Here is a 44996-nt window from a genome sequence, read left to right on the forward strand (position 1 = left end):
AGATCCACGCGCCCAGCCGTCACCTCGGTCTGGTGCCCGCGGCGGAACGGGCGAGCGAGTCGGCGCGGCTGCTGCCGGAACTGGCCGCATGGATCAGCGAGGGAGTGGACCTCGGCGCGGTCGTGCAGGTGGCGCGCTCGGCTTCCCGCCTTTCCGGGGAGCCTTGGCGCCCGCCGCTTTCCCATGACGGGCGGCGTTCGGTCGTCGCCGCGGCGGCCGGTCCCGCGTTCACCTTCCGCTACACCGAGGCCGTCGAACTGCTTGCCGCCGCCGGCGTCGACGTCGTCGAGGTGGATCCGTTGCAGGACAAGGAACTCCCCGAAGGCTGCGCCGGGCTGTACTTCGGCGGCGGTTTTCCCGAGGTGCACGCCGAAGAGCTGTCGGCGAATGTCCCGTTGCGGACGGCGATCGCGCGAGCCGTCGGCGACGGAATGCCCGTCGTCGCGGAATGCGCGGGACTGTTGTATCTGTGCCAGGACATCGACGGCCTGCCGATGACCGGTGTCCTCGACGCGTCGGCCACCATGACCAAACGCGGGAAACTCGGCTACCGCAAGGCTTTCGCGCCTGCGGACAGCCTGCTGGCCGTGGCGGGGCAACGCGTCACCGGCCACGAATTCCACCGCACGATCGTCGAACCCGGCAGCGGGCCGACCCCGGCCTGGGGCTGGGACCGCACACCCGACGGCTTCGCGTCCGCGTCACTGCACGCGTCGTACCTGCACGTCCACTGGGCGGGCTACCCCGAACTCGCCGAACGGTTCGCCGCCGCGGTGCACGACCATGGCTGACTACGACCTCTGGCACCACGGCGATCGCGAGGTCGGTGAGGGGCTCGTCGATCTGGCGGTCAACGTCCGGCTCCCGGCGCCGCCCGCGTGGCTGCGCGCCGAACTGGCGGCGGCCCTCGACGACCTGGCCGCCTACCCGGACGTGACCGCTGCTGTGGTGGCCGTGGCGCGGCGACACGGTTTGCCGGAGTCGCAGGTGTTGGTGACCTCGGGCGCGGCCGAGGCCTTCACGTTGCTGGCCACGGCGTTGCGGCCCGCGCACGCCGTGGTCGTGCACCCGCAGTTCACCGAACCGGAAGCCGCTTTGCGCGCGGCCGGACATCGAGTGCACCGGGTCCTGTTGTCGCCCGACGACGGTTTCCGGCTGGGCGGCGTCCCGGACGAAGCGGACCTGGTCTTCGTCGGGAACCCCACGAACCCCACCTCGGTCCTGCATCCGGCCGCGGACCTGCTCGCCTTGCGGCGCACTGGTCGCCTGGTCGTCGTCGACGAGGCGTTCCTCGACGCCGTCCCCGGCGAGACCGAAAGCGTTGCGGGACAACCCGGTTTCGTCGTCCTCCGCAGCCTGACGAAGACCTGGGGCATCGCCGGACTGCGCGCCGGATACGTACTGGCGGACGAGTCTATTGTGGACAGACTGCGTGCGGTCCAGCCGCCGTGGTCAGTGTCGTCACTCGCCGCCGTCGCCGTGGTGGCGTGCTGCCGCCCGGCGGCGCTGGAGGAAGCCGAGAAGCTGGCGGTCGCGGCCGAATCGGACCGGGAGTACCTGGTCTCGGGTCTGACCGCCTTGGGCGTCGAAGTGCTGGGGGAGCCGCGGGGGCCTTTCGTGCTCGTCCGGCTCCCCGGCGCTGACGGTGTCCGGGAACGGCTGCGGGAGAAGGGTTTCGCCGTCCGGCGGGGGGACACTTTTCCGGGGCTGGACGCGCGGTACCTGCGGATCGCGGTGCGGGACCGGGAGACGGTGGACGCCTTTCTGGCGGCACTCGCCGGTTCGACCGCGACGACACCGCACTCGCGTGCTTGAAGCCGTAACTCGCGAGTTCAGAGACGTAACTCGCGTGCTTGAAGCCGTATCACGCGAGTTACGGCTCCAAGCACGCGAGTTACGCTTTCGATCCTGTGGTGAACCCGGCCGAATCGCCACTCACGACCAGCTTGTCGCTCGAAGTGGTTGGATGAGCCGGTGAACTTCGTGATCGGCGTCTTTGATCTCTTCGCCTACACCATCCCCGGCGCGTTGTACGTCGCGTTATTCGGGTACCTCGGGGCGAAACTCCACATCCTGACCGCGGCGAGCATCGGCGGCGTGCCCACCGTGGTGCTGGTCGTCGTGATCGTGGTGCTGAGTTTCCTGTTGGGCTATTTGGCCTATCCGCTCGGTGAGGCGCTGGAGCGGATCGTGCCTCGGAGGCGGAGCAGGAACGCCGCCGAGGAGTTCCTCCGCCGGATGCCCGCGGCCAAGGATCGCGCGTTCCTGAAGGAGAACACGCATCTTCTGCTGTGCGCGCTGCAACTGCACGACAAGGAGGTCGCGGTCGACGTCACGCGGCTGCGCGCGTCCGGGCTCATGGTGCGTAACTGCGCGCCGCCGTTGCTGTTCGGAGCGGTCGCCGCGATCGTCGAGATCTTCGCCGGGAAGCATCCGTTCATCGCCGGCGGGCTCGCGGCGCTGTTCCTGTTCGCGTCGCTCACATTGGTTTCGCAGGGCCGGAAGCTCGGCCTCTGGGCCGGGATGAAGACCCTCGAGCTGTGCTTCTGGTTGCCGGAAATCGACGAGAAACTGGCGGTTCCTCAGAAGGACACGGCCAGTCAGAAGGACACAGCCAGCAAGACCCCCGCGACGGCGACCTCGACGCAACCGCCGAGCACGTCCCCGGTGATCCCGCCCAGCCGCTGAACGCACCGCGCGAGCAGCGCCGACGCGGCCAGATATCCCAGCGTCACCGCGATCAGCCCTTGCCACCACGGAAGTACCAGCGCCGCCGCGCCCGCGAGGACGGCGAACACGACCGCGGCCGTCCACGCCGGCACCGAACCGGCGACGGTCGCGCCGAGCCCTTCCGGCCGGGCCGAGGGGACGCCGCGCGCGCAGCACAGCGACAGCACACCGCGTCCGGCGACGACCGCGATCGCGACCGCCGCGACCCCGTGTCCGGCCGAGATCGCCCCGGCCAGCGCGCCGACCTGCACCAGCAGCGTCAGCACCAGGGTCGCGATCCCGGTCGGCCCGGAGTCCCCGCGTCGCATGACCTCCAGCGCACGTGCGCGGTCGTACGAAGCGCCGAGCCCGTCGGCCGTGTCGGCGAGCCCGTCCAGATGGAGGCCGCGGCTGCCCAGCGCCACCGCACCCACCGCGAGCGCCGCCGACGCGAAAGCGGGCAGGCCGATCAGTTCACCCGAGAAGACGATCACCGAAGCGACGGCGGCGAGCGGCAGGACGGCCAGCGGGCCGAGCACCATCGCGCCGCCCCCCACCCGCCGGTCGATCAGGCCCGGTGCCGGCACCCGGACCGTGGTCAGGGTGCCGACGGCCATCTTCAGCGCGTCGGCGATCAAGCCAGATCCGCCAGCAGACCCATGTCCGCGAGGATCGCTCGCGCCGCCCTCAGCGTCGGCACCGCTTGCACGGCGCCGCTGCCCTCGCCGAGCCGCAGCCCGAGGTCGAGGATCGGCTCCAGCCCGAGTGCCTTCAACGCGAACGCCTGCGACGGCTCGGTCGACCGGTGCCCGGCCAGCCACCACTGTTCGGCACCCGGCGCGATCTCGCGGGCGACGAGCGCCGCGGCCCCGGAGAACACGCCGTCGAGCAGCACCGGCACCCCGCGAACCGCCGCCTGCACGAGAAAGCCTGCCGTCGCGGCGAGACAGGCGCTGCCGAGTGACGTCAGCACCGCGAAGGGGTCCTTCACCGCACCGGACCTGACCAACGCGGCCTCGACGACCGCGAGCTTCCGTGCCCGCGTGTCCTCGTCGATCCCGGTGCCCGTCCCGACGACGTCCTCCGGGAGAAGGCCGAGCAGCGAGGCGACCACGGCCGCGCAGATCGTCGTGTTGCCGATCCCCATGTCGCCGGGGATGAGCAGATCCGCGCCGCCGTCGATCTCCTCGTCGGCGATCGCCAGCCCGTGCTCGAACGCCGTGCGCGCCTCGCCCTCGGCGAGCGCGTCCTCGACGTCGATCGAACCGGAACCCCGGCGGACCTTGTGCGCGGTGACCCCGGCGGGCACGTCCGCGCCGTCCCAGTCCACCGCGATGTCGCACACTCGCACCGTCGCTCCGGCGAGCTTGGCCAGCACACCGACGCCGCTCTTCCCGGCAAGGAACACCCGCACCATCGCGGCGGTGACCTCGCGCGGATACGCCGACATCCCGGAAACTCCGTGGTCCCCGGCGAAGACGACCACGCGGACGTCGTCGAGCGGCCTCGGCGGGACGACGCCGTGCGCCGCGCTGAGCCACGCGGCCAGGTCTTCGAGCCGCCCGAGTGAACCCAGCGGCTTGACCAGTCCGTCCAGTCTGGCGCGCGCGGCGGCTTCGGCGGCGGCGTCCGGGATGGCGATACGCATGGGCAGGCTCCTCACGGCAGGTCGAGCATCCGTCCGGCGACGACCAGCACGGTCCGGTCGGACCCGGCGGACACCCGGTTGTTCAGCGCGCCCAGCACATCACGGAACACCCGTCCGGACACCGTCGCGGGCACCACACCGCTGCCGACCTCGTTGCTGACCGCGATCACCGGCACGCCGGCCTGCGCCCACGCCGCCAGGAAGTCCTCCAGCCGGTCGTCGAGCCGCCGTTCCCAGCCGTCGCGCTGCTCCCAGGCGCCGACCTCGTCGAGCACCCGGCTGATCCAGGTGCCGAGGCAGTCGATGAGCAGCGGATGCGTCGCCGTCCGCAGCACCGTTGCCAGGTCGGTGGTCTCCACTGTCTTCCAGTTGGCCGGTCGCCGCGCCCGGTGGGCGGCCACGCGAGCGGCCCATTCGGGGTCGGCGGCACTCGGCGGCAGGCCGGGCGCGATGTAGGTCAGGTGCGGGTGGCGGGACGCGAGCCGCTCGGCGTGGTGTGACTTCCCAGAGCGGACGCCGCCCAGTATCAGCACCTTGCCGTCGTCGCGCGAATAGCGGCGAAGTGCCCGCGCGAGAGTCTCCAGGACCCTCGCGAGGCGATGCGTCAGCTTGGTCATACCCCGCATTCTCGTGCACGCGCTACCGTTCGCCACGTGCCACTCCGACAAGCCGCCACCGCAGCCGGACTCGTTACCGGTTACGTCGCCGACGCCGTGTTCGGAGATCCACGCCGGAGGCATCCGGTCGCCGGCTTCGGCCGCGCCGCGCAAGCCCTCGAACAGCGGGTTTACGCCGATTCGAAGACGCGGGGCGCGGCGTACACCGCGATCTGCGCGGGCAGTGTCACCGGATTGGGGGTCGCGGCCCAGTTCTGGACCCGGAAGCGTCCGTTCGCCCGGTTCGCGCTCACCGCGGCGTCCACCTGGGTGGTTCTGGGCGGCAAGGGGCTCGCGGCCGAGGGGACGCGCATGGCTCGACTGCTCGACGACGGCGATCTGCCCGGCGCGCGGCAGCGGCTCTCGCATCTGTGCGCCCGCGACGCCACCGGCCTCGACACCGAACAGCTCGCGCGCGCGACCACCGAGTCCATCGCCGAGAACACCTCGGACGCCGTCGTCGCGCCGCTGCTGTGGGGCGCGGTCGCCGGGATCCCCGGCCTGCTGGGCTATCGCGCGCTCAACACGCTCGACGCGATGGTCGGCTATCGCTCGCCGAAGTACGCGAACTTCGGCTGGGCGTCGGCGAGGACGGACGACCTGGTCAACCTGGTCCCGTCCCGCGTCGGCGCGGCACTCACCGTGGCGTCCGCGCCGCTGGCCGGCGGCTTCGCCAAACCCGCGTTCCGCGTCTGGCGCCGCGACGGGAAGCACCATCCGAGCCCCAACGCGGGCCAGGTCGAGGCCGCTTTCGCCGGCGCGCTCGGGATCAGGCTGGGCGGGACGAACAGTTACGGCGGCCGTGCCGAACGTCGTGGCGTCCTCGGCGACGGCCGCGAGCCGGAACCGGTGGACGTGCGGCGCGCGGTCCGGCTGTCGCGGGCGGTCGGCCTGGCGGCGCTCGCCGTCGCGGTGGCGGTCACGCGATGACCGGCCTGCTCATCGCGGGAACGACGTCGGACGCGGGAAAGAGCCTGGTCACCGCCGCGTTGTGCCGCTGGCTCGCGCGCCAGGGCGTGCGGGTCGCGCCGTTCAAGTCGCAGAACATGTCGAACAACTCGATGGTGTGCGCGGACGGCGCCGAGATCGGCCGCGCGCAATGGTTGCAGGCGCGGGCGGCCCGGGTCGAACCCGAAGCCGCGATGAACCCGGTGCTGCTGAAACCCGGGAGCGATCGCCGCAGCCACGTCGTCGCGCTCGGGAAACCGTTCGGCACGCTGGAAGCGGGGGAGTACGCGACCGGCCGGGCCGGTCTCGCCGAGATCGCCTTCGACACCTTCGCTTCACTGCGAAAGCGCTTCGACGTCGTGCTGTGCGAAGGCGCGGGCAGCCCGGCCGAGATCAACCTGCGCGAGGGCGACTACGTCAACATGGGGCTGGCACGGCGCTTCGGCCTGCCCGTGGTCGTCGTCGGTGACATCGACCGTGGCGGTGTCATGGCCGCGATGTTCGGCACCCTCGCCTTGCTGTCCGCCGAAGACCAGGCGCTGGTTTCCGGCTGGCTGGTCAACAAGTTCCGCGGTGACGTCGGTCTGCTGCGGCCGGGGTTGGAGACGCTGGAGAAGCTCACCGGCCGCGAGGTCTTCGGTGTGCTGCCCTGGCTCGACCAGGTGTGGATCGACTCGGAGGACGCGCTGGCCGCCGCGGGCTGGGGCGCCTCGGGCGGGTCTCTCCGGATCGCCGTCGTGCGGTTTCCGCGTGCCTCCAACGCGACCGACGTCGACGCGCTCGCCGCCGAGCCCGGGGTTTCGGTCGCGCTGACGGCCGACCCGGACGCGGTCCGTTCCGCCGACGTGGTGATCCTGCCGGGTTCCCGCGCGACCGTGGACGATCTGGCGTGGCTGCGTGCGCGCGGCCTGGCGGACGCCGTCCGCGCCCGGGCCGCGGCGGGGCGTCCTGTGCTGGGCATCTGCGGCGGCTACCAGATGCTGGCCGCCGAGATCGAGGACGACGTCGAGTCCGGCGCCGGAACGGTCCCCGGTCTCGGCCTGCTGCCGACGCGCGTCTCGTTCGGCACCGACAAGGTGCTGGCCCGGCCCTCGGGCTCATGGCGTGGGCAACCCGTGGAGGCGTACGAAATCCACCACGGCAAGGTGACCGCCACCGGCCCCGCCGAGTCCTTTTTGGACGGATACCGGCAGGGCGCGGTGTGGGGCACGATGTGGCACGGCGCCTTCGAGAACGACGGTTTCCGCCGCGCCTGGCTGGGCGAGGTGGCGGACTGGTCGCCGGTCGACGGCGCGCCCGGCTTCGGCCTGCTCCGGGAGCGCATGCTGGACCGGCTCGCCGACGCCGTCGAAGACCACGTCGACACCGAGGCGTTGCTGAGGCTGATGGAGGACGGTCCCGGCCGCGACCTACCTTTCGTGCCGCCCGGGGTCTCGTGAGTTTCCCCGGTCGTGGGTATGTCGTGAAGGGCCCCTTTGAGACGTTGAAGGTCTCAAAGGGGCCCTTCACGACATCAGAGCCCTAAGCGGTCTTGTCCGCCAACGCCTTCCCGGCCAGTGCCTTCTCGGCCAAGGCCCCGAAGGTCAGGCCGAGCGCGGTCCAGAGCACCACCTGCGTACCCGCCGACGCCAGCCGGAAGGTCCACAGCGTGGAACCCGGGAACCCGTCGGGGACTTCGTCGATCGACGGCAACAGCGCCGCCGCCACCGCGATCACCACGACGTACCCGCCCGCGGCGATCAGGCCACCGCGCCAGGCGCCGAGCTTGTCGGCCAGCTTCCGGCCGAACGCCGCGGCGAGGATGCCGACCAGCAGCGAAAGCGCGACGAAGCCGAAGTACAGCGAAGTCCGGCTCCCGATCGTGCCCGCCTGCCCGACGGCAGGGGGATTCCCCGGGTACTTCAGGAACGGCACCAGGAACACGACCACGAAGGCGCCGCCCGCGAGGAGCGCCGCGGTCACCCGCGGCCGAAGGGTGCCGAGCCGTCCGTAGACGAACGCGAAGGCGAGCGAGAACAGCCCGCCGACCGCGACGCCGTACAGGCCGACGCCGGTCAGCAGACCCACGGTGCTCTGCACACCACGGGTGACGAGCTCTTCCTCGGCCTCGGCGGGGGCGTGTTCGTGGGCACCCGGCGCACTGTGCGAATGCGCGGAGGTGCCTTCGAGACCGATGGCGGTATCGACGGAAGGCTCACCGAAGAAATAGGCGAAAAGGGTCGCCAGGACACCGGCGACCAGGCCCGCGAGCATGCCGCGGACCAGCAAGGTCCTCATCATGGGGCGCTTGCCCGCCTAGTGGCAGGGGAAGGCCAGCAGGTGCCGGCCGTCGTGGACGAACTCGTGGACGTACGAGTTCGCGAACACCGACACCGCGCCTTGTTCGGCGCTGATGAAGTACAGCGTGATCAGCGAAAGGAGGATGACGAGCACCGCCCATGGCAGGATCTCGCGGACGGGGATCCGGACGGGGACGGGTACTGCTGCTACCGCTTCGGACATGGCGGTGGGACCTCCTCGGGCTAGCGCGGCCTCTTCAGGGGTTACACGACGGCTCCGGGTCTGGCTTCCCCGATGGCTCGGAGTCACAGTGGCGCGACCGCGCGGAATCTCACCGCGTTCCGGGTGCCGTCGTCTGGCCGGTCGAGCGTAGGTCGCCACGAAGTGTCAGGTCAATGTGACGGAACCCGATCGGCGCAGGCTCGTTACCGCCGAACGGTCCGCGTGCCCCGCGCGGCGCATGCCAAAATCCAGCTATGACACCTGCGGTGGCGGCACTCGATGTCGGCGGAACGTCCATCAAGGCGGCCCTGTACGACGCTGACCTGAAAGACCTCGCCAGCCTGCGCGAGCCGACGGCGCGCGGAGCGGACGGCGAGGCGCTCGCGGACCAGGTCGCGCGGATCGTCGAAACGCTGGGCAAGCAGGCGGGCACCGGCACGCCCGACGCCGTCGGCGTGGTCATCCCGGGCATCGTCGACGACGTCGAGCGGGTGGCGCGGTTCTCGGCGAACCTCGACTTCCGGAACGTGCCGTTCGGCGAGATGCTCGACCGCAGGCTGGGGCTGCCGTTCGCGTTCGGGCACGACGTCCGCGCGGGCGGGCTCGCGGAGTTCCGGGTCGGCGCGGGCAAGGGCTGCACCGACGCCGCCTTCATCCCGGTCGGCACCGGGATCGCGGCCGCGCTCCAGCTCGACGGGAAGCTGTACGCGGCGGGTGGGCAAGGCGGCGAAATCGGGCATATCGACGTCGGCCACCGGTTGCCGTGCGGCTGCGGGGCGACCGGATGCCTCGAGGCGATCTCCTCCGCGTCGGCCATCGCCCGCCGCTACAGCGAGCACACCGGGCGCCCGGCCGAAGGCGCCGAGCAGGTGGTCGACGCCGCCCGGCACGGTGACGAAGCCGCGATCTCCGTGGTCAACGACGCGCTCGAGGGGCTCGGCCACGGCATCAAGACCCTGGTCACCTTGCTCGCGCCCGAAGTCGTCGTCCTCGGCGGCGGCCTGTTCACCGCGGGCGACTACGTCCTCGAGCCGGTGCGGGCGTGGCTGGCGGCGAACCTGCAGTTCCAGCGGATGCCCGAACTGCGGATCGCGCAGCTCGGCGACGAGGCCGGCAGGCTGGGCGCGGCGCTGCTGGCGCTCGACCGGCTCAAGCCTTGACCACCCGCACGCCTTCCTCCTCGAAGGCGAGCACTCGCGCGGGGTCCGCGCGGCCGTCGGTGACGAGAACATCGACATCGGTCGTCGCGCAGATCTTCGCGAAGGCGTGACCGCCGAGTTTTCCGCTGTCGGCGAGCACGACGACCTGACGGGCACGGGCCGCCATCAGCCGGTTCGTGCTCGCGTCGCCTTCGTGGTGCGCCTGCGCGCCGTGCACCGGGTCGAAGGCGTCCACCCCGAGGAACACCAGATCCAGCGAGATCTGGTCGAGGAACAGCTGTGACAGCGGCCCGGACAGGTCGAACGACTGCTGTCGCGCGACCCCGCCGGTCACCACGATCTTGATATTGGGCCGCACGGCGAGTTCGTGGGCGATGTTGAGCGCGTTCGTCACCACGGTGAGCGACGGCCCGCCGGTCGCCTCGCCCATATCCGGCCGGGTCGCGAGCGCGCGGCCCACTTCGGTGGCCGTCGTGCCGCCGTTGAGCCCGACCACCATGCCGGGGTCGACCATTTTGGCCGCGGCGGCGGAAATCCGTTGCTGTTCCGGCGCGTTGCGGGCCGCCTTGTGCCGTAACGGAAGGTCGTAGGCCACGTTGCTCGCGACGGCGCCGCCGCGAGTGCGGACCACGAGGTTCCGGCCGGCCAGGTGATCGAGATCCCGGCGGATCGTCGCGGGTGAGACACCGAGTTCGCCCGCCGAAACCTCGACGTCGACTTTTTCCCGCACTCCCACCATGTCCAATAAAGCCGTCAGCCGTTCATGGCGATTCATCTCCAGCTCCCTCCCCGAAGCGCGATGTCGCTTACCGCACCGGACAAAGTACTACGCGTCGCGATACGGGCGGAGGGAAGCAGCAGGTTTGGGACATCGGGAAGAAAAAGGCGCCGGCCACCCCCAGTGCGACCGGCGCCCGCTTTACGCCCGTTCCGGTGACGCCGGGCGGATAATCCGCCATCCGATCACCGGAACCGGCCGCAGTGCGTGAAGGATCAGCCCTTTCCGTCGAGTCCGCGCAAGAAGGCGAGTGACGGCATGAAGAAGTAGTCGCCGCCCTTCAAGGTCACCGCCTGCGGGATCGGATCCGCGGTCACCGTTCGCGTGCCCGCCCATTCCGCGGTGTAGCCGGATTCCGGGCGCGGGCCCTGACCGATCACCGGATCGAGCCCCGGCGGCTTGACCCCGTCGTCCGGGATCGGGAACCCGGGGTTGTTCGACCAGTTCGCCTGGGTGAACTCGAACTGGTCGCCCAGTGCCGAATTGAACGCCATGAACAACAGGCCGACCCCGCCGCTCGGCCGGGCCGAAGGCGGCAGGTCGGCGTTCGGGTCGTCGGCCCGTTCGCCGTACGGCACGCCTCGCCGCGCCATCAGGTGCAGACGCTCCCGCGGTGGCTCTTCCGCGCCGCCGCTGCCCCGCGGATTCGTCTTCCGGATATGGGCCTGGAAGGGGCATTTGGCGCCGGCGGCGTCGTTTCCGTAGTCGAAGTTGTTCGGTACCGGACTTTCCGCGCCTTCTTCCCGTTGCGCGGTCAGCGGCGTTCCGTCCTCGAACCGGCCGACGATCATCGCCCCCGCACGTTCCCGGTCTTCGCCGACGAGACCCAGCTGATCCGCCAGAGCCTCTTCCGACTGCTTGAACCGCCGCACGTTCTGTTCCAGTTTGCGGAAAACGAAGTAGCTGCCGAAATGCACCGCGGGATCGGGAGCCGCGTGATCGGGGACGAGCACCTGGTTCAGCGGCGCGGTCGGGTTCCAGACAGTGATCCCGTCCGATTCCGTCTTTTCCGCGCGGATGTCCTCGATCAGGAAGAGCGGCTGGCTCCGGCCGTCGACATAACCGAAATGTTCGATCCCATCGCCGTTGACGTTCAGACGGCCGAATCCGGTTTCCTCGGCGACCACGGAAATCGTCGGCGGAATCAGCGCCAGAACCTCGTTCCGGCGTGCGGTCATCGCCGCGTCCGCGCCGTCACCGATGATGACGACGGCGTGGATCTCGTCGTGATATCCACTGTCGAATGTGGAGCGCGGCGGGTCGTTCAGCTTCTCGCGGATCTCTTGCGCGCGCATGCCCACCAGGAAGGATCCGTCTTGTGGTCCCTCGACCTTCAGGAACCGGTAGCCTGCCGACGTCAGCCCGGTGCCGACGTAGGGCGTTCCCTTCACCCCTTCGGTCTTGAAGCGCTCGACCTCGGTCAAGTGGGTCTTCGCGGACTTCATCAGCGGGACGAGCGACGCGAGGAACTTCTTCGCGCTCGCGGCCTCCGAAAAACGGAGGAAAAGCGCGGAAAAATGGTCGCGATTGTGTGCTTTGAGGATGTTCGGCTGTAGTTCTTCGAGCATTTTCGCGGCGTCGCCGGTCGCGGTCTTCCATTCCAACGGCATGCTCAGGTCGACGGACATATCAAGGAACCCCCTCCTCGGAAACCCGTCCGGCGGCCAGGCGGATGGTGCCGGTCCCCGCCGCCGTCCGGGTCTTACCCCTTGATACAACCGATACCGAAACCTCGCCGTCCTCACCCGCAAGTACCCTCTTTCGGCGGTTTTATCACCCGAAAGAACCAAAGCGATGGTCACGCCCCGCAATTCGTCACCTACTTGCGAGAGTCACGCGCGTCGTCCAAGTACATGAAGGCCCCCTTCCTTGCGCCTGACGCAAGGAAGGGGGCCTTCATGTACTGAAGTGTCGCCTAGGTGAGCGGCCGGTCGGTCGGCGCGATCGGGGCGGGCAGCACGTCCCGCCCGGTGAGGAACGCGTCCACCCCGGCCGCGGCGGAGCGGCCTTCGGCGATCGCCCACACGATGAGCGACTGGCCGCGGCCCATGTCGCCCGCCACGAACACGTTGTCGACGCTGGTCTTGAAGGACTTGTCGCGGGCGACGTTGCCGCGCTGGTCCAGTTCGACGTCGAGCGACTCCAGCAGGCCTTCCCGCTCCGGGCCGACGAAGCCCATCGCGAGCAGCACCAGCTGCGCGGGCAGTTCGCGTTCCGTTCCGGGAACCGGGACGAACTTGCCCCCCTCGTTGCGCACCTCGACCAGCTTCAGCGCGCGCACGCGCCCGTCGGCGTCGGCCGCGAACTCCTGGGTGTTGACCGAGTACAGCCGCTCGCCGCCCTCTTCGTGCGCGGACGAGACGCGGTAGATCATCGGGTACGTCGGCCACGGATGCGCGTCCGACCGCGAAAGCGGCGGCTTCGGCATGATCTCCAGCTGCGTCACCGACTTCGCGCCCTGGCGGTGCGAGGTCCCGACGCAGTCCGCGCCGGTGTCGCCGCCGCCGATGACGACGACGTCGAGGCCCTCGGCGCTGATCGGCGACACGTCCAGCTCACCGGCGGCGACCCGGTTGGCGTGCGGGAGGAACTCCATCGCCTGGTGGACGCCGTCGTGCTCGCGGCCGTCGATCGGCAGGTCGCGCCACGCCGTCGCGCCACCGGCGAGGACCACGGCGTCGTAGGAGGACTTGAGTTCCTCGACGGTGAGGTCGACGCCGACGTTCACCGAGGTCCGGAACTCCGTGCCTTCGGCCCGCATCTGGTCGAGGCGCCGGTCGAGGCGGTGCTTCTCCATCTTGAATTCGGGGATGCCGTAGCGCAGCAGCCCGCCGATCTTGTCGGCCCGCTCGAAGACCACGACACTGTGGCCCGCGCGCGTGAGCTGCTGCGCCGCGGCGAGTCCCGACGGGCCGGATCCGACCACCGCCACCTTCTTGCCGGTCTTGACGACCGGCGGTTCCGGTGTGACCCAGCCTTCTTCGAAGGCCCGGTCGATGATCGAGATCTCGACCCGCTTGATGGTGACGGGATCGTCGTTGATCCCGAGCACACACGCCGTCTCGCACGGCGCCGGGCAGAGGGTCCCGGTGAACTCCGGGAAATTGTTGGTCGCGTGCAGCCGCTCGGCCGCCTCACGCCAATCGTCGCGCCAGGTCAGGGTGTTCCACTCGGGGATGAGGTTCCCGAGCGGACAGCCCTGGTGACAGAACGGGATGCCGCAGTCCATGCAGCGTCCGGCCTGCTTCTGCAGCTTCGACGTCGCGAAGTCCTCGTACACCTCGCGCCAGTCCATCAGGCGCAGGTCGACGGGACGGCTCTTGGGCGTCTCGCGAGTGGTGGTCAGAAAGCCCTTGGGGTCAGCCATGTGCGGCCTCCATGATCGCCTCGTTCACGTCACGCCCGTCACGCTCGGCCTCAGCCTGCGCCGCGAGCACGCGCTTGTAGTCCTTCGGCATGACCTTGCCGAACCGGTCGACGGCGGCGTCCCAATCGGCGAGCAGTGTGCGCGCGACCGCGGACTCCGTTTCGTCGTAATGCTTTTCGAGTGCCTCGCGCAGGAAGTCCACATCGGACGAATCCAGCGGGTCGACGTCGACCATCTCCGGGTTGATCCGGTGCGCGGGCAGGTCCAGCACGTAGGCGACACCGCCCGACATGCCTGCCGCGAAGTTGCGGCCCACGTTGCCGAGCACGACGACACGGCCACCGGTCATGTACTCGCAACCGTGGTCGCCGACGCCCTCGACGACGGCCAGCGCGCCGGAGTTGCGCACGCAGAACCGCTCGCCGACCTTGCCGCGGATGAAGATCTCGCCGCTGGTCGCGCCGTAGCCGATCACGTTGCCCGCGATGATGTGCTCTTCGGCGTTGTACCGCGCCACCTTCGGCGGCCGCACGATGAGCCGTCCACCGGAGAGACCCTTGCCGACGTAGTCGTTGCCGTCGCCGTAGAGCCGCAGCGTGATGCCCTTGGGCACGAACGCGCCGAACGACTGACCGGCGGTCCCGGTGAAGGTGACGTCGATCGTGTTGTCCGGCAGGCCTTCGCCGCCCCACCGCTTGGTGAGTTCGTGGCCGAGCATGGTGCCGACGGTCCGGTTCACGTTGCGGACCGGCAGTTCCAGCCGCACCTTGTCCCCGGAGGACAGCGCGCCCTCGGCGAGCTGGATCAGCGTGTTGTCGAGCGCCTTCTCCAGCCCGTGGTCCTGCACCGTCTGCTGGTGCCGCAGACCGGCCGGGGCCATCGCGGGCACGTGGAAGATCGGCGACAGGTCGAGCCCGGCGGCCTTCCAGTGATCGATGGCCTTGCGCTTGTCGAGCATCTCCGCGTGGCCGACGGCCTCGGCGATGGACCGGAAACCCAGCTCCGCCAGGTACTCCCGGACCTCCTGGGCGATGAACTCGAAGAAGTTCACCACGTACTCCGCCTTGCCGCTGAACTTCTCGCGCAGCTTGGGGTTCTGCGTCGCGACGCCGACCGGACAGGTGTCGAGGTGACACACCCGCATCATGATGCAGCCGGACACCACCAGCGGAGCGGTGGCGAAACCGAACTCCTCGGCGCCGAGGAGCGCGGCGATGACCACGTCACGGCCGGTCTTGAGCTGGCCGTCGGTCTGCACGACGATCCGGTCGCGCAGCCGGTTGGCCAGCAGCGTCTGCTGCGTCTCGGCGAGCCCGAGTTCCCACGGGCCGCCCGCGTGCTTGATCGACGACAGCGGGGAAGCACCGGTGCCGCCGTCGTGCCCGGAGATGAGCACGACGTCCGCGTGCGCCTTGGACACACCGGCCGCGACCGTGCCGACGCCGACCTCGGACACGAGCTTCACGTGGATGCGCGCGGCCGGGTTGGCGTTCTTGAGGTCGTGGATCAGCTGGGCGAGATCCTCGATCGAGTAGATGTCGTGGTGCGGGGGTGGCGAGATCAGCCCGACACCCGCCGTGGAGTGCCGCGTCTTCGCGATCCACGGGTACACCTTCGCGCCGGGCAGCTGGCCGCCCTCGCCGGGCTTCGCGCCCTGCGCCATCTTGATCTGGATGTCGTCGGCGTTGACAAGGTACTCGCTCGTGACGCCGAACCGGCCGCTCGCGACCTGCTTGACCGCGCTGCGGCGTTCGGGGTCGTAGAGCCGGTCCGGATCCTCGCCGCCCTCACCGGTGTTCGACTTGCCGCCGAGGCGGTTCATCGCGATGGCCAGGGTTTCGTGCATCTCCGCCGAAATCGAGCCGTAGGAGATCGCGCCGGTCGCGAACCGCTTGACGATCTCGGAGACCGGCTCGACCTCTTCGATCGGCACCGCGGGACGCTGCCCGATCTTGAAGTCGAACAGGCCGCGCAGCGTGTACAGCTTCTGCGCCTGGTCGTCGACGGCCTTCGTGTACTCTTTGAAGACCTCGTACTTCCCGGCACGGGTGGAGTGCTGCAGCTTGAACACCGTCTGCGGGTTGAACAGATGCGGCTCGCCCTCGCGGCGCCACTGGTAGTCCGAGCCGGTCTCCAGCTCGCGGTGGTTCGCGCGGAACCCGTCGCGCGGGAACGCCCGGCGGTGCCGCTCGGCGACTTCCAGCGCGAGCGTGTCGAAGCCGACGCCGCCGAGCCGGGAAGTGGTACCGGTGAAGCAGTTCTGGATGACCTCGTCGCCGAGCCCGACCGCTTCGAAGATCTGCGCGCCGGTGTAGGAGGCCACTGTGGACACGCCCATTTTCGACATCGTCTTGCGGACGCCCTTGCCCAGCGCCTTGATCAGGTTCGCGGTGGCCTGCTTGGCGGTGGCACCGGGGATCAGGCCCTGGTCGGCCATCTCCTCGACGGTCGCCATCGCCAGATACGGGTTCACCGCCGCGACGCCGTAGCCGATCAGCAGCGCGATGTGGTGCACCTCGCGCGCGTCGCCCGCCTCGACGATGAGGCCGACCTGCGTGCGGGTCTTCTCGCGCACCAGGTGGTGGTGCACCGCGCCGGTGAGCAGCAGCGAGGGGATACCCGCGTGGTCTTCGTCGATCCCGCGGTCGGACAGCACGATCAGCCGCGCGCCCTCGGCGATGGCCGCGGACACCTCGGCACGGATCTCGTCGAGCCGACGCACGAGCGCCTCGCCGCCGCCGTGGACGTCGTAGGTGCCGTGCACGGTGACCGCCTGGAACTCCGGAAGGTCGCCGTCGTCGTTGACGTGCACGAGCTTCGCGAACTCGTCGTTGTCCAGTACGGGGAAGGGCAGCACGATCCGGCGGCACGACTTCGCGTCGGCCTGAAGCAGGTTCGGCTGCGCGCCGAGCTGGGTGCCGAGCGCGGTGACGAGTTCTTCGCGGATCGCGTCCAGCGGCGGGTTGGTCACCTGGGCGAAGAGCTGGATGAAGTAGTCGAAGATCAGCCGAGGACGGCTGGACAGCGACGCGATGGGGGAGTCGTTGCCCATCGAGCCGATCGGCTCCGCGCCGGTGCGGGCCATCGGCTGGAGCAGGACGTCGAGTTCCTCTTCGGTGTAGCCGAAAGCCTGCTGACGGCGCACGAGCGCGGCGTGCGGAGGGATCTCGCGCTCACGCTCGGGAAGCCCGTCGAGCGGGAGCAGCCCGTCCTCGACCCATTCGTCGTACGGGTGCTCGGTGGCGAGCCGGTCCTTGATCTCCTCGTCCTCGACGATCCGGCCGGCGGCCGTGTCCACGAGGAACATGCGGCCCGGCTCCAACCGTCCTTTCCGGACGATCGTGGACTGCTCCAGCTCCAGCACGCCGACCTCGCTGGCGAGGACGACGAGGCCGTCTTCGGTGACCCAGTACCGGGCGGGGCGCAGGCCGTTGCGGTCGAGCACCGCGCCGATCTGGGTGCCGTCGGTGAACGAGACCAGCGCGGGGCCGTCCCACGGTTCCATCAGCGTCGAGTGGAACTCGTAGAACGCGCGGCGCGCGGGGTCCATCTCCTGATGGTTCTCCCAGGCCTCCGGGATCATCATCAGCACCGCGTGCGGCAGCGGCCGCCCGCCGAGGTGGAGCAGCTCCAGCACCTCGTCGAAGGACGCCGAGTCGCTCGCGCCGCGGGTGATGATCGGGTAGATCCGCTTGAGGTCACCGGGGATCAGGTCGGATTCGAGCAGCGCCTCACGCGCGTCCATCCAGTTGCGGTTGCCGCGCAGGGTGTTGATCTCGCCGTTGTGGGCGACGTACCGGTACGGATGCGCCAGCGGCCACGACGGGAAGGTGTTGGTGGAGAACCGGGAGTGCACCAGGCCGATGGCGCTGGTGACGCGCTCGTCGGTGAGGTCGGCGAAGAACTTCTCGACCTGCGGCTCGGTGAGCATTCCTTTGTAGACGATCGTGCGCGAAGACAGGCTTGGGAAGTACACGTCGTCCTCGACGAGCTCGTGCTCGGCGCGTTTGCGAACCACGAAGGCGGCGCGTTCCAGGGCAAGGCCCTCCAGCGCGTCCTGTCCTGTCAGGAACAGCTGGCTGAAATGCGGCATGGTCTCGGCCGCGCCCGTCCCGACGTGGTCGGTGTCGACGGGGAGGTCGCGCCAGCCGAGCACGCGCATGCCCTCTTCGGCGGCGACGCGCTCGATGGTCGTCATCGCCCGGCCGCGGGCGTTTTCGTCCTGCGGAAGGAAAGCCGTGCCGACGGCGTACGCGCCGGGCTCGGGAAGTTCGAAGCCGACGACCTCGCGGTAGAACTCGTCGGGGACCTGGATGAGGATCCCGGCGCCGTCGCCGGTCTCCGGGTCGGCGCCGCGGGCTCCGCGATGTTCCAGGTTCCGCAGCGCGATCAGTGCTTTGGCGACGATGCCGTGATCGCGTTTACCGGAGAGGTCTGCGACGAACGCGACACCACAGGCGTCATGTTCGAACTCCGGGTCGTACAGGCCTTCGGGGGCCTTGCTGCCCTTGTTGCTGGCATGGTGGGTCACGGCTGGCCGCCTCCCAAGGCGTCGGCGCGACCGGTACCACTCCGTTCGGGTGGTTCGTACGTGAACCAGTTAACGGAGTGGTCCGGGACCGCGATGGTCAGTCGAGAGGGAACGATCCCGCCCGCGGAAACGGGGGCAGGCCTCGTAGAGCCGCACTGCACTGGGCGGCCGATGCGCATATCGGTACTGCTGTGCACATGGGTGCCGTCTGGCCACTGTGGTGGGCGGCTGACGGGTACACGTGTTACTCCCGGGTTCGCCGGTCTTATGACGATAGTGTGAAATCGCTGTTATCGACATACGTCTCTTGGTCGGGGTGGGAAATGCCACGCGGGCGTTGACTTCAAACATCATCTGCCCACTGACTGGAATGAGATGTCCACTGAGTGGAGCATCGGCGCTCTGACCTGCGTAAACGATCGCTCACCTAGTCCGAAAGTGTGACCTGGGTCGCGCGGGAGAGTGGGTTTCACCGGTGTTGCGGTGACCCGCGGTGACCGGCGGATCGCCCGAACGGCAGAGCGTCCTGCCTGGTTTGAGAGGCTTGGCCGATGGCGGATCGTTATCTCACCGTGGCGGGCACCGGGGTCCACGAGATCGAAATCCGGCGGTCACGCTTCCTCTGCGCGCTCGCCCCGGTCACCTCGGAAGAGGCCGCGCGTGCGGTGATCGCCGCCAGGAAGAAGGCCGATCCGGCGGCCCGGCACCACTGTCACGCGTTCGTGTTGGGCGCCGATGGGCGCGCTCAGCGTTCCAGCGACGACGGTGAGCCCGCGGGCACGGCGGGCACGCCGATGCTCGAGGTGCTCCGCCGCCGGGAGCTGACCGACACGGTCGCGGTGGTGACCCGGTACTTCGGCGGGGTGCTGCTCGGTGCCGGCGGCCTGATCCGCGCGTACGGGCAGGCCGTTTCGGAGGCCGTCGACGTCATCGGCGTCCAGGAGTACCGGCGGCTGCGGCTGGTGGAGGTCGTCGTCGACTACGACCGGGCCGGACGGCTGGAGAACGACATCCGCTCGTCGCCGTACCTGCTGCACGCGACCCGCTTCGAGGACGTCGCCCACTTCGACGTCGGGCTCGCGCCCGACCAGGGCGACGCGTTCCACGCCTGGCTCGCCGACCTGACCGGCGGGGAGGCCCTCGCCGAGGAGATCGGCGAAACCTGGCTGCCCACCCCGTGACTCACGTGATCAAACCCGTAACTCACGTGATTGGAGGCGTAACTCGCGTGATTGAAGGCGTAACTCTCTGATCACGTGTGTTACGCCTCTGATCACGCGAGTGACGTCTCTGATCACGCGAGTGACGGGTCTGGTCACGGGTGGGTGCGGGCCTGCCACTCTTCCAGTGTGATGGCGTACTCGACCTCGCCCTCCTCCGTGCCGGGGATCGGGTTGTCGAAGTGCTCGTGATAGGTCCGGACGTGCCGCATCCCGATCTTCTCCATGACCCGCCGGGACCCCAGGTTCACCGCCATCGTCCCCGCCCAGACCCGCTGGGCACCCAGTTCCGTGAAACCCTTCTCCAGGAGTGCGAGCGAACCTTCGGTCGCGTAGCCCTTGCCCCAGGAAGACCGGCTCAGCCGGTAGCCCAGTTCGGGATCGTCCGTGTGATGACCACGCAACGGACGGAAATGGAACCACCCCAGAAAAGACCCGCTGGATTTCTCGATCGCCGCCCAGAACCCGTAACCGGGGAAACGCTCGTAGTAACCGAGAAACGCGGGAAGGTCGTGTTCTTCGATCTCCGCCCTGTCGGCGGGTTCGCCCCCATTGAGGTATCGCATGACTTCTGGGTCGTCGTAGAGCGCGAACAGGTCGTCGACGTCGGCGTCGGTGAACTGTCGCAGCAGGAGCCGCTCGGTCTCCAGAAAGACACGCATCGGCAAAGCGTGGCGCCGAGGGCGTGCCCGGGCAACCCGTTTTACGCGGCGACCCCGGGCCTGGCGAGGCCGCCCAGCGCCACCGCTCCGGCGTCGGTGAGCAGGGCGGGCACGCGCTCACCCCAGCGGCCGCCCCTGGCGGGCGCCACCAGGCCGAGGTGGGCCAGGCGGTGCGCGGTGTGCTGGTCGCAGCAGGCGAGGCCGTCGACGAACAGGTCCGGCTCGCAGCTACAGCTGATTTCGGCGTGGCCCTCGGCCACGGCTCTCAGGGTGGCCCGCTCACGATGGTTCAGTTCCGTCCGAACGTCCATGGCGTGCCTCCTTTCTGTTCCGCTCTGAACAGTGAAACCCATACCCCCGACAGTTTCCGTCTTCTACGATGCGAAGTCTCGGATTTAGGGCGTACTCAAGGGTGGTGTGTCGCGTATTCAAGGGTGAACACCTAGGGGTTCTCACCCGGTATTCGGCGCGGAAGCGGTTCCAGCTCGGTCTTGCGCAGATGCCGGAAAATGATCGAACTCCGGAATCCGATGATCTCTTTGCGCTTCGCCAACCGATCCACCAGGAATGCGTGGAGCTGATCGACGTCCTGCGCGGCGACGTGGATCAGGAAATCATCGCTGCCCGCGGTGACGAAGACCGAAAGGACCTCCGGCAATTCCGCGACCGAACGCTGGAAGGAGTCGATCACCTCCCGGCTCAGCGGCCGCACCTGCGCCGAGACCATCGCCTGCACGCCGCGGTTGAGGCTGCGCAGGTCGATGTCCGCGTGATACCCGCGGATGACGCCGCGCTCCCGCAGCAGCCGCGTGCGTTCCAGGCAGGTCGACGGCGCGACGCCGACCTTGCGGGCGATGTCGCGGTTCGACTGCCGCGCATCCGCCTGGAGTTCCCGGATGATCGCCGAATCAAGTTCGTCCATGCCCACTCCTTCGCGTCTCCTGCCGAATAACGTTCGGCAGAACCCCTGCAAACCTGAGGATCAGCCTAACTTCGGCGCAAGTAGGTGACTAATTGCGTGGAAGGGAACGAAATGTCCGTACAGGAGCTGGTCGTCCGGCGGGGCCGCCGATCCGGGGTGACCACCATGGTGGCGGTGCACTCGCGCACGCTCGGTCCGGCCGTCGGCGGCTGCCGGTTCAAGGTCTATCCGCGCATCGACGACGCGATCGGCGACGTCCTGCGGCTGTCCGCGGCGATGACGCGCAAATGCGCTGTCGCGGGCCTGGACTTCGGCGGCGGCAAAAGTGTCGTCGCCCTCGATGCCGTGCCGACCGCCGAGCAGCGGCGCGAGATCCTGCTCGACCACGCCGACCTCATCGAGTCACTCGACGGCGCGTATCTCGCCGGCCCGGACGTCGGCACCGGCCCGGAGGACATGCTGGTGCTGAGTGAACGGACCCCGCACGTGTTCTGCCTCCCCGAGGAGCACGGCGGCACCGGTTCGTCGAGCGGGCCGACCGCCGTCGGGGTGCTCGCCGCGTTGCGAGCGGGCGCGCGAGCGGTCTTCGGCGACCACGACATGAAAGGCCGCCGGGTGGTCATCAGCGGCTACGGCTCGGTCGGCGCCCACCTCGCCGCCGACCTGGTCGAGCAGGGCGCGAAGGTCACCGTGTCCGATGTGGACGAACGACGCCTCGCCGCCGCCGGGGAGCAGGGCCTGGGCGTCGCCCGGCCGGAGGAGGTGCTCGGCATCGAGGCCGACGTCCTGATCCCGGCCGCCGTCGGCGGGGTCTTCGGCCCCGGAACCGAGGTCGCCGCGCCGCTCGTCGTCGGCCCGGCCAACAACCAGCTCACCGACGATATGGTGGCGGAAGACCTCGCCGCCAAGGGAGTCCTGTGGATCCCGGACTTCGTCGCGAGTGCCGGGGGAGTCGTCTACACGCTCGGCCGCGAGGCCGAAAGACTCACCCACGCCGCGGCACTCGCCCGCGTCGAAACTCTGGAGGAGACGACGCGAAGGCTTCTCGACGCCGCTTCGGCCAACGGCACCACACCGTTGGCCGAAGCGGACGCACTCGCCGAAGCCCGCCTCACTTCTGGTGCGGGGCCACGTACTCCTTCGCCTCGGGAGCCTCGAACAGCGGCTTGACGTAGCGGACCCCGCCCTCGGCCGACGCGTCCGGTGTCGCCGCGTACACCTGGCGCGTCGCCGGGGTGCCCGCCTTCGAGAAGTCCAGTGCCGCCACCAGATCGCCGGTGCTCGCCGACGTCGTCTGCTTCAGTGCCGCGGCGATACCCTCCCGGGTGAGGTCCTTGTTCTCGCAGGCCTTCTTGAGCACCGTGCCCCACACCTCGCCGACCGCGTAGCCGTAGGGGATCCCGCCGTTCGGGGTCTCCTTGTACGCCGCCTTGTACTTCGTCGCGACGTCCTTGGCCTTGGGGATGTCGGCGGAGAACGGCACGCTGCTGGCGACGATCGTCAGCTTGTCCAGCGCGTTCGCCGCCGGGCTCTTCAGCAGCACGGGGTCGAACACCGGGTTGTTGCCGAGTACGGGGACGTTCAGCCCGAGCGCCTTGTTCGCCGCGAGCGCGGAACCGGTCTGCGCGGGGGTGGTGGTGAGGACGATGGACTTCACCCCGGCGCCCTTGAGGCCGGTGACGATGTTGGTGAGGTCGTTGTCGGTCGAGGTCACCTTGACCTCCTTGACCGTCAGATTGTGCTTCTTGGCGTAGAACTGCGAGCCGCGCAGGCCGTTCTTGCCGTACTCGCCGTCGATGTAGACGTGCCCGATCGTGTCGCCGTCCTTCACCAGGCCCTGTTCCTGGAAGTACGACAGCCCGTCGATGATCTCCAGGTCGTACGTCGTCCCGACGATCATCACGTACGGATTGTCGAGCAGTTCGGAAGACCACGACGCGGGCGCGGCGACGGTCTTGTCCGAGGCGATGTTCTGCTTCAACGCGGCCACCACCGGCGAGCCGAGCAGCTGCACGAAGCCGAGCACCTTCGGCTCGATCTGCGGATACAGCGTCTTCGCCGTGTCCGCCTTGTAGCCGTGGTCGACGGTCTCGAGTTTGACCTGACGGCCGCATGCCCCGCCCGCGGTGTTGAAGTCCTTGGCCCACAACTCGTTGCCCTGCGTGATGCCGAGCCCGAGGTTCTTGAACACCCCCGTCTTGTCGGTCATCACGCCGAGGGTGATCTCCGAAGCCGTCACCCCTTTGTCGGTCTTGACGCCCGAACCGTCCGCCCCCGAGGACCCCGAGTCGCCCGCTTTCGTGCTGCACGCCGAGAGGGCGAGGACCGCCGCCAGCGCGACGGCCGGATATGTGCGCTTCATTTGTCTTGCTCCTCCGGGAGATGAGGTTTCCTGACGGACGTGATTCGGCGGCCGATCGCGGCGAGCCCACCCGGTTCGAAGAGCACCACGAGGATGATCGCGGCACCGTAGACGAACGAGCTGACCAGGATCGGGGTCAAGGCGCCGTCGCCGGTTCCGGAGAACCAGCCGAGATCGGCGGAATACAGCGAAAGCACCTGCGGCAGCCCGTTGACGATCAGCGCGCCGACCAGCGCGCCCGGCACCGAGCCGAGTCCCCCGATGATCACCATGGCCAGGAAGGCGATGGAGATGTTGATGCCGTACGTACCGAATTCGCTCTCGTCGGGTTTGAGGATGTCGAACCACAGCACGGTCATCGCGCCGGCGAGCCCCGCGTACGCCGAGGAGACCGCGAACGCGCCCGCCTTGGCGCGCGTGACGCTGACACCCATCACGGACGCGGCGGCTTCGTTGTCCCGCACCGCCCGCCACGACCGGCCGACCCGGCTGCGCACCGCCGCCTTGGCGACCACGAACGCGAGCACGGTCAGCAGCAGGAACAGGTACCAGAGCCGTTCCGCCTGCCGGATCGGCACACCCATCAGTTCGATCTCCGGGCCGCCGTTGGTGAACGGGAAACCGAACAGCGAGAACGGTTCGGGGGTGCGCCCGGTCGACGTCCCGCCGGTCAGCGTTTCGGCCGACTGTCCGAAGTAGAGCCCGAGGAACACCAGGGACAGCGACGCGACACCGAGGTAGATCCCGCGCAGCCGTCCGGAAACCGGCGCGAACGCCAGCCCCAGCAGAGCGGTGATGACCACCGCGCCGACCAGCGACAAAGCGGGATCGAGGCCGAGCCCGAACACGCGCTCGTCGTCGGCGGGTCCGGAAAGGACGGTGTACCCGGTCGCGCCCGCCAGCAGGAAGAACGCGTGCGCCAGCGACAGCTGTCCGGCCTGCCCGACGAGCAGGGTCAGCCCGATCGCGCCGACCCCGCCGATCATCATGTACTGCCCGGCCTTCAGCCAGGCGGCGTCGAGGTACAGCGGGATCGCCAGCAGGACGACGAGCAGCGCGACCCAGGCCAGCGCCTTGAGCAGCCGCCCCCGATCGCGTTTCGCGGGTGGTGCGGGCGGAGCCGAGGCAGGAGTTTTCACAGCGGTGTCAGACACGTGTGCTCTCCCTCGTCCCGAACAACCCCGACGGCCGCACCACCAGCACCACGAGCATCACGAGGAAGACCGCGCTCTTGGAGAAGTCGAACGACACGTACTGCGCCGAAAGCGCCTCGACCAGCCCGACGACCAGGCCGCCCACCACCGCGCCCGCCGTCGAGTCGAGCCCGCCGAGGATGGCCGCGGGGAACGCCGCGAGCGCGATGGAGTGCGTGCCGCGGGACAGTCCCGCGCCGGAGAAGTCCTGTGTGGCGATGAAGAGCACCGCGACCCCGGCGAGCACCCCGGCGACCACCCACGCCGTCGCCGTCACCCGGGAACTGCGGATCCCCATCAGCGCGGCGGCTTCGCGGTTCTCGGCCTGGGCCCGCATCGCGACACCCCAGTTCGAGTACTTGAAGGCCAAGGTGAACGCGGTGATCAGCACGGCGGCGACCACCAACGCCACCAGATGCGTGCGGAACAGGGTGATCCCGCCGATCTGGAACGGCTGCGCGTCCCAGGCGTCGCCGAGGAAGGGCAGCGTGACGCCGAGGCGCCGCACGATCTCCTCGGTGACGATCACGTCGACGCCGATGGTCAGCAACGCCAGGCTGTTCGCGTCCGCGTGCCGCGAGCGGGACAGCAGGAACCGTTCCAGCAGGAGGGCCAGCAGACCGGCGGAGACGATGCCGACCAGTGAAGCGCCCGCCCAGCCGAGTGATTCGCGGGTCACGACGACCAGGTAGCCGCCGAAGAGCACGAGCGAGCCGTGCGCGAAGTTGACCACCTCGGTGGCCTTGAAGATGATCACGAAACCCAGCGCCAGCAACGCGAACACCGCGCCCTTGCCGAGTCCGTTCACCACGAGTTGCAGGAAAGTGTTCACGCCGTGGCCTCCGTGCCGAGATATGCCCTGATCACGTCCGGATCCGACTGGACCTCGGCCGGTGTGCCGTCGGCGATGCGCCTGCCGAAGTCCAGGACGGTGACCCGGTCCGCGATGCCCATCACCAGCCCCATGTCGTGTTCCACCAGCAGGATCGAGATACCGAGTTCGTCACGGACGTCACGGATCGTCCCGGCCAGTTCGGCGGTCTCGGTCGCGTTCATGCCCGCCGCGGGTTCGTCGAGCAGGAGCAGAACCGGTTCGACGGCGAGCGCGCGGGCGAGGTCGACGCGTTTCACCGCGCCGTAGGGCAGCGCGCCGACCGGGAGGTCCACCAGTGCGCCGATGCCGAGGAAGTCGCAGATCTCCCGGACCCGTTCGGAATGGCGCCGTTCGGCCCGGACCGTCCACGGCAGACGGAGCCCGCAGGCGAGGAAACCGCCCTTGGTCAGCGCGTGCCGTCCGAGCATGACGTTGTCGAGCACGGTGGAGCCGGGGGAGAGGGCGGCGTTCTGGAACGACCGGCCGACCCCGAGGCCGGCGAGCCGGTGTGGCGGGAGTCCGGAAAGGACAGTGTCGCCGAGGCGGACACTGCCGGTGTCCGCCCGGTAGAGCCCGCTGATCACGTTGAAACAGCTGGACTTCCCGGCGCCGTTCGGGCCGATGAGCGCGTGCAGCGAACCTGAGCCGACGGTGAACGAGACGTCGTCCAGCGCGGTGATCCCGCCGAAGCGCAGGGTCACGTTGTCGACGTGCAACTCGGGCGGCGTCATCCGGCCCACCTCGTCAAGCTCCGGCCCGCGCGCTGCTTGCGGGCGTCGGCGGCTTCGGCCTCGGCGGTGGCCTGCGATTCGGCGTGACCGCCGAGGTAGAGCCGCTGGACCTCCTCGCTCGCCGCGAGCTCGGCCGTCGTCCCGGCCAGTGCGACCCGGCCCACCTCGAGGACGATCGCGTGATCGGCGACGCGCAACGCCATCACGGCGTTCTGCTCGACCAGCACCACGGCGGTGCCCTGCTCGTGGATCTCGCGGATGATGTCGCCGATCCGCTCGACGATCTTCGGCGCGAGGCCGAGGGAGGGTTCGTCGAGCAGCAGGAGCCGCGGGCCGGACATCAGCGCGCGGCCGATGGCGAGCATCTGCTGCTCACCGCCGGAAAGCAGGCCCGCGCGTTGTTTGGCCCGCTCGGACAGGACCGGGAAGAGCTCGTCGACGCGTTTGCGGGCGGCGGCGCGTTGCTCGGGGGAGCGGGCGCCGATCCCGCCCGCGCGCAGGTTCTCCTCGACCGTCATCCGCGCGAAAACCTGGCGGCCTTCGGGGACGCCGACCACGCCGAGACCGACGATGCGGGCAGGGTCGAGTTTGGACAGTGGTTTGCCGTCGTAGCGCACCTCGCCCGCGGAAACCGAGCCCCGGTGCATACGCAGCGTGCCCGACACGGTGCGGAGCAGCGTCGATTTCCCGGCACCGTTGCTGCCGAGCACCGCCAGCACCCCATCGGGCGAAACATCGAGGTCGACCCCGTGCAGTGCGGCCACCGATCGGCCGTACCGCACCTGAAGATCACGGACACTCAGCAAGCCGCCTCCTCCGTTCGTGTGACACGAGTCACGATCGGTGGCGGTCATCCTGCGTGGGCACCCTCCGTTGCGTTACCCCCACCTGGAGACCCACACGGCTACAAAACGGACACAGTGCTCGTCTGTCGCGCGCTGACGGAAACGTTCCGCAGGGCGCCGGACCGAAGAGGACTCGCGTGATCTTGCGGGGCGCCCTGCAAAACGTTTCCGTGGCCTTCGGCCCAAAGAGGGCGCGCGACGGTGAAGTCTCCGTCGGGCGCGGGGCGCCCTTGGGGAGACCGTTGTGGCGGGTCAGAGGAGGCCGGCTTCGGAGGCCTTGCCGATGGCCTCGACGCGGTTCCTGGCGCCGAGTTTGTGCAAAGCGGACTGCAGGTACGTCTTCACCGTGTTCCGCGCCAGTCCGATCGATTCCGCGATCTCCGGATTCGTCTGTCCCTGCGCGGCCAGCCTCAGGACCTCGTACTCACGCCGCGTCAGGCCGCTGCGGGCCAGCGCGTCCGACCGCTGGCCGTCGTCGGGGAAGATGCGCGGATCGACGACGCGTTCGCCCTTGAGCACCTGCCGCAGCGCCGCCACCAGATCCGTCCCGGCGACGTCCTTGAGCAGGCAGCCGTGCGCCCCGGAGTCCAGCGCGGCCCGGACGCCCTGATGGTCGCCGTGCGCGGTGAACACCACGATCCGCCCCGCCGGGTGCACACGCCGGAGTTCGGCGATGACCTCGGGCGCGAGCATGTCCGGCAACCGCAGGTCGAGCAGGATCAGCGCCGGCTTCAGCTCACCCGCCCGCTGAATCGCGGACCGGCCGGTCTCGGCCGAACCGACCACGGTCATCGCCGGGTCGTAGCGCAGCAGCAGGCTCACCCCGTCGCGGACCACCGGATGGTCGTCCACGACGAGCACCGTCACCGGCGACGGCACGGTTCCGGTACCCATGCGCGCAGCGTGCACCCGTCGTCCTCGTCGCGGACCAGGCTGACCCGGCCGCCGAGCCGCGCGGCGCGTTCGGCCAGCGCGCGCAGCCCCATCCCGGTGCCGGGTTCGGGTTCCTCGGCCTCTTCGGTGCGATGACCGGTCCCGTCGTCGGCGACGACCACCTGCACGCCGTCGTCGCTGGGCAGCAGGCTGACCACGACGGACAGCGCGTCGGCGTGTTTCTCCACGTTGAGCAGGCCTTCCCGGACGGCCGCCACCAGCAGGCCGGTGCGTTCGGCGTCGAGCCGCGGCACGGGGGCGAGCTGGACGAACCGCGCCGGGACGCCGCAGCGGGCCTGGAACGAGCGGCAGTGCTCGGCCAGTTCCACCGGCAGCGCGCGTTCCGGGCTCGACTCCGACAACGCCAGCAGCGACTCGCGCAGCGCCCTCGACGCGGCCGAGACGTCGCCTTCCAGCCGCCGCAGCCGCGATTCGAGCGCCGGGTTGTCGCTGATGTCCTCGTGCAGGTTCCTGACCTGGACGCCGATGGAGAACAGCAGCGCGCCGACCGAATCGTGCAGCGCGCTCTGCATCCGGAGCCGCTCGGCGGACAGCGCCGTTTCGCGGTCGGCCTCGGCGACCGACGCCAGTTTCAGCGCCCGGCCCGCCTCGCCGGCGATGTCTTCGAGCGACTTGACCGCGTCGTCGCCGAAGTCGCGGCGCTCGCGCATGGCGGCGTACGCGATGGCGACGGTCTCGTTCCCGTTGACGATCGGGACGGCGATCATCGCGGCGAGGCCCTCGCCGCGCACCTGCGCGTCGAACTGGTGGGTGATGCTCGGCGAGTTGACGTAGTCGTTGACCCGCACCGGCTTGCCCAGCGCGAGCACGCGCCCGCCGATGCCCTGGCCGATCGGCACGGCGAGATCCTGCAGCGCGTCCGTGCGGGTGCCCGACATCCAGCGGATCACCGCCTGCTCGGGTCCGGTCAGCTCGGCGACGAAGCCGGAATGGGTGCCGATCGACTCGCGGATCAGCCGCGCGGTGCCGTTGAGCGCCGCGACCCGGTCGAGGGTGGCGAGCAGCTCTTCGCGCTCGCGAAGAAGCCCGCCGAGCACCGCGCTGTGCTCGGCGGCGAGGTCTTCAGCGGCGTGCCGTCTCGCCGTCACGCGCTCACGATCGCACATCGGACGTGGTTTCCGACACACCCGTCCGGAGAGGTTCGCCGATGCGTTCTCGCCCGCGGTTGTCTTGAATGGACCCGTGGAGATCCTGGCGGACGCCGCGACACTGGCGCTGTACACGACCGATGCCTCCAACTACCGGCACGTGCCGAAGGGTGTGGTGCTGCCGAGGAGCGTCGACGAGGTGATCGCGGCCGTCGCAGCTTGCCGTGAGGCCGGGCTGCCGGTGATCGCCCGCGGCGGCGGCACCAGCGTCGCGGGCAACTCGTGCGGGCCGGGTGTCGTGATCGACACTTCGCGCCACCTCGGCGGCGTCCTCGCTCTCGATCCGGGCGCGCGCACGGCGAGGGTCGCCCCGGGAACCGTCCTCGACGACCTCCAGCGCCTCGCCGCGCCGCACGGCCTCCGGTTCGGACCCGATCCGTCGACGCATTCGCGGTGCACGATCGGCGGGATGATCGGCAACAACGCCTGCGGCTCGCATTCGGTCGCTTATGGCCGCACGGTCGACGTCCTCCGCGAGCTGGACGTGCTGCTCTACGACGGCACCCGGCTGACCGTCGGCCCGACCTCGCCGTCCGAAGTGGACGCGCGGGCCGCCAAACCCGGCACGGAAGGCCGGGTCTTCTCGGAGTTACGCGCGCTAGTCCGGGACAACCTGGCGTCGCTGCGCACCGAACTGTCCACCTTCAGCAGGCGGGTGTCCGGGTACGGGCTGGAACACCTGTTGCCGGAAAACGGTTTCGACGTCGCCAAGGCGCTCGTCGGCAGCGAAGGCACCTGCGTCACCGTGCTGGAGGCGACCGTCTCCCTCGCCGAGGTCCCGGAACGCAAGGTGCTCGCGGTGCTCGGTTTCGAGTCCGACATCGCCGCGGCCGACGCCGTCCCGGCGATCCTGCCGTGGTCGCCGCTGACCGTGGAGGGTGTCGACGCGGACCTCGTCGCACTCCTGGAACCGGGCCGCGCCGACGGGCTTCCGCCGGGCGGCGCCTGGCTGTTCGTCGAGATGGCCGATCCGGACCAGGCACGCGGGCTGATCGCCGGCCTGCGCGGCGCGTTGACCGGTTCCGCGCTGCTGGACGACGCGGCCGCGCAGAAGCGGTTGTGGCGGATCCGGGAGGAGGGTGCCGGTCTCGCGACACGGCTGGCCGGGGGTGAGGAAGCCTGGCCCGGGTGGGAGGACGCCGCCGTCCCGCCCGAGCGGCTGGGCGCCTACTTGCGGGAGTTCAAACAACTCATGCGCGAGCACGGCCGCAAGAGCGTGGTCTACGGCCACTACGGCGAGGGCTGCCTGCACCTGCGGCTGGACTTCGATCTGCTGTCCCCGCGAGGGATCGCCGGATTCCGGTCGTTCCTCGAAGAGGCGGCCGACCTGGTCGCCGCGCACGGCGGCTCGCTGTCCGGGGAACACGGCGACGGACAGGCCCGCTCGGAACTGCTCTCCCGGATGTACAGCCCCGAGATGCTCGCGCTTTTCGCGCGGTTCAAGGGAATCTTCGATCCGGCGGGCAGGATGAACCCGGGCATCCTGGTGAATCCCAGGCCGGTCGACGCCGATCTCCGCGTGCGGCGCGCGCCGCTGGACCTCGAAGACGTCACCGCGCTCGCGTACCCGGAGGACAGGGGGAGCTTCGGGCAGGCGATGCGGCGCTGCGTCGGCGTCGGGAAATGCCGCAACACCACCGGAGCGGGCGTGATGTGCCCGAGTTACCGCGCCACACGCGAGGAGAAGCACTCGACGCGGGGCCGCGCGCATCTGCTCGCCGAAATGGTGAACGGCGAACTGATCACCGACGGCTGGCGTTCGGAGGAGGTCGCCGAGGCGCTGGACCTCTGCCTGTCCTGCAAGGGCTGTCTGTCCGATTGCCCGGTCGACGTCGACATGGCGACCTACAAGGCGGAATTCCTGCACCAGCACCACAAGGGACGGCTGCGCCCGGCGTCGCACTATTCGATGGGCTGGCTGCCGGTGTGGCTGCGCGCCGCCTCGCTGGCGCCCCGGCCGGCGAACACGATGTCGCGCTGGTTCTCCGGGCTGCTGAAGAAGCTCGGCGGGATCGCGCCGGAACGGGATCTGCCGACCTTCGCCCCGGCGCCGTTCACGCGACGCCGCGCCGATCTCAAGCGCTGGGCGACCGGCTCCCGGCCCGTGGTGCTGTGGCCCGACTCCTTCAACAACTACCTCACCCCGGACGTCCTCGACGCCGCGGCCGAGGTGCTCACCGCGGCGGGCTACGACGTCGTGCTGCCCGATCGAGGCGTCTGCTGCGGCCTCACCTTGGTGTCCACCGGACAGCTCGATGTGGCGAAGAAAGTGTTGCGCCGTACGCTTTCCGTACTCGAACCGTACCTGCGATCGGGCTACCTGGTCGCCGGACTGGAGCCGAGTTGCACGGCTCTGTTCCGCGGTGACCTCCCGGCTCTCGTGCCCGGCGACCCGGTGGCGAAACTGCTGGCCGACCAGACCAGGACGTTCGCCGAACTCGTCGAGGACTCGCCGCTCGAATTCCGGTCACTGGACGTGGAGGCGCTCAGTCAGGTGCACTGTCACCAGCACGCCGTGCTCGGTTTCGACGCCGACGAGGCCGCGATGCGCGCCGCGGGTATCCGTAATTCCACAATGGACTCCGGTTGCTGTGGACTGGCCGGCAACTTCGGCTTCGAACGCGGGCACTACGACGTTTCCGTCGCCTGCGCCGAAGACCGCATGCTGCCCGCGATCCGCGCCGCGGCCGAGGGCACCGAGGTGGTCGCGGACGGGTTCAGCTGCCGGACGCAGATCGAGCAACTCGACGGGCGGCGGGCCGTGCACCTGGCGGAACTACTGAGGCGTGCGCTGCCATAGCAGTTCACGGACCGCGTCGACGCGGTCCCGTTCCCAGCCGAACGACCCGGTGATCCGGTCCACCACGGCCGGGTCGGCGACGGCGAGGGCGGCGAGCACGGTCACGGCGTCGTCCCGCGCGGTGGCGCTGGGGCTCGCCGCCATGTCGTCGGTCACGGTCGCGAAGAACCGGCTCATCCGGGCCAGCCGTGCGCCGGCCGGGGTGCCAGGGTCGAGGACGCGGGCGCCGTCGCGGGCGGTGTCCGCCCAGGTCGCGTTGGTCCGGGCACTGGCCAGCCACGCACGCAGCCAGACGTCGTCGTCGATGAAGTACCGCTCACGTCTGCCCACGGCTTCGCGCTCGACGACTTCGAGGCCTTCCAGGTAAGCGACCGCTTTCGAGACCGAAGCTGGGCTGACCCGCAGTCTCCCGACCAAATCGGCGGCGGTCAGGCCACCGGAATCGGTGGTGACCAGACAGGCGAGCACCCGTGCCGCCATCCGGGGAAGCCCGGCGCGGACCATCATCGCGGCGAACCGGTCGGCGTAGGCGAGGACGGCCGCCGGATCCCGGCCGTGAGTGTCCGGAAAGGACGGTGGCTCCGCCGGGGAAGCCGCTCCTCGGCGAGCGCGCCAGGCGGTGGCGTGCTGGGCGTGCTCGGCGCGGTAACCACGTCGCCCGCCGTTGCGGGTGACCTCACGGCTCACGGTCGATGTCGGTCTGCCCAGCGCTCGCGCGATCTCGGCGTACCCGAGGCCGTCGGCCAGGCCGGACGCGATGCGTCCGCGCTCCTGAGCGGTGAGTCTTGCGGCGGTCATCGCACCAGTGTGCGTTCATCGACAGCTCAGTGCAATGGATCGCACTAATTCCCCGATATTTCGCTGAAACGGCCTTCGCTGGTGTTGACGCTTGTGGAAACGCAAACCTAGCGTCGACGTCATGACGAAGATCGACGAGGTACGGGACGTCCTCGACAAGGCGGTGTCCGAGGCGGGCGTGCCCGGCATCCTTGCTGAAATCCGCGAGCACGATCAGACCTGGTCCGAGGTGCGGGAGCGCTCGGCGGAGGACCGGTTCCGCATCGGGAGCGTCACCAAGACGTTCACCGCCACGGTGGTCCTGCAGTTGGCCGCCGAGAACCGGCTCGACCTGGACGACCCGGTGGGGAAGTGGCTGCCGGGGCTGGTCGCGCGCGGCGACGAGATCCCCGTCCGGCGGCTGCTGAACCACACCAGCGGCCTGTTCAACTACACCCAGGACCAGCCCGCGCTGTCCACGCGCGAAACCTATACCCCCCACCAGCTCGCCGAGATCGCGATGGCTCATCCGGCCGACTTCGCGCCCGGTGCGGGGTGGGGTTACTCGAACACGAACTACGTTCTGGCCGGAATGGTCGCCGAACGGGTCACGGGAAGGGATCTCGCCGACGAGATCACCGACCGGGTCACCCGCCCGCTCGGGCTGACCGCGACCAGGCTGCCGCGGGCGGGCGACGAAACCCTCGGCGAGCCGCATTCCGTTCATTACACGAAACTGTTCTCACCCGATCCCGACGCGGAGATCCACGACGCCTCCGCGCTGGAGCCGAGCCCGTACTGGGCGGCGGGCGGCATGGTCTCCAGTGCCGGCGACCTCCTGCGGTTCTTCGAGGCTCTGCTGGGCGGGCGCCTGCTGCCGCCGGAGCAGCAGAGCGCGATGTTCACCACGACACCCACCCGGGATTGGCTCGACAGCGCGTCCTACGGGCTCGGCGTCTCGTCGCTGACCCTGTCCGATGGAACGGAGGTGTGGGGGATGGGTGGAGCGCTTTTCGGTTCGTGGACCTACGTCTACGGCTCCCGCGACGGCACGCACCTGATGGCGGCGAATATCAACGCCGACTGGGCGACCGGGGCATGGGACGACCCGGGCGCCGTCCTCACCGCGCTCCTGGAGGCCGGGTTCCGCTGAGACATGCGCTGTGCTCGGGCAGGAGAGCGGGACCGTGTGGATTTCGGGTCATCTAGTTGAGGGGTAAGGCAAAAGTGGCGTATGGGCCGCCGCTCTCCGGTCCGTGAAGGCCTCCTTGCCTACCTTGAGGGTCAGGGTCCCGGCCAAGTCGCATAACTGCTGGTCGGCTCCGCCGCCAGAGCGGGACAAGGCGAACGTGTCGCGGTGGACCCGACTGGAGCGGCCTCCCGCAAGGAGCCTCACCTGGCTCTTGGCTGTCCACAAGGGACGCTTTACGAGACAAAGGTGCCTGATTTAGATGATTTGCACGGTTTTGCGAGAGGGTCGTGAGTGATTTTTGTTGTTCTAACCCTCAATGCCACTCACGACCCCCGCAGAAACGTACATAGCGGCATCAATCGGACGCTCACTCACCCGGCGGTGCCCCTTGTGGACACCGAAGCCCCGCCGGCGCCCAGAATCCGGTCTGCCGACAGTGCAGGAATAGTCGCCTGACCTGCGAGATCTCGACTTTGCCGGGACCCTGACCCTCAAGGTAGTGAAGGGGCCCTTCGCTACCCGCCGGTGTGATCCCTGGTGACACTGGGACGGTTGTGCCACCAGGCCGCCGGGGCCTAACCGGGGTCACCACTCACGACACGCGGCCGAGGCGCGCGTCCCGTTCCGCGTGCTTCTTCAATGTCAGCAGCTGTTTCCGCATCATGATCAGGTCGCCCCAGCCCAGCAGGAACTCCTTGAGGCGCCCGCGGAAGCCCTTCGAGGTCACGACGATGCGGCACAGCATCCGGCAGGACCGCTCGTCGATCGGTTCGACCGAGTACGTCGCGGCCACCGGGCCGAACAGGTTCTCCGATTTGGCGAAGGTGCGGCCGGTGAGGTGGTGTCCGCGTTCGACCTCGGTCAGCTCGAACACGATCAGCGTGTCGCCGGGCGCGAGTTCGTCGGCGCCGGGGGTGAGGGTGCCGGGACTGCGGCGCCCCAGGTTGTCGAGCAGGTCGTAGCTGTAGGGCGCGACCGAGATCTGGCAGAGCCAGCGGTAGGCGAGCGCGGCGGGCGCGTGCACGGTGACCGCGCGGTCGAAGCGCGCGACAGGGCCGTCGAGCAGGGTGTCCGCCGGCTGCGCGCGGCGGCGTTCTTCCGGGGTCGCGCCCCAGTTCGCGGGTGAACCGAAAGACATGGCCGCCTCCGTACGGTGCCGTATGGTTTTCCATACGGTAGCGTACGTGGCGTGAAAAGGAAGCTCGCACGTGAGGATTGGGCGGACGCGGCGCTCGAAGCGCTGTGCGAAGGCGGGGTCGCCGCGATCGCCGTCGAGCCCCTCGCGGCGAAGCTCGGGACGACGAAAGGCAGCTTCTACTGGCATTTCGCGAATCGGGACGCGCTGGTCGAAGCCGCGGTGCGCCGGTGGGCCGAGCAGGACACCGAGGCGCTGATCACGTTGCTGGACGGCATCGCGGACCCGGAACGAAGGCTGCGTGAGCTCTTCGAACTCGTCTTCGGGGGCAAGGACGACGAGCGGGCCGAACTGGCGCTGCTCGCCCACGCCGGCGATCCGGTGATCGGTCCGCTGCTCGCCGACGTCACCGCGCGACGCGTCGACTTCATCGTCCGCTGCTTCCTGGAGATGGACTGCCCGGAAACCGAGGCCCGGCATCGGGGTTTGCTGGCGTACACGGCTTTCATCGGACTGATCCAGGCTCAGCGGGCGAGCGGCGGAACGTTGCTGTCCGCGACCGAGCGGCCGGGCTATCTGGAGTTCCTGCGCGGGATTATCACCGGGTGAGAGGGATCTTCGGCTCTTCGGGCGGGTGAGCCGCCGGAGCCTTCCGGCGGCGCTTCACGCCACTCATCATCGGCTCCATGACAGCCACGTATCCCGCGGCGAAGGACGTCCCAGCGACCCCGATGGGCGCGGTCTACGCCGAGTATCCGCCGATGTCCCGGGTCGTCTTCCCCAGCGGTTGCGAAGGCTGGCTGGTGACCCGGTACGAAGACGTCCGCCTGATCTTCTCGGACACCCGGTTCTCCCGGAACCTGCTCGCACCGGACGCGCCGTGCCTCGTCGAACCGGGTGACTTCTCCACCGGCGAGCACAGCATCCTGAACATGGACCCGCCGGATCACACGCGGTTGCGGAAGCTGACGGCGCAGGCCTTCACCGTCCGCCGGATCGCCGCGCTGCGGCCGCGGATCCAGGAGATCGCCGACACGCTGCTGCGGGAGCTGGCCGAGCACGGTCCGCCGGTGGATCTGGTGGAGATGTTCGCTTTTCCGCTGCCCACGGCGGTCATGTGCGAGATCCTCGGCGTCCCTTTCGAAGGCAGGGAAAGGTTCCGGCAGTGGTCGCGGGTGATCGTCACGCCGATGGCGTACACCCCGGCGGAAGTGGCGCGGGCCCGGCGTGACGGGGCGGAAGACATGGCGGCACTCGTCGCTGTCAAGCGGGCGAAGCCGGGCGAGGACCTGCTCAGCGTTCTCGTGCATGCGCACGACGAGGACGGTGACCGGCTCACCGAGGCCGAGTTGATCGATCTGGCCACGCAACTCCTGCTCGCCGGGCACGAGACCACGGTCAGCCTGATCGCGACCGGGATCGTCCTGCTGGCGGGGAATCCGGATCAGCTCGCGGCGTTGCGCTCGGATCCCGGGCTGACGGCGGGGGCCGTCGAGGAGATCATGCGCTTCGACGGACCGGCCGACGCGTCCCTGCTCCGGGTCGCGCTGGAGGACGTCGAACTGAGCGGCGGTCTGGTCCGGCGCGGTGAGGCCGTGCTGGCCCACACCGGCGCGGCGAACCGTGACGAAGGCGCTTTCCCCGGCGCTTCGCGGTTCGACATCCGGCGCCGGAACGCGCCGCAGCTCGGGTTCGGGCACGGCATCCACTTCTGTCTCGGCGCGGCGCTCGCCCGGCTCGAAGGGGAGATCGCGTTCCGGACCCTGCTCGACGGCCTGCCGGGACTGGACCTCGCCGTCCCGGCGTCGGACATCGTCTGGCGTCCGCCGCTTTCGATCCGCGGCCCCGAAGCGGTGCCGGTGACGTGGGCTACCACCAAGCGCGGCTGAGGCTCTCCGGCGTCGGTTCTTCCGGCGCGGGAAGAACCTTGAAGTACCAGGTGAAATTGCTGTAGACGTGCAGAAGGGCGTACGCCAGGCAACGCCGGGAGAACTCCTCGGACGGCTCGGCGCCGTAACCGGTCAGCAGCCGTCGCAGGAAGTCCTTGTCCCCGCCCGAAACGAACAGGCCGACGGCGACGAAGTCGTACTCGGCCGCGCCTCGCATCGCCGGTTCGAAGTCGAAGAGCCCGGTCAGCCGCGGACGTCCGCCGTCGTGGACGACCATGAGGTGGTCGCGCATGAACTCGGTGTGCAGCGGGACGACGGGCGGCGTGCCGAGGTCGACGGAGTCGAGGAACGCCGGGATTTGCGCGATCCAGCTTTCGTCGAGGCCGGTCCGGCGGTGATGTTCGACGACCTTTTCACGCTGCCCGGCGACGAACGTGGCCCAGTCCGCCGGATCCAGGACGTCGAGGCGCGGGTCGTGCAGCGAATGCAGGGCGGCGAGCGCCTCGCCGAGTTCGGGAGCGAGCCGTTGTTTGTCCTCTGTGGACAGTTTCGGCCAGGCGTCCTTCAACGTTTCGCCGCGCAGGCGCTCCATGAGTATGTAGCCCCAGCCGTCCCGCTCGCCGACGCCGTGCACGGCGGGGGTCGGGATCGGGAGTTTCCCGTGCAGGACCTCGAGCATCGTCCGCTCGGTGGGGAGTTCCCCGAGATGCACCGGCGGGAACAGCTTGAGCACCAGATCGTCGCCGACGGCGTAGACCGGCAGCGAGCCCTCGGTGAACGGGACGACTTCGCCGAGGCCGAGCGAACCGGTCAGCGAGGTCACCGCCGGAAGCAGGTCCTGCCTGGTCAACGCGTCGAACTCGGCTTCGGTGCCGGCGGGCGGGAGCGAGATCACGGAGCCGACCGTAGAGCAGTGGGCGGCGAGCGGCGACGCATTTACCCGCTGCGCTCCAGCAGCGTCCGCGCCGCGCCGAGCACCAGGCGGCAGACGTCGTCGGGATCCGCGCTGGCCAGCGGCTCCTTGCCGGTGATGTCGCGGACCAGGCCGATCCCGAGCAGCCAGGCGAGGACGAGGTCGGCCCGCAGGTCGGCGTCGTCGGCGTCGGTCAGCGTGGCGAGCACCTGCGCGTACTCCTCGCCGAGCTGCCGCCGGACCGCGGCCGCGGCGCTGTCGTGGCCGGTCGAGCGCAGGTAGGCGTCGAGTGCGCGGTCGCGGCCCGGGTGGGAGTCCAGCATGCTGCGCAACGCCGTCCCGAGCAGTTCGTCCGGTGGTGTGGTGGCCAGCTGCTCGCGCCCGCCGCGTGCCAGTACTTCCTCGAAGAGGGCGTCTTTCGAACCGAAGTAGCGGAAGAGCAGCGCCTGGTTGACCCCGGCGCGTTTCGCGATGTCCCGCACGGTCGTCCGGTCGAAGCCGCGTTCGGCGAAGAGCGCCGCCGCCGCGCCGAGCAGGGAGGCTCGGGTCGCGGCCGCGTCACGCTTGCGGACCTGCGGTTCTTCCGTCATCGGGCAAAGGCTAGCCGGACGTCGCACGGTAGGCGCATTGACGCTCACCGTGGTCGTGGCTAGCGTTGTAAGCAGTTGCTTACAAACCGCCGAGCCGGGGGGTTTCCGGACAAAATGACCACCACCGACACCGAATTCGTCGCCTATCCCTTCAACGAAGACGCCGGTCTTGAGCTCAACGAGGCGTACGCGACGGCCCGCGCCACCAAGGGCATGCTCCGCGTCCGGCTCCCGCACGGTGAGCCGGCCTGGCTCGCCACCCGATACGCCGACGCGCGCTTCGTGCTGGGCGACAGGCGGTTCTCGCGGGCGATGGCCGCGGAGAAGGACGAGCCGCGGATGGCACCGGGCAGGCGGCCGGGTGGGATCCTGAGCATGGACCCGCCCGATCACACCCGGCTGCGCACGCTGGTCGCGAAGGCGTTCACCATGCGCCGCGTCGAACTGCTGCGACCGCGCGTCGCCGAGCTGGCGGCAGGGCTGATCGAGGACATGAAGGCCAAGGGACAGCCCGCCGACCTGGTCGAGGACTACGCGCTGCCGATCCCGGTCGCGGTGATCTGCGAACTGCTCGGCGTCCCCGTCGAGGACCGGCCCAAGTTCCGCGTGTGGAGCGACGCCGCGCTGTCGACCAGCCCGCTGACCACCGAAGAGATGATGGCCAACCAGGACGAGCTGCGGGCGTACATGCACGTGCTCGTCGAGCAGCACCGCGCCCGGCCGCAGGACGACCTGATGACCGCGCTGATCGAAGCGCGCGACGTCCGCGACAGGCTGAGCGAACTGGAACTGGTCGACATGTGCATCGGCATCCTGATCGCCGGGCACGAGACCACCGCCAGCCAGATCCCCAACTTCGTCTATGCCCTGCTCGAACAGCCGGACCAGCTCGCCCGCCTCCGCGCGGACCTCGACCTGATCCCGGCCGCGGTCGAGGAACTGCTGCGGTTCATCCCGCTGGGTGCCGGAGCCGGATTCGCCCGCTACGCCACCGAAGACATCCACGTGGGTGACGTGCTGGTGAAGGAGGGCGAGCCGGTGATGGTCGCCATCGGTGCCGCCAACCGGGACGCGCTCCAGTTCACCTCGGCGGAAACCCTCGAATTCGGCAGGGAGAGCAATCCCCACCTCGGTTTCGGGCACGGCGTGCACCACTGTCTCGGTGCCCCGCTGGCCAGGCTCGAACTGCAGGAGGCCATGCGGGCATTGCTGCGAGATCTCCCCGGACTGCACCTCGACGGCGATATCGTGTGGAAGACACAGATGCTGGTGCGGGGGCCCCGTTCCATGCCGATCGGATGGTGAGCATGAGCTGGAAAGTCGACGTCGATGGCGACACGTGCATCGGCTCGGGGATGTGTGCCGCGCTGAAGCCGGAGGTCTTCGAACTCGAAGGCGCCACGGCGACGGTGGTCAAGGGGGAGGTGGATCCGGACGAGACGGTGCTGGACGCGGCGGATTCGTGCCCCGCGATGGCCATCGAGGTGACGGAAAAGGGCGAGGTGATCGGGCCGCGGCCCTGATGACCGCTCGTTAATACGTTGGCGGTCGTCGGTGAAGAGGCGTAGGACCACAGGGTGAGCGACGACAGCTTGACCCTCCGCACCTTGACCACCGACGACCTGCCCGCCCTTTCGGACATGCTCGCGCGAGCGTTCCTCTCCGACCCGTCGGATGGATTCCGGCACCGTGAGGGGCTGGTGTTCGAACCCGACCGTTCGCACGGCGTCTTCGACGGAGACGAGCTGATCGGGATGGGGGAGATCCTCAGCCGGAAGATCACCGTCCCCGGGTCCGGCCCGACGCCGTTCGCGGGGATCACGTCGGTCGGCGTCGCTCCGGGACATCGGCGGCGGGGCGCGCTCACCCGCGTCATGCGGGCGCAGCTGCACGGCCTGCACGACGACGGCGCCGAACCGATCGCCGCGCTGTGGTCGTCCGAATCGGTCATCTACCCCCGCTTCGGGTACGGCCTCGCGGCGCAGCTCTACCGCGCCAAGATCCAGGCGAAGGCGGCGTACCGGCCCGGTGTCGAACTGGAAGCCGAACGCGTGCGCGAAGTCGGGCGCGAGCAGGCGATCCCGCTGATCAAAGCGATCTACGACAAGGAAGCCCCACAGCGGGTCGGCGCACTGGACCGGCCGGGCGCGACGTGGGAGTTCAACCTCGACGATCCGGAGCAGCGGCGCGACGGCGCGACCGCGTTGAAGTTCGCCGTCCTGCCGGACGGTTACGCGATCTACCGGGTGAAGAGCGGCTGGCACGAAGAAGGTCCGCGAGGGACGTTGATCGTGCAGGAACTGGTCGCGACCACGCCGGAGGCGTACGCGACGTTGTACCGCTTCCTGCTCGACTACGACCTGGTCGGCACGGTGGAGACCTTCGCCGCGCTCGACGAACCGCTCATCCACCTCCTGGCCGATCCCCGCAAGATCAGCCGGGCCGCCGGTGACTCCCTGTGGGTCCGGCTCGTCGACGTCGATCGCGCGCTGAAGACGCGCCGCTACGGCATTCCGGTGGATCTGGTGTTCGGCGTACGCGACGCCTTCTGCCCGTGGAACACCGGGAACTGGCGGCTCGTCACCGACGAAGGCGGGAACGCCGACGTGACCAGGGTGGAGGACGAGCCGGACCTCGAACTGGACGTGATCGACCTCGGCGCGATCTTCCTCGGCGGCACCCGGCCGAGCACGCTGGCCGCGGCCGGGCGGATCAAGGAACGGACGGCCGGCGCGGTTTCGCGGGCGACGGCGGCTTTCGCCTCCGACCGCGAGCCGTCCTGTCTCGAATCCTTCTAGCCCGCATTACCTGCCGGGTAATCGACTTCGCACGGTCTCCCTCGCCAAGGTGAACAGGTGCGAAAAATCAAGAGATTCCTTGGTGTGGCAGCGGTTCTGGTCAGTGTGATGGTGATGGGAAGCGGACCGGCGGTGGCGGAGACGAACGAGGGTTGCGCGATCCTGGAGCAGCTGGGTGACCGAGTCGAAGGCGAGGTGTCCCCGAGTGCCTGCGCCTTCATCACGAAACAGACCGAGTTCGGGGCGATGCGTTCGGACACGCCCGAAGCGCGGGAAGCCCGCGTTCGGTTGTACGGCACCGTTTTCGCCGCGGACGGAACGCTCGCCGAATCGGGCAGCGCGGCGCCGGTGCGCGGCAGGGCCGACATCGAGAACAACCTTCGGACCCTGCTGGGAGCCTTCCCTGCCTTCCGGTTCACCCCGGTGAAGATCGTGGTGAACGGCGACGCCGTTTTCTACGAGGCGGCCAACGAAGCCGTGATCAACGGACAGGTGGTGCGCTATCCGGCCGTCTACCGGGTGGTGCTCGAGAACGGTGAGGTCACCGAGGGGCGTCGCTATCACGATCGGACGGAATGGTTCCGGCCGGTCGAGAAGGACGCCCTTCGGGAACTGTTCGCCGGTGTCGCCGACGACTGTCCTCGGCAAGGTCCCGCCTTCACCGGACCGGGGCTGACGGCACCGGTGACCGACCCGAAGTGTCATCTCGCCTACCTCGGCAGGCTTTCGGGCGCGATGAGCGACGTACGGCTGACGGCGGATCAGGCGGCCGCGGGCCCGCGTACGAAGTTCCAGGAGTACCGCGGGACCGTGCGGGCGAAGGGGCGGACGATCGACTTCGGGGTGATCGTGGGCACCGAGCCCGGCATGGTCCGCTACTACTTCGACACACTCCCGTTGAACTACGACGACGCGGAGATGGGTGCCCTGTTCACCAAGCTGCTCACGGGTTCAGCACCCCCTGCTCGGTGACCACCGCGGTGACCAGGTCGAACGGTGTGACGTCGAAGGCCGGGTTGAACACCTCCGCGCCTTCGGGCGCGACCTTCGTACCGCCGAAGCTCAGGACCTCGCCGGGATCACGTTCCTCGATCACGATCCCGGCGCCGTCCGGCATCGCGGTGTCCACAGTGGACGACGGAGCGACGACCACGAACGGGACTCCGTGATGCTTCGCCGCGATCGCCAGGCCGTAGGTGCCGATCTTGTTGGCGACGTCGCCGTTGGCGGCGATCCGGTCGGCGCCGACGAGCACGCAGTCGACCAGGCCGCGGCCCATCGCCGCGGCGGCCGCGCCGTCGGGCTGGATCCGGTACGGGACACCGGCCTGTGCCAGTTCCCACGCGGTCAGACGGGCGCCCTGCAACAGCGGGCGGGTCTCGTCGACCAGCACGGATTCGACCAGGCCACGGGCTTGCAGATGCCAGACGACGCCGAGCGCGCTGCCCCAGCCGACCGTCGCGAGATGGCCCGCGTTGCAGTGGCTGAGCAGCCGCAACGGCCGCCGCTCGCAGTGTTCGAGCACCACTTCGGTCGCCAGCCGGGAGGCTTCGTGGTTGACCCGCTCGTCCTCGTCGAGGATCGCCAGCGCTTCGGCGAGCACGGCTTCCGGCCCCTCCGGGAGCTTCGCGAGCGCACGGGAGACACCCCAGCTCAGGTTGACCGCTGTCGGCCGGGCCTGCGCGACCCGGCGCGCCTCGGCCTCGACGTCACCCTTCGCGCGGGTCGCGAGCACCACACCGAGCGCCCCCGCCGCGCCGAGCGCCGGTGCCCCGCGGACCGCGAGCCGCTGGACGGCGCCGACGAGTTCGCCGACCGTGCGCAGTTCGAGCACGCGATACTCGGCCGGCAGGGCGGTCTGGTCGATGATCGTGACCGCGTCGCCGGTCCAGTCGATCGTCCTGCGCATGGCTCCCCCGTGAAATCCGGTTGTCCCGTCGCGACCGCCTCGATGAGGATGCGGCTCGTGACCATTCAACGCCACCATCCGCCCGGTCTGCACCCCACGCCCACCTACCACCACGTGACCATCGTCGAAGGACGACGGGACGTCCACCTCGCCGGCCAATGCCCGCTCGCCGAAGACGGCAAGGTCGTCGACGGTGACGTCCTCGCCCAGGTCGACCAGGTCGTCGCGAACACCGCCGCCGCGCTCGCCTTCGCCAAGGCGACCCCGGCCGACGTCGTCCGCACGGTGATCTACGTGGTGACGCCGGACGCCGAGGTGCTTTCCGCCGTATGGGACCGGTTCGTGAAGTCGGAGATCGGGGGCGCCTTCACGACCGCGAGCACGCTGCTCGGCGTCGCGCAGCTCGGCTACCCCGGGCAGCTCGTCGAGCTCGACGTCACCGCCGCCACGGCCTGATCTCTCGCTCGCCGAGTCTGCGAAGTTCCGTGAAGGCCTCCTTGAGGGACCCAGAGTCCCTCAAGGAGGGGTGGATTCACATGGTGGTTGCAACACGCATTGTTTGTTGGCCTGAGAGTAGTGCTTCGAGGGCTTCGGTGGGTGTGTGCCAGTTGAGGGTTTCGCGGGGTCGTCCGTTGAGTTCGGTGGCGATGTGTGCGAGGTCCTTGGCGGTGTGCTGGGTGAGGTCGGTGCTTTTGGGGAGGTATTGGCGGAGCAGGCCGTTGGTGTTCTCGTTGGTGCCGCGTTGCCAGGGTGCGTGGGGGTCGCAGAAGTAGATGTCGATCCCGGTGGCCAGGGTGGTTTTCTTGTGCTGGGCCATTTCTTTGCCCTGGTCCCAGGTCAGGGACTTGGTCAGCAGGGGTGGCAGGGTGTGGATGGTCTGGGTCATCGCGTGAGCGACGGTGGCCGCGTCTCGTCCGTGGGGCAGGTGCAGCAGCATCACGAACCGGGTTGTGCGTTCCACGAGGGTCCCTATCGCGGATTTGTTGTCCTTGCCCAGGATCAGGTCGCCTTCCCAGTGGCCGGGGACGGCGCGGTCGGCGGCCTCGGCGGGGCGTTCGCTGATGTTGACCATGTCCTTGATTCCGCCGGGGGTGCGTTCCCGGCGGGTCTGGGCCTGGCGGCGGGGCATCCGCAGCGCCCGCCCGGTCCGCAGCGCCTGGGTGAGTTCGCGGCGCAGCGCGCCTTTTCCCTGGACATACAGTGCTTGGTAGATCGTCTCGTGTGACACCCGCATCTCCGGCCGGTCGGGGAACTCCAGCACCAGTCTCCGCGAGATCTGGCGGGGGGACCATTTACGGTCCAGCCTGTTCTGCACAACGTCCCGCAGCACCGGGTCCGCGGCCAGTTTCGCGACCTTCGGGCGTTTCGCGCGGTGCTCGGCCGTGTGCTGGGCGCTGACGGCCCGATAAGCACCGGACCGGCCGGTGTTACGGGCCAGCTCGCGTGACACCGTCGAGGCCGGGCGGCCGATCACCCGCCCGATCGCGCGAGGCCCCTGGCCCGCGGCTTTCAGGCAGGCGATCTCTTCCCGCTCGGCCAGGCTCAACCGGACCGGCCCAGGCCGGCGTGGTGCGTTACCGATCACCCCGCCAGCCTGCCGGAACAACCGCACCCCCGTCGTCGGGGACAGCCCCACCGCCCGCGCCGCCGGCTTCGCCGCCACCCCGGCCCGGACCTGATCCCAAAATCTCACCCGCACCGACCGCGGCAACCACCGATGAACCCGCACCACCACAACCCCGCCCTCCATCACACGGTGTTGCAACAACCCCATGACCCCGAG

42 protein-coding genes (1 of these 42 running past the window's edge) are annotated in these 44996 nt (G+C 69.3%); 17 read left to right on the top strand and 25 right to left on the bottom strand.

What is annotated here, in order from left to right; genetic code table 11:
• The 3 genes from DL991_RS19335 to DL991_RS19345 all read left to right on the top strand — a co-directional run.
• On the top strand, positions 1-791 hold the 3' portion of the coding sequence (locus DL991_RS19335; RefSeq protein ID WP_125785726.1) for a cobyrinate a,c-diamide synthase. It extends 544 nt beyond the left edge of the window; 791 of the gene's 1335 nt are visible here — the last part of the coding sequence; its start codon lies off the left edge, out of view; its stop codon occupies positions 789-791.
• Entirely contained in the window at positions 784-1815 is a 1032-nt protein-coding gene (gene cobC, locus DL991_RS19340; RefSeq protein WP_125785727.1) for an Rv2231c family pyridoxal phosphate-dependent protein CobC, read from the top strand. Before DL991_RS19335 ends, cobC begins: the two co-directional genes overlap by 8 nt.
• 159 nt (positions 1816-1974) lie before the next feature.
• Positions 1975-2688, top strand: a complete 714-nt coding sequence (locus tag DL991_RS19345) for a hypothetical protein (protein ID WP_233598904.1) — start codon at positions 1975-1977, stop codon at positions 2686-2688.
• Here the strand turns inward: DL991_RS19345 and DL991_RS19350 are convergent.
• Genes DL991_RS19350 through DL991_RS19360 form a run of 3 tightly spaced genes read right to left on the bottom strand, consistent with a single transcriptional unit; the run spans position 2601 to position 4974 of the window.
• Positions 2601-3347 (bottom strand): adenosylcobinamide-GDP ribazoletransferase, encoded by a 747-nt coding sequence (locus tag DL991_RS19350; RefSeq protein ID WP_125785728.1) that lies wholly within the window; start codon positions 3345-3347, stop codon positions 2601-2603. The two genes, DL991_RS19345 and DL991_RS19350, sit on opposite strands and share 88 nt — an antisense overlap.
• Positions 3344-4357 (bottom strand): nicotinate-nucleotide--dimethylbenzimidazole phosphoribosyltransferase, encoded by a 1014-nt coding sequence (gene cobT, locus DL991_RS19355; RefSeq protein ID WP_125785729.1) that lies wholly within the window; start codon positions 4355-4357, stop codon positions 3344-3346. Before cobT ends, DL991_RS19350 begins: the two co-directional genes overlap by 4 nt.
• Before the next feature lie 11 nt (positions 4358-4368).
• On the bottom strand, positions 4369-4974 hold the full coding sequence (locus tag DL991_RS19360) for a bifunctional adenosylcobinamide kinase/adenosylcobinamide-phosphate guanylyltransferase (protein WP_125785730.1): 606 nt from the start codon (positions 4972-4974) through the stop codon (positions 4369-4371).
• A gap of 36 nt (positions 4975-5010) precedes the next feature.
• On the opposite strand from DL991_RS19360, the gene DL991_RS19365 reads away from it, so the two are divergent.
• Positions 5011-5943, top strand: coding sequence for a cobalamin biosynthesis protein (locus DL991_RS19365; RefSeq protein WP_125785731.1), 933 nt, complete (start codon positions 5011-5013; stop codon positions 5941-5943).
• Positions 5940-7400: a cobyric acid synthase gene (locus DL991_RS19370; protein WP_125785732.1), complete on the top strand. Its 1461-nt coding sequence runs from the start codon at positions 5940-5942 to the stop codon at positions 7398-7400. Before DL991_RS19365 ends, DL991_RS19370 begins: the two co-directional genes overlap by 4 nt.
• A gap of 82 nt (positions 7401-7482) precedes the next feature.
• On the opposite strand, the gene DL991_RS19375 is transcribed toward DL991_RS19370, so the two are convergent.
• Both DL991_RS19375 and DL991_RS19380 read right to left on the bottom strand, forming a co-directional pair.
• The gene (locus tag DL991_RS19375) at positions 7483-8241 is read right to left on the bottom strand and encodes a CbtA family protein (protein WP_125785733.1); all 759 of its coding nucleotides are present in this window, start codon (positions 8239-8241) and stop codon (positions 7483-7485) included.
• A 15-nt stretch (positions 8242-8256) separates the two neighbouring features.
• Positions 8257-8463 carry a CbtB-domain containing protein gene (locus tag DL991_RS19380; protein WP_005162643.1) on the bottom strand — a complete coding sequence of 69 codons (207 nt, stop codon included), beginning with the start codon at positions 8461-8463 and terminating at the stop codon, positions 8257-8259.
• 266 nt (positions 8464-8729) lie between these two features.
• Between DL991_RS19380 and DL991_RS19385 the strand changes: the two genes are divergently transcribed.
• A complete protein-coding gene (locus DL991_RS19385) occupies positions 8730-9623 on the top strand; it encodes an ROK family protein (protein WP_125785777.1) in 894 nt (297 codons plus the stop codon).
• Here the strand turns inward: DL991_RS19385 and DL991_RS19390 are convergent.
• From DL991_RS19390 to gltB, 4 genes are all read right to left on the bottom strand, one after another.
• Positions 9613-10398, bottom strand: a complete 786-nt coding sequence (locus tag DL991_RS19390; protein WP_125785734.1) for a DeoR/GlpR family DNA-binding transcription regulator — start codon at positions 10396-10398, stop codon at positions 9613-9615. The genes DL991_RS19385 and DL991_RS19390 overlap by 11 nt on opposite strands.
• Positions 10399-10616: 218 nt before the next feature.
• Positions 10617-12029 carry a Dyp-type peroxidase gene (locus DL991_RS19395; RefSeq protein ID WP_125785735.1) on the bottom strand — a complete coding sequence of 471 codons (1413 nt, stop codon included), beginning with the start codon at positions 12027-12029 and terminating at the stop codon, positions 10617-10619.
• 287 nt (positions 12030-12316) lie between these two features.
• Entirely contained in the window at positions 12317-13768 is a 1452-nt protein-coding gene (locus tag DL991_RS19400; protein ID WP_125785736.1) for a glutamate synthase subunit beta, read from the bottom strand.
• Positions 13761-18299, bottom strand: a complete 4539-nt coding sequence (gene gltB / locus DL991_RS19405; RefSeq protein ID WP_125785737.1) for a glutamate synthase large subunit — start codon at positions 18297-18299, stop codon at positions 13761-13763. Before gltB ends, DL991_RS19400 begins: the two co-directional genes overlap by 8 nt.
• A 551-nt stretch (positions 18300-18850) precedes the next feature.
• On the opposite strand from gltB, the gene DL991_RS19410 reads away from it, so the two are divergent.
• A complete protein-coding gene (locus tag DL991_RS19410; RefSeq protein WP_125785738.1) occupies positions 18851-19480 on the top strand; it encodes a YigZ family protein in 630 nt (209 codons plus the stop codon).
• A gap of 134 nt (positions 19481-19614) precedes the next feature.
• Here DL991_RS19410 and DL991_RS19415 read toward each other — a convergent pair whose 3' ends face one another.
• The 3 genes from DL991_RS19415 to DL991_RS19425 form a co-directional block, all read right to left on the bottom strand.
• A complete protein-coding gene (locus DL991_RS19415) occupies positions 19615-20181 on the bottom strand; it encodes a GNAT family N-acetyltransferase (RefSeq protein ID WP_125785739.1) in 567 nt (188 codons plus the stop codon).
• A gap of 41 nt (positions 20182-20222) precedes the next feature.
• Positions 20223-20492: a hypothetical protein gene (locus DL991_RS19420; RefSeq protein ID WP_125785740.1), complete on the bottom strand. Its 270-nt coding sequence runs from the start codon at positions 20490-20492 to the stop codon at positions 20223-20225.
• A 131-nt stretch (positions 20493-20623) separates the two neighbouring features.
• Complete coding sequence (locus tag DL991_RS19425) at positions 20624-21103, bottom strand: Lrp/AsnC family transcriptional regulator (RefSeq protein ID WP_125785741.1); 480 nt, start codon at positions 21101-21103, stop codon at positions 20624-20626.
• Between the two features lie 111 nt (positions 21104-21214).
• Here DL991_RS19425 and DL991_RS19430 point away from each other — a divergent pair, with 111 nt between their 5' ends.
• Positions 21215-22273 carry a Glu/Leu/Phe/Val dehydrogenase dimerization domain-containing protein gene (locus DL991_RS19430; RefSeq protein WP_125785742.1) on the top strand — a complete coding sequence of 353 codons (1059 nt, stop codon included), beginning with the start codon at positions 21215-21217 and terminating at the stop codon, positions 22271-22273.
• Here the strand turns inward: DL991_RS19430 and DL991_RS19435 are convergent.
• From DL991_RS19435 to DL991_RS19465, 7 genes are all read right to left on the bottom strand, one after another.
• On the bottom strand, positions 22215-23465 hold the full coding sequence (locus DL991_RS19435) for an ABC transporter substrate-binding protein (RefSeq protein ID WP_125785743.1): 1251 nt from the start codon (positions 23463-23465) through the stop codon (positions 22215-22217). The genes DL991_RS19430 and DL991_RS19435 overlap by 59 nt on opposite strands.
• Positions 23462-24619 (bottom strand): branched-chain amino acid ABC transporter permease, encoded by a 1158-nt coding sequence (locus DL991_RS19440; RefSeq protein WP_125785744.1) that lies wholly within the window; start codon positions 24617-24619, stop codon positions 23462-23464. The genes DL991_RS19435 and DL991_RS19440 overlap by 4 nt, the downstream gene beginning before the upstream one ends.
• Positions 24612-25490, bottom strand: coding sequence for a branched-chain amino acid ABC transporter permease (locus DL991_RS19445; RefSeq protein WP_125785745.1), 879 nt, complete (start codon positions 25488-25490; stop codon positions 24612-24614). Before DL991_RS19445 ends, DL991_RS19440 begins: the two co-directional genes overlap by 8 nt.
• Complete coding sequence (locus DL991_RS19450; RefSeq protein ID WP_199754008.1) at positions 25487-26263, bottom strand: ABC transporter ATP-binding protein; 777 nt, start codon at positions 26261-26263, stop codon at positions 25487-25489. The genes DL991_RS19445 and DL991_RS19450 overlap by 4 nt, the downstream gene beginning before the upstream one ends.
• Positions 26260-27069 carry an ABC transporter ATP-binding protein gene (locus DL991_RS19455; protein WP_125785747.1) on the bottom strand — a complete coding sequence of 270 codons (810 nt, stop codon included), beginning with the start codon at positions 27067-27069 and terminating at the stop codon, positions 26260-26262. The genes DL991_RS19450 and DL991_RS19455 overlap by 4 nt, the downstream gene beginning before the upstream one ends.
• Before the next feature lie 291 nt (positions 27070-27360).
• Positions 27361-28002, bottom strand: a complete 642-nt coding sequence (locus DL991_RS19460; RefSeq protein WP_125785748.1) for a response regulator transcription factor — start codon at positions 28000-28002, stop codon at positions 27361-27363.
• A complete protein-coding gene (locus DL991_RS19465; protein WP_125785749.1) occupies positions 27972-29168 on the bottom strand; it encodes a GAF domain-containing protein in 1197 nt (398 codons plus the stop codon). The genes DL991_RS19460 and DL991_RS19465 overlap by 31 nt, the downstream gene beginning before the upstream one ends.
• A gap of 76 nt (positions 29169-29244) precedes the next feature.
• Between DL991_RS19465 and DL991_RS19470 the strand changes: the two genes are divergently transcribed.
• On the top strand, positions 29245-32010 hold the full coding sequence (locus tag DL991_RS19470; RefSeq protein WP_125785750.1) for an FAD-binding and (Fe-S)-binding domain-containing protein: 2766 nt from the start codon (positions 29245-29247) through the stop codon (positions 32008-32010).
• Here DL991_RS19470 and DL991_RS19475 read toward each other — a convergent pair.
• A complete protein-coding gene (locus DL991_RS19475; RefSeq protein WP_125785751.1) occupies positions 31987-32808 on the bottom strand; it encodes a helix-turn-helix domain-containing protein in 822 nt (273 codons plus the stop codon). The two genes, DL991_RS19470 and DL991_RS19475, sit on opposite strands and share 24 nt — an antisense overlap.
• Positions 32809-32929: 121 nt before the next feature.
• Between DL991_RS19475 and DL991_RS19480 the strand changes: the two genes are divergently transcribed.
• Complete coding sequence (locus DL991_RS19480; protein WP_125785752.1) at positions 32930-33940, top strand: serine hydrolase; 1011 nt, start codon at positions 32930-32932, stop codon at positions 33938-33940.
• Positions 33941-34571: 631 nt separating this feature from the next.
• On the opposite strand, the gene DL991_RS19485 is transcribed toward DL991_RS19480, so the two are convergent.
• Complete coding sequence (locus tag DL991_RS19485; protein ID WP_125785753.1) at positions 34572-35117, bottom strand: hypothetical protein; 546 nt, start codon at positions 35115-35117, stop codon at positions 34572-34574.
• A gap of 51 nt (positions 35118-35168) precedes the next feature.
• Between DL991_RS19485 and DL991_RS19490 the strand changes: the two genes are divergently transcribed.
• Together DL991_RS19490 and DL991_RS19495 are read left to right on the top strand one after the other, a co-directional pair.
• A complete protein-coding gene (locus DL991_RS19490; protein WP_158632662.1) occupies positions 35169-35723 on the top strand; it encodes a TetR/AcrR family transcriptional regulator in 555 nt (184 codons plus the stop codon).
• A 77-nt stretch (positions 35724-35800) separates the two neighbouring features.
• A complete protein-coding gene (locus DL991_RS19495) occupies positions 35801-37003 on the top strand; it encodes a cytochrome P450 (RefSeq protein WP_125785755.1) in 1203 nt (400 codons plus the stop codon).
• Here the strand turns inward: DL991_RS19495 and DL991_RS19500 are convergent.
• Positions 36984-37898, bottom strand: coding sequence for a phosphotransferase family protein (locus DL991_RS19500; RefSeq protein ID WP_125785756.1), 915 nt, complete (start codon positions 37896-37898; stop codon positions 36984-36986). The genes DL991_RS19495 and DL991_RS19500 overlap by 20 nt on opposite strands.
• A 41-nt stretch (positions 37899-37939) precedes the next feature.
• A complete protein-coding gene (locus DL991_RS19505; RefSeq protein ID WP_125785757.1) occupies positions 37940-38506 on the bottom strand; it encodes a TetR/AcrR family transcriptional regulator in 567 nt (188 codons plus the stop codon).
• Between the two features lie 114 nt (positions 38507-38620).
• Here DL991_RS19505 and DL991_RS19510 point away from each other — a divergent pair, with 114 nt between their 5' ends.
• The 4 genes from DL991_RS19510 to DL991_RS19525 all read left to right on the top strand — a co-directional run bounded on the left by DL991_RS19510 (position 38621) and on the right by DL991_RS19525 (position 42276).
• Positions 38621-39811 (top strand): cytochrome P450, encoded by a 1191-nt coding sequence (locus tag DL991_RS19510; RefSeq protein ID WP_125785758.1) that lies wholly within the window; start codon positions 38621-38623, stop codon positions 39809-39811.
• A gap of 2 nt (positions 39812-39813) precedes the next feature.
• Positions 39814-40029 (top strand): ferredoxin, encoded by a 216-nt coding sequence (locus DL991_RS19515; RefSeq protein ID WP_125785759.1) that lies wholly within the window; start codon positions 39814-39816, stop codon positions 40027-40029.
• A gap of 54 nt (positions 40030-40083) precedes the next feature.
• Entirely contained in the window at positions 40084-41304 is a 1221-nt protein-coding gene (locus DL991_RS19520) for a GNAT family N-acetyltransferase (RefSeq protein ID WP_125785760.1), read from the top strand.
• Positions 41305-41388: 84 nt separating this feature from the next.
• Positions 41389-42276, top strand: a complete 888-nt coding sequence (locus DL991_RS19525) for a nuclear transport factor 2 family protein (protein ID WP_233598905.1) — start codon at positions 41389-41391, stop codon at positions 42274-42276.
• On the opposite strand, the gene mtnA is transcribed toward DL991_RS19525, so the two are convergent.
• Positions 42248-43213, bottom strand: a complete 966-nt coding sequence (mtnA, locus tag DL991_RS19530) for an S-methyl-5-thioribose-1-phosphate isomerase (protein WP_125785761.1) — start codon at positions 43211-43213, stop codon at positions 42248-42250. The genes DL991_RS19525 and mtnA overlap by 29 nt on opposite strands.
• A 48-nt stretch (positions 43214-43261) precedes the next feature.
• Here mtnA and DL991_RS19535 point away from each other — a divergent pair, with 48 nt between their 5' ends.
• Positions 43262-43669: a RidA family protein gene (locus tag DL991_RS19535; protein ID WP_233598910.1), complete on the top strand. Its 408-nt coding sequence runs from the start codon at positions 43262-43264 to the stop codon at positions 43667-43669.
• Positions 43670-43745: 76 nt separating this feature from the next.
• On the opposite strand, the gene DL991_RS19540 is transcribed toward DL991_RS19535, so the two are convergent.
• Positions 43746-44963 (bottom strand): IS30 family transposase, encoded by a 1218-nt coding sequence (locus DL991_RS19540; protein WP_233598911.1) that lies wholly within the window; start codon positions 44961-44963, stop codon positions 43746-43748.
• Positions 44964-44996: the final 33 nt, after the last annotated feature.

Origin of the sequence: Amycolatopsis sp. WAC 01375, from assembly GCF_003947325.1 — a bacterium.
GTDB lineage: Bacteria > Actinomycetota > Actinomycetes > Mycobacteriales > Pseudonocardiaceae > Amycolatopsis.

Coding starts and splice junctions, on each gene's coding strand:
- cobT (WP_125785729.1), bottom strand. CDS start 4,357: ATGCGTATCGCCATCCCGGACGCCGCCGCCGAAGCCGCCGCGCGCGCC.
- DL991_RS19495 (WP_125785755.1), top strand. CDS start 35,801: ATGACAGCCACGTATCCCGCGGCGAAGGACGTCCCAGCGACCCCGATG.
- DL991_RS19515 (WP_125785759.1), top strand. CDS start 39,814: ATGAGCTGGAAAGTCGACGTCGATGGCGACACGTGCATCGGCTCGGGG.
- mtnA (WP_125785761.1), bottom strand. CDS start 43,213: ATGCGCAGGACGATCGACTGGACCGGCGACGCGGTCACGATCATCGAC.
- DL991_RS19380 (WP_005162643.1), bottom strand. CDS start 8,463: ATGTCCGAAGCGGTAGCAGCAGTACCCGTCCCCGTCCGGATCCCCGTC.
- DL991_RS19430 (WP_125785742.1), top strand. CDS start 21,215: ATGTCCGTACAGGAGCTGGTCGTCCGGCGGGGCCGCCGATCCGGGGTG.
- DL991_RS19410 (WP_125785738.1), top strand. CDS start 18,851: ATGGCGGATCGTTATCTCACCGTGGCGGGCACCGGGGTCCACGAGATC.
- DL991_RS19475 (WP_125785751.1), bottom strand. CDS start 32,808: ATGACCGCCGCAAGACTCACCGCTCAGGAGCGCGGACGCATCGCGTCC.
- DL991_RS19435 (WP_125785743.1), bottom strand. CDS start 23,465: ATGAAGCGCACATATCCGGCCGTCGCGCTGGCGGCGGTCCTCGCCCTC.
- DL991_RS19400 (WP_125785736.1), bottom strand. CDS start 13,768: ATGGCTGACCCCAAGGGCTTTCTGACCACCACTCGCGAGACGCCCAAG.
- cobC (WP_125785727.1), top strand. CDS start 784: ATGGCTGACTACGACCTCTGGCACCACGGCGATCGCGAGGTCGGTGAG.
- DL991_RS19480 (WP_125785752.1), top strand. CDS start 32,930: ATGACGAAGATCGACGAGGTACGGGACGTCCTCGACAAGGCGGTGTCC.
- DL991_RS19415 (WP_125785739.1), bottom strand. CDS start 20,181: ATGCGTGTCTTTCTGGAGACCGAGCGGCTCCTGCTGCGACAGTTCACC.
- DL991_RS19510 (WP_125785758.1), top strand. CDS start 38,621: ATGACCACCACCGACACCGAATTCGTCGCCTATCCCTTCAACGAAGAC.
- DL991_RS19505 (WP_125785757.1), bottom strand. CDS start 38,506: ATGACGGAAGAACCGCAGGTCCGCAAGCGTGACGCGGCCGCGACCCGA.
- DL991_RS19485 (WP_125785753.1), bottom strand. CDS start 35,117: ATGTCTTTCGGTTCACCCGCGAACTGGGGCGCGACCCCGGAAGAACGC.
- DL991_RS19535 (WP_233598910.1), top strand. CDS start 43,262: ATGCGGCTCGTGACCATTCAACGCCACCATCCGCCCGGTCTGCACCCC.
- DL991_RS19540 (WP_233598911.1), bottom strand. CDS start 44,963: ATGGAGGGCGGGGTTGTGGTGGTGCGGGTTCATCGGTGGTTGCCGCGG.
- DL991_RS19420 (WP_125785740.1), bottom strand. CDS start 20,492: ATGGACGTTCGGACGGAACTGAACCATCGTGAGCGGGCCACCCTGAGA.
- DL991_RS19375 (WP_125785733.1), bottom strand. CDS start 8,241: ATGATGAGGACCTTGCTGGTCCGCGGCATGCTCGCGGGCCTGGTCGCC.
- DL991_RS19465 (WP_125785749.1), bottom strand. CDS start 29,168: ATGTGCGATCGTGAGCGCGTGACGGCGAGACGGCACGCCGCTGAAGAC.
- DL991_RS19450 (WP_199754008.1), bottom strand. CDS start 26,263: ATGACGCCGCCCGAGTTGCACGTCGACAACGTGACCCTGCGCTTCGGC.
- DL991_RS19360 (WP_125785730.1), bottom strand. CDS start 4,974: ATGACCAAGCTGACGCATCGCCTCGCGAGGGTCCTGGAGACTCTCGCG.
- DL991_RS19370 (WP_125785732.1), top strand. CDS start 5,940: ATGACCGGCCTGCTCATCGCGGGAACGACGTCGGACGCGGGAAAGAGC.
- DL991_RS19390 (WP_125785734.1), bottom strand. CDS start 10,398: ATGAATCGCCATGAACGGCTGACGGCTTTATTGGACATGGTGGGAGTG.
- DL991_RS19425 (WP_125785741.1), bottom strand. CDS start 21,103: ATGGACGAACTTGATTCGGCGATCATCCGGGAACTCCAGGCGGATGCG.
- DL991_RS19460 (WP_125785748.1), bottom strand. CDS start 28,002: ATGGGTACCGGAACCGTGCCGTCGCCGGTGACGGTGCTCGTCGTGGAC.
- DL991_RS19395 (WP_125785735.1), bottom strand. CDS start 12,029: ATGTCCGTCGACCTGAGCATGCCGTTGGAATGGAAGACCGCGACCGGC.